56 protein-coding genes, 1 pseudogene and 2 riboswitches (2 of these 59 running past the window's edge) are annotated in these 55,155 nt (G+C 73.1%); of the genes and pseudogenes, 27 read left to right on the forward strand and 30 right to left on the reverse strand.

Translation table 11 applies throughout. The features are described 5' to 3' along the window. Positions 1 to 340: the 5' portion of a Fur family transcriptional regulator gene (locus DQE82_RS20505; RefSeq protein WP_082930986.1), read on the reverse strand. The gene continues 68 nt to the left of window position 1, outside the view; only the first 340 of its 408 coding nucleotides appear in the window; its start codon is at positions 338 to 340; its stop codon lies off the left edge, out of view. A 91-nt stretch (positions 341 to 431) separates the two neighbouring features. On the opposite strand from DQE82_RS20505, the pseudogene DQE82_RS20510 reads away from it, so the two are divergent. Next, positions 432 to 1,301: pseudogene (locus DQE82_RS20510) on the forward strand (aminotransferase class IV); the annotation flags it as partial. 60 nt (positions 1,302 to 1,361) lie between these two features. Here DQE82_RS20510 and DQE82_RS20515 read toward each other — a convergent pair. Together DQE82_RS20515 and mtfM are read right to left on the reverse strand one after the other, a co-directional pair. Further along, positions 1,362 to 1,949, reverse strand: coding sequence for an FABP family protein (locus tag DQE82_RS20515; RefSeq protein WP_030504451.1), 588 nt, complete (start codon positions 1,947 to 1,949; stop codon positions 1,362 to 1,364). A gap of 4 nt (positions 1,950 to 1,953) precedes the next feature. Next, the gene (gene mtfM / locus DQE82_RS31385) at positions 1,954 to 2,058 is read right to left on the reverse strand and encodes a small membrane protein MtfM (RefSeq protein WP_043330899.1); all 105 of its coding nucleotides are present in this window, start codon (positions 2,056 to 2,058) and stop codon (positions 1,954 to 1,956) included. Between the two features lie 12 nt (positions 2,059 to 2,070). On the opposite strand from mtfM, the gene DQE82_RS20520 reads away from it, so the two are divergent. The 3 genes from DQE82_RS20520 (at position 2,071) to DQE82_RS20530 (ending at position 4,979) form a co-directional block, all read left to right on the forward strand. Further along, positions 2,071 to 2,445 carry a DsrE family protein gene (locus DQE82_RS20520; RefSeq protein WP_043328020.1) on the forward strand — a complete coding sequence of 125 codons (375 nt, stop codon included), beginning with the start codon at positions 2,071 to 2,073 and terminating at the stop codon, positions 2,443 to 2,445. 78 nt (positions 2,446 to 2,523) lie between these two features. Then, the gene (locus DQE82_RS20525) at positions 2,524 to 2,907 is read left to right on the forward strand and encodes an SCP2 sterol-binding domain-containing protein (RefSeq protein WP_043328019.1); all 384 of its coding nucleotides are present in this window, start codon (positions 2,524 to 2,526) and stop codon (positions 2,905 to 2,907) included. Further along, positions 2,904 to 4,979, forward strand: coding sequence for a glycogen debranching N-terminal domain-containing protein (locus tag DQE82_RS20530; protein WP_043328017.1), 2,076 nt, complete (start codon positions 2,904 to 2,906; stop codon positions 4,977 to 4,979). Before DQE82_RS20525 ends, DQE82_RS20530 begins: the two co-directional genes overlap by 4 nt. Before the next feature lies 1 nt (position 4,980). On the opposite strand, the gene DQE82_RS20535 is transcribed toward DQE82_RS20530, so the two are convergent. The 7 genes from DQE82_RS20535 to DQE82_RS20560 all read right to left on the reverse strand — a co-directional run bounded on the left by DQE82_RS20535 (position 4,981) and on the right by DQE82_RS20560 (position 10,541). After that, positions 4,981 to 5,829, reverse strand: a complete 849-nt coding sequence (locus DQE82_RS20535) for a hypothetical protein (protein ID WP_113973525.1) — start codon at positions 5,827 to 5,829, stop codon at positions 4,981 to 4,983. A 55-nt stretch (positions 5,830 to 5,884) separates the two neighbouring features. Continuing rightward, entirely contained in the window at positions 5,885 to 6,937 is a 1,053-nt protein-coding gene (locus DQE82_RS20540) for a hypothetical protein (protein ID WP_113973526.1), read from the reverse strand. A gap of 130 nt (positions 6,938 to 7,067) precedes the next feature. After that, on the reverse strand, positions 7,068 to 7,406 hold the full coding sequence (locus tag DQE82_RS20545) for a DUF1416 domain-containing protein (RefSeq protein ID WP_064446712.1): 339 nt from the start codon (positions 7,404 to 7,406) through the stop codon (positions 7,068 to 7,070). After that, the gene (locus tag DQE82_RS20550; RefSeq protein WP_030504459.1) at positions 7,406 to 8,254 is read right to left on the reverse strand and encodes a sulfurtransferase; all 849 of its coding nucleotides are present in this window, start codon (positions 8,252 to 8,254) and stop codon (positions 7,406 to 7,408) included. The genes DQE82_RS20545 and DQE82_RS20550 overlap by 1 nt, the downstream gene beginning before the upstream one ends. Positions 8,255 to 8,456: 202 nt before the next feature. Next, positions 8,457 to 8,534: an Ms5788A family Cys-rich leader peptide gene (locus DQE82_RS31490; RefSeq protein ID WP_310503780.1), complete on the reverse strand. Its 78-nt coding sequence runs from the start codon at positions 8,532 to 8,534 to the stop codon at positions 8,457 to 8,459. A 95-nt stretch (positions 8,535 to 8,629) separates the two neighbouring features. Continuing rightward, positions 8,630 to 9,412 (reverse strand): DUF2993 domain-containing protein, encoded by a 783-nt coding sequence (locus DQE82_RS20555; RefSeq protein WP_030504460.1) that lies wholly within the window; start codon positions 9,410 to 9,412, stop codon positions 8,630 to 8,632. Positions 9,413 to 9,491: 79 nt separating this feature from the next. Continuing rightward, the gene (locus DQE82_RS20560; protein WP_064446713.1) at positions 9,492 to 10,541 is read right to left on the reverse strand and encodes a hypothetical protein; all 1,050 of its coding nucleotides are present in this window, start codon (positions 10,539 to 10,541) and stop codon (positions 9,492 to 9,494) included. A gap of 246 nt (positions 10,542 to 10,787) precedes the next feature. Here DQE82_RS20560 and DQE82_RS20565 point away from each other — a divergent pair, with 246 nt between their 5' ends. From DQE82_RS20565 to pstB, 7 genes are all read left to right on the forward strand, one after another. Continuing rightward, entirely contained in the window at positions 10,788 to 11,507 is a 720-nt protein-coding gene (locus DQE82_RS20565) for a response regulator transcription factor (RefSeq protein ID WP_176722767.1), read from the forward strand. A 150-nt stretch (positions 11,508 to 11,657) separates the two neighbouring features. Then, on the forward strand, positions 11,658 to 12,512 hold the full coding sequence (locus tag DQE82_RS20570) for a polysaccharide deacetylase family protein (RefSeq protein WP_043330897.1): 855 nt from the start codon (positions 11,658 to 11,660) through the stop codon (positions 12,510 to 12,512). Between the two features lie 67 nt (positions 12,513 to 12,579). After that, on the forward strand, positions 12,580 to 13,515 hold the full coding sequence (gene mshD / locus DQE82_RS20575) for a mycothiol synthase (protein ID WP_113973527.1): 936 nt from the start codon (positions 12,580 to 12,582) through the stop codon (positions 13,513 to 13,515). 233 nt (positions 13,516 to 13,748) lie between these two features. Beyond that, positions 13,749 to 14,846 (forward strand): phosphate ABC transporter substrate-binding protein PstS, encoded by a 1,098-nt coding sequence (gene pstS / locus DQE82_RS20580; protein WP_043328009.1) that lies wholly within the window; start codon positions 13,749 to 13,751, stop codon positions 14,844 to 14,846. Between the two features lie 42 nt (positions 14,847 to 14,888). Then, a complete protein-coding gene (gene pstC, locus DQE82_RS20585) occupies positions 14,889 to 15,974 on the forward strand; it encodes a phosphate ABC transporter permease subunit PstC (protein WP_043328007.1) in 1,086 nt (361 codons plus the stop codon). Continuing rightward, positions 15,971 to 17,059, forward strand: a complete 1,089-nt coding sequence (gene pstA / locus DQE82_RS20590; protein ID WP_113973528.1) for a phosphate ABC transporter permease PstA — start codon at positions 15,971 to 15,973, stop codon at positions 17,057 to 17,059. The genes pstC and pstA overlap by 4 nt, the downstream gene beginning before the upstream one ends. 20 nt (positions 17,060 to 17,079) lie before the next feature. Then, positions 17,080 to 17,856: a phosphate ABC transporter ATP-binding protein PstB gene (gene pstB, locus DQE82_RS20595; protein ID WP_013288829.1), complete on the forward strand. Its 777-nt coding sequence runs from the start codon at positions 17,080 to 17,082 to the stop codon at positions 17,854 to 17,856. On the opposite strand, the gene DQE82_RS20600 is transcribed toward pstB, so the two are convergent. After that, positions 17,837 to 18,676, reverse strand: coding sequence for an NUDIX domain-containing protein (locus tag DQE82_RS20600; protein ID WP_104112849.1), 840 nt, complete (start codon positions 18,674 to 18,676; stop codon positions 17,837 to 17,839). The two genes, pstB and DQE82_RS20600, sit on opposite strands and share 20 nt — an antisense overlap. Before the next feature lie 85 nt (positions 18,677 to 18,761). Between DQE82_RS20600 and DQE82_RS20605 the strand changes: the two genes are divergently transcribed. The 3 genes from DQE82_RS20605 (at position 18,762) to DQE82_RS20615 (ending at position 21,555) form a co-directional block, all read left to right on the forward strand. Next, positions 18,762 to 19,451, forward strand: a complete 690-nt coding sequence (locus DQE82_RS20605; RefSeq protein WP_113973529.1) for a bifunctional 2-polyprenyl-6-hydroxyphenol methylase/3-demethylubiquinol 3-O-methyltransferase UbiG — start codon at positions 18,762 to 18,764, stop codon at positions 19,449 to 19,451. A 486-nt stretch (positions 19,452 to 19,937) separates the two neighbouring features. Continuing rightward, positions 19,938 to 20,525, forward strand: coding sequence for a DinB family protein (locus tag DQE82_RS20610; RefSeq protein ID WP_113973530.1), 588 nt, complete (start codon positions 19,938 to 19,940; stop codon positions 20,523 to 20,525). Positions 20,526 to 20,586: 61 nt separating this feature from the next. Continuing rightward, the gene (locus tag DQE82_RS20615; RefSeq protein ID WP_043330895.1) at positions 20,587 to 21,555 is read left to right on the forward strand and encodes a Gfo/Idh/MocA family protein; all 969 of its coding nucleotides are present in this window, start codon (positions 20,587 to 20,589) and stop codon (positions 21,553 to 21,555) included. A gap of 49 nt (positions 21,556 to 21,604) precedes the next feature. On the opposite strand, the gene DQE82_RS20620 is transcribed toward DQE82_RS20615, so the two are convergent. The 3 genes from DQE82_RS20620 to DQE82_RS20630 all read right to left on the reverse strand — a co-directional run bounded on the left by DQE82_RS20620 (position 21,605) and on the right by DQE82_RS20630 (position 24,340). Further along, positions 21,605 to 22,609, reverse strand: a complete 1,005-nt coding sequence (locus tag DQE82_RS20620; protein WP_030504472.1) for an inorganic phosphate transporter — start codon at positions 22,607 to 22,609, stop codon at positions 21,605 to 21,607. Positions 22,610 to 22,613: 4 nt separating this feature from the next. Continuing rightward, positions 22,614 to 23,240, reverse strand: a complete 627-nt coding sequence (locus DQE82_RS20625) for a DUF47 domain-containing protein (protein WP_030504473.1) — start codon at positions 23,238 to 23,240, stop codon at positions 22,614 to 22,616. A 149-nt stretch (positions 23,241 to 23,389) separates the two neighbouring features. Beyond that, the gene (locus DQE82_RS20630) at positions 23,390 to 24,340 is read right to left on the reverse strand and encodes a PPK2 family polyphosphate kinase (RefSeq protein WP_113973531.1); all 951 of its coding nucleotides are present in this window, start codon (positions 24,338 to 24,340) and stop codon (positions 23,390 to 23,392) included. A 170-nt stretch (positions 24,341 to 24,510) separates the two neighbouring features. Here DQE82_RS20630 and sigJ point away from each other — a divergent pair, with 170 nt between their 5' ends. Further along, positions 24,511 to 25,464, forward strand: coding sequence for an RNA polymerase sigma factor SigJ (gene sigJ / locus DQE82_RS20635; RefSeq protein WP_113973532.1), 954 nt, complete (start codon positions 24,511 to 24,513; stop codon positions 25,462 to 25,464). Positions 25,465 to 25,470: 6 nt separating this feature from the next. On the opposite strand, the gene DQE82_RS20640 is transcribed toward sigJ, so the two are convergent. Continuing rightward, positions 25,471 to 25,977, reverse strand: coding sequence for a DUF402 domain-containing protein (locus DQE82_RS20640; RefSeq protein ID WP_043327997.1), 507 nt, complete (start codon positions 25,975 to 25,977; stop codon positions 25,471 to 25,473). A 124-nt stretch (positions 25,978 to 26,101) separates the two neighbouring features. Here DQE82_RS20640 and DQE82_RS20645 point away from each other — a divergent pair, with 124 nt between their 5' ends. Continuing rightward, positions 26,102 to 28,246 (forward strand): ATP-dependent DNA helicase, encoded by a 2,145-nt coding sequence (locus DQE82_RS20645; protein WP_113973533.1) that lies wholly within the window; start codon positions 26,102 to 26,104, stop codon positions 28,244 to 28,246. A gap of 51 nt (positions 28,247 to 28,297) precedes the next feature. On the opposite strand, the gene DQE82_RS20650 is transcribed toward DQE82_RS20645, so the two are convergent. Beyond that, positions 28,298 to 29,596, reverse strand: coding sequence for an AI-2E family transporter (locus DQE82_RS20650; RefSeq protein WP_231915501.1), 1,299 nt, complete (start codon positions 29,594 to 29,596; stop codon positions 28,298 to 28,300). Positions 29,597 to 29,750: 154 nt separating this feature from the next. On the opposite strand from DQE82_RS20650, the gene DQE82_RS20655 reads away from it, so the two are divergent. Both DQE82_RS20655 and DQE82_RS30845 read left to right on the forward strand, forming a co-directional pair. Further along, the gene (locus tag DQE82_RS20655; RefSeq protein ID WP_043327996.1) at positions 29,751 to 30,098 is read left to right on the forward strand and encodes a co-chaperone GroES; all 348 of its coding nucleotides are present in this window, start codon (positions 29,751 to 29,753) and stop codon (positions 30,096 to 30,098) included. A 93-nt stretch (positions 30,099 to 30,191) separates the two neighbouring features. Then, on the forward strand, positions 30,192 to 30,359 hold the full coding sequence (locus tag DQE82_RS30845; protein ID WP_166457585.1) for a hypothetical protein: 168 nt from the start codon (positions 30,192 to 30,194) through the stop codon (positions 30,357 to 30,359). A 4-nt stretch (positions 30,360 to 30,363) separates the two neighbouring features. Here the strand turns inward: DQE82_RS30845 and DQE82_RS20660 are convergent, their stop codons facing one another. Then, on the reverse strand, positions 30,364 to 31,800 hold the full coding sequence (locus DQE82_RS20660; RefSeq protein WP_083296944.1) for a PrsW family intramembrane metalloprotease: 1,437 nt from the start codon (positions 31,798 to 31,800) through the stop codon (positions 30,364 to 30,366). A 65-nt stretch (positions 31,801 to 31,865) separates the two neighbouring features. Beyond that, positions 31,866 to 31,988: riboswitch (SAM riboswitch) on the forward strand. Between the two features lie 48 nt (positions 31,989 to 32,036). Between DQE82_RS20660 and DQE82_RS20665 the strand changes: the two genes are divergently transcribed. Then, on the forward strand, positions 32,037 to 33,299 hold the full coding sequence (locus tag DQE82_RS20665; RefSeq protein ID WP_113973534.1) for an aminotransferase class V-fold PLP-dependent enzyme: 1,263 nt from the start codon (positions 32,037 to 32,039) through the stop codon (positions 33,297 to 33,299). A gap of 325 nt (positions 33,300 to 33,624) precedes the next feature. Here DQE82_RS20665 and DQE82_RS20670 read toward each other — a convergent pair whose 3' ends face one another. After that, complete coding sequence (locus DQE82_RS20670) at positions 33,625 to 34,884, reverse strand: aromatic acid exporter family protein (protein WP_043327993.1); 1,260 nt, start codon at positions 34,882 to 34,884, stop codon at positions 33,625 to 33,627. Between the two features lie 68 nt (positions 34,885 to 34,952). Between DQE82_RS20670 and DQE82_RS20675 the strand changes: the two genes are divergently transcribed. Then, on the forward strand, positions 34,953 to 35,588 hold the full coding sequence (locus DQE82_RS20675; RefSeq protein WP_113973535.1) for a metal-dependent phosphohydrolase: 636 nt from the start codon (positions 34,953 to 34,955) through the stop codon (positions 35,586 to 35,588). Here the strand turns inward: DQE82_RS20675 and DQE82_RS20680 are convergent. After that, a complete protein-coding gene (locus DQE82_RS20680; RefSeq protein ID WP_113973536.1) occupies positions 35,514 to 35,846 on the reverse strand; it encodes a DUF4031 domain-containing protein in 333 nt (110 codons plus the stop codon). The genes DQE82_RS20675 and DQE82_RS20680 overlap by 75 nt on opposite strands. Positions 35,847 to 35,879: 33 nt before the next feature. Here DQE82_RS20680 and DQE82_RS20685 point away from each other — a divergent pair, with 33 nt between their 5' ends. Next, positions 35,880 to 37,280, forward strand: coding sequence for an FAD-binding oxidoreductase (locus DQE82_RS20685; protein ID WP_043327990.1), 1,401 nt, complete (start codon positions 35,880 to 35,882; stop codon positions 37,278 to 37,280). On the opposite strand, the gene DQE82_RS20690 is transcribed toward DQE82_RS20685, so the two are convergent. Both DQE82_RS20690 and DQE82_RS20695 read right to left on the reverse strand, forming a co-directional pair. Next, positions 37,277 to 37,786 carry a hypothetical protein gene (locus DQE82_RS20690; protein ID WP_043327989.1) on the reverse strand — a complete coding sequence of 170 codons (510 nt, stop codon included), beginning with the start codon at positions 37,784 to 37,786 and terminating at the stop codon, positions 37,277 to 37,279. The genes DQE82_RS20685 and DQE82_RS20690 overlap by 4 nt on opposite strands. Positions 37,787 to 37,852: 66 nt before the next feature. Beyond that, positions 37,853 to 39,670 (reverse strand): glycerol-3-phosphate dehydrogenase/oxidase, encoded by a 1,818-nt coding sequence (locus DQE82_RS20695; protein ID WP_043330892.1) that lies wholly within the window; start codon positions 39,668 to 39,670, stop codon positions 37,853 to 37,855. A 68-nt stretch (positions 39,671 to 39,738) separates the two neighbouring features. Between DQE82_RS20695 and DQE82_RS20700 the strand changes: the two genes are divergently transcribed. The 3 genes from DQE82_RS20700 to DQE82_RS20710 all read left to right on the forward strand — a co-directional run bounded on the left by DQE82_RS20700 (position 39,739) and on the right by DQE82_RS20710 (position 43,410). Further along, entirely contained in the window at positions 39,739 to 42,147 is a 2,409-nt protein-coding gene (locus DQE82_RS20700; RefSeq protein WP_113973537.1) for a S8 family serine peptidase, read from the forward strand. A gap of 43 nt (positions 42,148 to 42,190) precedes the next feature. After that, positions 42,191 to 43,117 carry a GNAT family N-acetyltransferase gene (locus DQE82_RS20705; protein ID WP_113973538.1) on the forward strand — a complete coding sequence of 309 codons (927 nt, stop codon included), beginning with the start codon at positions 42,191 to 42,193 and terminating at the stop codon, positions 43,115 to 43,117. 71 nt (positions 43,118 to 43,188) lie between these two features. Then, on the forward strand, positions 43,189 to 43,410 hold the full coding sequence (locus DQE82_RS20710) for a hypothetical protein (protein WP_030502772.1): 222 nt from the start codon (positions 43,189 to 43,191) through the stop codon (positions 43,408 to 43,410). 68 nt (positions 43,411 to 43,478) lie between these two features. On the opposite strand, the gene groL is transcribed toward DQE82_RS20710, so the two are convergent. The 3 genes from groL to DQE82_RS20725 form a co-directional block, all read right to left on the reverse strand. Continuing rightward, the gene (gene groL / locus DQE82_RS20715; RefSeq protein ID WP_018787968.1) at positions 43,479 to 45,101 is read right to left on the reverse strand and encodes a chaperonin GroEL; all 1,623 of its coding nucleotides are present in this window, start codon (positions 45,099 to 45,101) and stop codon (positions 43,479 to 43,481) included. A 275-nt stretch (positions 45,102 to 45,376) separates the two neighbouring features. Next, complete coding sequence (locus DQE82_RS20720) at positions 45,377 to 46,702, reverse strand: hypothetical protein (RefSeq protein ID WP_113973539.1); 1,326 nt, start codon at positions 46,700 to 46,702, stop codon at positions 45,377 to 45,379. Positions 46,703 to 46,815: 113 nt separating this feature from the next. Next, positions 46,816 to 47,019 (reverse strand): cold-shock protein, encoded by a 204-nt coding sequence (locus DQE82_RS20725; RefSeq protein WP_013288855.1) that lies wholly within the window; start codon positions 47,017 to 47,019, stop codon positions 46,816 to 46,818. A 223-nt stretch (positions 47,020 to 47,242) separates the two neighbouring features. Between DQE82_RS20725 and DQE82_RS20730 the strand changes: the two genes are divergently transcribed. After that, the gene (locus tag DQE82_RS20730; RefSeq protein WP_043327984.1) at positions 47,243 to 47,758 is read left to right on the forward strand and encodes a GNAT family N-acetyltransferase; all 516 of its coding nucleotides are present in this window, start codon (positions 47,243 to 47,245) and stop codon (positions 47,756 to 47,758) included. Between the two features lie 70 nt (positions 47,759 to 47,828). Here DQE82_RS20730 and paaN read toward each other — a convergent pair whose 3' ends face one another. The 4 genes from paaN to DQE82_RS20750 form a co-directional block, all read right to left on the reverse strand. Then, positions 47,829 to 49,502 (reverse strand): phenylacetic acid degradation protein PaaN, encoded by a 1,674-nt coding sequence (gene paaN, locus DQE82_RS20735; protein ID WP_176722768.1) that lies wholly within the window; start codon positions 49,500 to 49,502, stop codon positions 47,829 to 47,831. A 52-nt stretch (positions 49,503 to 49,554) separates the two neighbouring features. Then, on the reverse strand, positions 49,555 to 50,574 hold the full coding sequence (locus DQE82_RS20740) for a GNAT family N-acetyltransferase (RefSeq protein ID WP_069087821.1): 1,020 nt from the start codon (positions 50,572 to 50,574) through the stop codon (positions 49,555 to 49,557). Between the two features lie 299 nt (positions 50,575 to 50,873). Continuing rightward, positions 50,874 to 52,163: a threonine synthase gene (gene thrC / locus DQE82_RS20745; RefSeq protein WP_064446731.1), complete on the reverse strand. Its 1,290-nt coding sequence runs from the start codon at positions 52,161 to 52,163 to the stop codon at positions 50,874 to 50,876. Positions 52,164 to 52,175: 12 nt separating this feature from the next. Then, positions 52,176 to 52,308: riboswitch (SAM riboswitch) on the reverse strand. A 72-nt stretch (positions 52,309 to 52,380) separates the two neighbouring features. Then, on the reverse strand, positions 52,381 to 53,355 hold the full coding sequence (locus tag DQE82_RS20750; RefSeq protein ID WP_113973540.1) for a DMT family transporter: 975 nt from the start codon (positions 53,353 to 53,355) through the stop codon (positions 52,381 to 52,383). A 90-nt stretch (positions 53,356 to 53,445) separates the two neighbouring features. On the opposite strand from DQE82_RS20750, the gene DQE82_RS20755 reads away from it, so the two are divergent. Both DQE82_RS20755 and DQE82_RS20760 read left to right on the forward strand, forming a co-directional pair. After that, a complete protein-coding gene (locus DQE82_RS20755) occupies positions 53,446 to 53,754 on the forward strand; it encodes a helix-turn-helix transcriptional regulator (protein WP_043327981.1) in 309 nt (102 codons plus the stop codon). Between the two features lie 43 nt (positions 53,755 to 53,797). Continuing rightward, positions 53,798 to 54,427 (forward strand): DUF4232 domain-containing protein, encoded by a 630-nt coding sequence (locus DQE82_RS20760; RefSeq protein WP_113973541.1) that lies wholly within the window; start codon positions 53,798 to 53,800, stop codon positions 54,425 to 54,427. Between the two features lie 55 nt (positions 54,428 to 54,482). Here DQE82_RS20760 and DQE82_RS20765 read toward each other — a convergent pair whose 3' ends face one another. Beyond that, a complete protein-coding gene (locus DQE82_RS20765) occupies positions 54,483 to 54,932 on the reverse strand; it encodes a DoxX family protein (protein WP_113973542.1) in 450 nt (149 codons plus the stop codon). Positions 54,933 to 55,082: 150 nt separating this feature from the next. Continuing rightward, positions 55,083 to 55,155, reverse strand: the 3' end of a protein-coding gene (locus tag DQE82_RS20770) for an ABC transporter permease (RefSeq protein WP_043327978.1). 836 nt of this gene lie beyond the right edge of the window; only the last 73 of its 909 coding nucleotides appear in the window; the start codon falls outside the window, past its right edge — the gene reads right to left on this strand; the stop codon is at positions 55,083 to 55,085.

Below are 55,155 nucleotides of genomic sequence, written 5' to 3' on the forward strand. Positions count from 1 at the left end.
CCTGGAATCCGCGCTGGTCGGCCAGCTGGTCGGCGAGCGGGCGGAGCATCTCGGGTGAGATCTCGTCGATCGCCCCGCACTCCCGGCACACCAGGTGCACGTGCTGGTGCTCGCCGGCCGCGTGGTAGGTGGGCGCGCCGTGCGAGAGGTGCGTGTGCGTGACCAGGCCGAGCCGCTCCAGCAGTTCCAGGGTGCGGTAGATGGTGGTGATGTTGACGCCGGCCGCCACCTCGCGGACCGCCGTGTGTACCTGCTCCGGGGTGGCGTGCCCGAGGTCGAGGACGGCCTGGAGCACCAGCTGCCGCTGCGCCGTCAGCCGCAGCCCGCGCGCGCGGAGCATTTCCGCGAGGGAGGATTCGGACACCCTTCGATCATAGTTCGGCCGCCGCGCCGGTCCGTCCGCCGCCGGGGTACGCCACTACGCTGCGCCCGTGGAGGCGACGCGGGTGGCGGTGCTCGGCCGGGGGCTCGTACCGGCCGGTGAGCCGGTGGTGCGCGGCGACGACCGGGGTGTGCTGCACGGCGACGGCCTGTTCGAGACGCTGCACCTGCGCGACGGGGTCCCCTGGCTGCTGGAGCCGCACCTGGCCCGGCTGCGGGCGGGCGCGGCGGCGATCGACCTGCCGCTGCCCCCGGACGACGCGCTCGTCGAGCTGCTGGACGCGGTCCGCGCCGGCTGGCCGCCCGAGACCGAGGGCGCGTTGCGGCTGGTGTGCACGCGAGGGCCGGAGGGCGGCGGGCGGGCCACGGTGTACGCCACGCTGGGCGAGGTGCCCGCCGCCGCCCGGCTGGCTCGGCGTACCGGGGTGACGGTGGCCACGCTGCCGCTCGGGGTGGCCGCCCGGTCCCGCCCCGAGCTGGGGTGGCTGCCGAACGGCGTGAAGTCCACCTCGTACGCGCTCAGCACCGCCGCCCGGCGCTGGGCGCAGCGGACGGGCGTGGACGACGTGCTCTGGGTCTCGACCGACGGCTACGTGCTGGAGGGACCCACCGCGAACGTGGTGTGGCTGCGCGGCGGGACGCTCTGCACGGTGCCGGCGGCGCAGACCGGAATCCTGCCCGGCGTGACCGCCCACCACCTGCTGAGCCGCGCCGGAGAGCTGGGCCTGACCCCGGCCGAGCACCTGCCCACAGTGCCCGACCTGCACGCCGCCGAGGCGATCTGGCTGACCAGCTCCCTACGCGGCCCCACGGAGGTCACAACCCTGAACGGAACCCCCCGCCCGAGTTCCCCCCTGACCCCCCGCATCCAGGCCCTCCTGAACTTCCCCCGACCCCCCCCCGTTGATCATGAAGTTGGCGGTGACAAATCGGGCAGCCGACGCCGTCAACTTCATGATCGACCGGGGAAGCGGGACGGGTCAGCCGGCCACCCGGGTGAGGCGGGCGGAGAGGTGCGGGCTCAAGGGCTGACCCACGGCGGCCATCTCCTGCGCGTACAGCAGAGCGCCCTCGACGATGCCGAACAGCCGGGCGCCGGCGGTGACCTCCTTCGCCGTCGCGGTACGCACGACCGCGTCGGTGGCGAACTCGATCTGGGTGCCCTTGCGCTTGCCGATGTGCAGCTCCATCACGCCGGTGGGCGTGGTCATCAACGCCTCCAGCTCGTCGGTGACCCGCTCACCGTCGAGCACCGGACGCCACCAGCCCACCTCGCGGCCGGCCGGCCGGACCGGACGGCTCTGCTCGTCCAGGATCCAGGCCCGCGACTCGTAGAACAGGAACGGCCGGCCGTCGTGGCTGATCCGGATCTCCTGCGCGTAGTCGAAGTCCTCGATCGTCGGGAACCCACCCCGGCCCCGGCCGCGCCACACCCCGATGTACGGCAGCAGGCCGTCCAGGCTCGGGTGCAGCTTCGGGCCGACGCGCAGGTCGTGGCTCTCCTCGTACGGGTACTCCTCGACCGGCGGCGCGTTCAACCACGGCGGCTGAAGCGGATTCTCACTCACAGATTCACCACTTACCTCTAGCTATGCGGACCGCGAGATAGGCCAGGCCACCGGCGAGCGCGCCCAGGCCGGCGACCAGCAGGCTGACGAACCCGATCTCGGTAACCATCCGGACCATCCTATGCTGGGTGGCATGGCGCGCTCTCTCGTCGTCAAGGCCACCGCCGGCGCGGACTCCCCGGAACGCTGCGCCCAGGCGTTCACAGTCGCCGCCACCGCCGCCGCGGCCGGGGTGGACGTCTCGCTCTGGCTCACCGGCGAATCGACCTGGTTCGCGCTCCCCGGCCGGGCCGAGTCGTTCGAGCTGCCGCATTCCGCGCCACTGGGCGAGCTGCTGCACGTCGTCCTGGCCACCGGCCGGGTGACCGCCTGCACCCAGTGCGCGGCCCGGCGGGACATCGGCACCGGCGACGTCATCCCCGGCGTGCGCATCGCGGGCGCAGCCGTGTTCGTCGAGGAAGCGATGACCGAGGGCGCACAGGCGCTGGTCTACTGACAACCGGCCCGGGTTGTCCATTCTGCCCAGTGCGCCGATCCTGACCCGGCATGTCCGGATGCTGCCTACCATGCGAATGTGAGTCAGGCCATCCAGGAGTTCTTCGCGTCGCTGCCGGCGCGTGCCGCAGCCGTTCTGAACAGCCCGATCGGCGGGACACTCCAGATCGACCTGGCCGACGGCAACCGCACCGAGCACTGGTACGTGACGCTGGCCCCCGGCACGGCACAGGTGAGCCGGGAGGAGCTACGGCCGGCGGACGGCGTGCTGACGCTGTCCACCGAGCTGTTCGAGAAGCTCGTCACCGGCCGGGCGGCCGGCATGGCGGCGGTGCTGCGCAACGAGGCCACGTTCAGCGGCCACGTCGTGCTGTTCCTGGCGTTCCGCCGATTCCTGCCGCAACGGCCCGACGTGCGGGACCCCCGGGACGCCGCCCGCGAGCACGTCCGGCGGCTGGTGTGAAGGACCGGGTCAGCATCCTCGACGGCAACACGTTCCTGGTCAGCGACGATCGCGGCAACATCGAACCGTCGTACGACTTCCCCACCGGGCTGTTCTCCTTCGACACCCGGTTCCTGTCCACCTGGTTCCTCACCATCGACGGGCAACGTCTGCACGCGCTCTCGATCGACGACTCGCTGTCGTACAAGACGCGGTTCTTCCTGGTCCCCGGCGAGCCGACGCACTACCTGGACGCCAACGTCTCGGTGATCCGCAGCCGCGCCATCGGCGGCAGCCTCGACGAGGAACTGACCGTGCTCAACCACTCCGAACAGGAACAGGAGTTCCACCTCCGGCTGGACATCGGCTCCGACTTCGCCGACCTCCTGGAGATCAAGAACCGGCGCGACAAGAAGGGACTCACCACGCCGACGGTGGAACCGAACGGCCTGCGGCTCACCTACCGCCGGGAGGCGTTCCGCCGCGAGACGCTGGTGACCAGCAGCGCGCCGGTCGAGGTCGACGCGGACGGGATGACCTTCCGGGTCCGGATCAGCCCGCACGGCGAGTGGACCACCCGGCTGCACGTCAGCACCATCATCTACGGCGCGCGTGGTGAGGACATCCGGGCCATCCTGCCGCTGGGCGGCCAGCGCACGGCAGCCGAGATCGAGGCCGAGCAGAGCGCCCTGATCAGCCGTGCGCCGAAGCTGGGCTGCGACTGCGAGCCGCTGGCCAGCGCGTACCGGCGCAGCCTCAACGACCTGGCCGCGCTCCGGTACGAGTCGATCACGCTCGGCGTCCGGCTGCTCGCGGCCGGCCTGCCCTGGTTCATGACGCTGTTCGGCCGCGACAGCATCTTCACCTCGCTCCAGGTGCTGCCGTTCCTCCCCGACCTGGTCAAACCGACGATCATCATGCTGGCCGGTCTTCAGGGCAGCCGGGTCGACGACTTCCGCGACGAGGAGCCGGGCAAGATCCTGCACGAGCTGCGCTACGGCGAGAGCGCCGGATTCGAGGAACAGCCGCACTCGCCGTACTACGGCGCGGCCGACACGACGGCGCTGTTCGTGATCCTGCTCGACGAGTACGAGCGGTGGACCGGGGACGCCGATCTGGTACGCAAGCTGGAGTACGAGACCCGGGCGGCGCTGACCTGGCTCGACACGTACGGGGACCTGCTCGGCACCGGCTACGTCTGGTACATGTCCCGCAACCCGGAGACGGGGCTGCCGAACCAGTGCTGGAAGGACTCACCGGAAGCCATCTCCTACGCCGACGGCCGGATGCCGGAGTTCCCCCGGGCCACCTGCGAGCTGCAGGGGTACGCGTACGACGCGAAGATGCGCGGCGCCCGCCTGGCCCGCACCTACTGGCAGGATCCGGCGTACGCGGACCGGCTGGAGCAGGAGGCGGCGGCGCTGAAGGAACGGTTCAACCGCGACTTCTGGATCGCCGACCGGGAGTACTACGCGCTGGCGCTCGATCCGCGCGGGCGGCAGGTGGACGCGCTCTCCTCGAACATCGGCCACCTGCTGTGGAGCGGCATCGTGGACGAGTCCCGGGCCCCCGCGGTCGCCGCCCATCTGCTCGGCCCGCGCCTGTTCTCCGGCTGGGGGGTACGCACGCTCGCCGACGACCAGGGCCGGTACAACCCGGTCGGATACCACGTCGGCACGGTGTGGCCGTTCGACAACTCGATCATCGCCTGGGGTCTGTGGCGGTACGGCTTCCGGCAGGAGGCCGGCCGGATCTGCGACGCGCTGCTCAGCGCGTCGCACTTCTTCGACGGGCGGCTGCCCGAGGTGTTCGCCGGCTACGAACGTGGCCTCACCGACTACCCGGTGGAGTACCCCACCGCGTGCAGCCCGCAGGCGTGGTCCGCCGGTACGCCTCTGCTGCTGCTACGGGTGATCCTGGGACTGGAGCCGCAGGGCGAGCACCTGATCATCGACCCGGCCGTACCGCCGGGGATGGGCCGGGTGGAACTGCTCGACATCCCGGGCCGCTGGGGCCGGGTGGACGCGCTGGGCCGCAGCCGGGAACCGCACGAGGAACCGGCACCGCCGCCGCTCGGGCTGCCCGGCCGGTGAGTCAGGCCGGGCAGGGCGTGGTCACCGCCACGCGCACCCGCTCGTCGGCCCGCTCGGCCAGCACGGCCGGCTCGCCGGGGCGCGCGTACCGGTCGGCGGAGTCCACCACCGGCGCGACGCCACCGCCGAACGCGGCGGCGAGCGGCTGATCCGCCGGCGCGGCGGCCTCACCCCGGGCGGTGCGGGCCGCGCCCCCACCGGGGCAGGGCGCGGTCAGGACCTGGACCGCGCCGGTCGCGCCGCCCCACCGGCCCAGCGCCGACGCCAGCGCGGCGGCTTCGGCAGCGGCGTCGGCGGTCGGCGCGCGGTAGCCGGAACCCAGCGGCCGGCAGCCGGTCGCGGCGGTCAGAAGGATCCGGCCCGGGCCGTCGGCCCGGCCCTCGACCGCGACGAAGTCGCCCGCGTCGGCGCGCAGCAGCGGCTCGCCGTCGAACGTCGACACGCCCGCCCGCCACGCCTGCGGCAGCCGGTCGGCGACGCGTCGCAGCACTTCGCGTACGTCGTCGCCGCCGATCGCCACCTCGACGCCGCGCTCGAGCGTCGCGCCGGAGTCCATCGGCGTGATCCGGCAGCCGCGTTCCAGGCGGTCCGGTACGAGCGCGGGTACGCCGTCGGCGCCGACCGCGCCGGTCAGCTCGCCGATCGCCCGGTCCACCACCGGACCGGCCTGGTCCAGTGAGCGCTGCTCCTTGACCGTCGGCGGGTCGGTCCGCACCGACCACCAGGTCAGCCCGGCCAGCAGCACGGCCCACGCCATGGTGGCGGCCGTCAGCCAGCGCAGCCGACGCCGGCCGGCACCCGGCTGATCTCCAGGGTTGGGCGGGGCGTAGCCCGTCTCGACGGCAGTCACCCGGCAATGGTGTCACGTGCCGGCGAGGCGCCCGGCCGCGCCTCGGCACGCCCGGTCAGGCCGGGACGGACCGGCGGGACAGCAGCCACAGCAGGTAGAAGGGGCGCTGCCGCAGCTCGCCGCGACGGTCGGCGTACTGGTCGGCGGCGAGCACCGCGGAGAAGAACCCGCCCGCGCCCAGCATGCCGAGCACCGGTGCCAGGTGGGTGCCCTCGACCGCCACCAGCGTCGCGGCGACGGTCGCCACCGCGGCGCCCGCGGCCTGCACCGCCGAGCGCCGGGCCACCCGGGCGACCTCGGAGCGAGCCGCCCGCACCCCCTCCTGGATCTCCGCGTCGAGCTTCGCGAGCTGCACCAGCGCCTTGTCCGGATCCGTGTCGACGTCCAGCATCCGACCGCGCAGGTACGCCTGGGTCGCGGCGAGCGCGTCGCTCTCCTGGGTCAGGATGGCGCAGTAGTCCCGCAGCGAGGTGCCCTCCAGCATCGGCAGGTCGAGCTGGAGCAGTGGGGTCACCAGCCGCGCCTTCACCGGATCCCCGCTCGGCACGTCGACGACCCGGTGCCCCTTGACGATCAGGTCGAGTGTGCGGTCCGGGTTGTCGCCCAGCTCGATCCGGCCCATCGTGTCGAACGGCGAGGAGGTCGACTGGGAGTCCGGCGCGCGCGACTCCAGGTGGGTGCGGCGGAAGGTCTGCGGGAAGTAGACGAGCTGCCCCAGCTCCAGCAGCGGCGCGCAGTCCCGCAGGTACGCGCCGAGGCGGTCCAGGTCGTCGCATTCGGCGTAGAGCTGGTCGATTCGGATGTCCTCGTACCGGCAGCGCGGGTCGCAGTGCTCCGGGTCCTTGCCGCACCACTTGCAGGTCTCCCGGTTGGCCAGGTAGCAGTGCTTGCCGCCCGGCTGGGAGAGGACCAGCTTGCCGGTGACGAGCGTGGCCCGCTTCGTGAGGAACGACAGGTCCGTGTCGAGGCTGGCGACCGAGACGTCGAACGGGCGCGCGCGGCCGGACCCGGCGGTGCGCTGGAGTTCGCGGGCGATCTCCTCACCCCGGTTGCCGTCGATGAAGTCGATCAGATAGCGAACTGCGTGGGCGGCGGCGTCGTCGGGCACCTGATCCCCCTCCGGCGCGTCCGGGGCGCGCCGCCGTCCAGCCTGCCAGCCACGGGCAAGCCGCACAGTCACCGGAACGGCTCGTGGCCCGCCACCCGGCTGGGGTGGCGGGCCACGATCAGAGCGTGGGTCAGGCAGCGACCGAGACGGTCACCTCGTTGATCCCGCGAGCCGCGGCGACGGCGGTGTCGCCGTTGCCCTGGCGGGACAGCGCCCGCAGCGTCCACGAGCCCGGCGCGGCGAAGAACCGGAACTGCCCGGCCGGCGACGTCACCACCTCGGCGGTGAACTCACCGGTGGAGTCGAGCAACCGCACGTACGCGCCCGGCACGACCTCGCCGGACTCGGACAGCACACGGCCGGTGATGACGGTTTCCTTCTCCAGGTCCAGGCTGGCCGGGAGGGGGGCGGCCTGGTCCGGCGCGGCGCAGCCGGCGGCAGCCGTCGAGGCGGCGGAGGTGGCGGTCATCAGGCCTCCCCCGGCTCGTCACCGAGCGCCACCGGCACGCCGACGAGCGAGCCGTACTCGGTCCAGGAACCGTCGTAGTTCTTCACGTTGCGGTGCCCGAGCAGCTCCTGGAGCACGAACCAGCTGTGCGAGGAGCGCTCGCCGATCCGGCAGTACGCGATCGTCTCCTTGCTGTCGTCCAGCCCGGCGTCGGCGTAGATCTTGCGCAGCTCGTCGTCGGACTTGAACGTGCCGTCCTCGTTCGCCGCCTTGGACCACGGCACGCTGATCGCGGTCGGAATGTGGCCGGCCCGCTGCGCCTGCTCCTGCGGCAGGTGGGCGGGGGCGAGCAGGCGGCCGGCGAACTCGTCGGGGCTGCGCACGTCGACCAGGTTCTTGGTGCCGATCGCGGCTACCACCTCGTCGCGGAACGCGCGGATCGAGGTGTCCGGCTCCTGCGCGACGTACTGCGTCTTCGGCCGCTCCACCACGTCGGTGACGAGCGGACGGGCGTCCAGCTCCCACTTCTTGCGGCCGCCGTCGAGCAGCTTGACGTCGCCGTGGCCGTAGAGCTTGAAGTACCAGTACGCGTACGCGGCGAACCAGTTGTTGTTGCCGCCGTACAGGATCACGGTGTCGTCGTTGGCGATGCCCCGGTCCGACAGCAGCGCCTCGAACTGGCTCTTGTTGACGAAGTCCCGGCGGACCTGGTCCTGCAGGTCGGTACGCCAGTCGAGCTTGACGGCGCCGGCGATGTGCCCGGTGTCGTAGGCCGAGGTGTCCTCGTCGACCTCGACGAAGACGACGCCCGGGGCGCCGAGGTTCTTCTCGGCCCACTCGGCCGAAACGAGTGCGGTGTCGCGACTCATCAGATCACTCCCTGGTGAGGATGGTTGGTGAGCCTGCGCGCGGAGATCGATGTCGATTGTTGTCGCACCACGCGCGGGACCCAGAGCTAGGAACGGATCACGGGTACGTGCGACGGCGCCGCTGCCGGGCGTTGAGGGGAACCGGGAGAGGTTCGTGGACCCTGGGTGGCCGCCGTTCAGGCGGCCGGAGACAGCCCCGCCGTCAGATGACGGGGCGACACAGGCAGGTGGCCACGCGGCACAGGTCGACCGCGCGCCGTTTGGTGAGGTGGGTCCCCATGGGCAGGGAGATTACCAGCCCACGCCACAGCTGCCACCAGGCCGACCAGCATCCGGGACGGCCGGCCCGCTCCCCGGACCGGCCGTGTACGGCTTTCAGCCGGCGGAGTTGATGGGCACGTTCGCCGCGTCCGCCGTGACCACCAGGCCCTCCGGCTTCGGCTCCACCTTGCGCAGGTTGAGCTGGAACGGCAGCTCCGGCAGCGGCACGTCGATCGAGATGCCCTGCGCGTACCGGGTGAGCGCGGCCCGGGCCAGCGGCACGTTCGGCAGGCCGTCGGCGGTGAGGTCGTTGAAGCGCAGCGCCACCTTGCCGCCGGCCACCGTGACGTCGGCGGTGCCGTTGACGGTGAGCTTGACGCCGAGGATGTCCACCGGGGCGGTGACGGCGAGCTTGCCGTTGCGCTCGCCGAGCGTCAGCCCGGGGCGGTCCAGCAGCTTGGCCAGGCTCTCGTAGGTGACGGTGCCCCGCCCGTCCACGCTCTCGGCCACCACGTCGCCCCGGCCGGAGCGCAGCGTGTCCAGCGACGCGGTCACGTTGCGCGCGTCCACGTCCAGCTTCGGCACCTCGACCGCGTCGCCCTGGACGGCGCCGCGCACGTCGGTGAGCTGGATCGAGATGCGCTCGTACCGGCCGTCGAGCACCTGGGTGAGGAACGGGAAGCCACCCACCTCGACCTGCGGCGCGGCGGACTGCGCGTCCTGCTTGGCGATCTCCTGCCGCACCTGGTCGGCGATCGCCCGCTCGGCGACCCCGGCGGCGACCCGGTCGGCGACGACGAGCAGCCCGACCAGCACCAGCAGCAGGACGACGAAGCCGATCAGCACCTTCCGGCCGCGTCGCCGCGGTCGGCCCTCCGCCGGATACGCCTCTGCCACGCCGCCTCCCGTCCTCGCCGCCGTCACCGCGTCTCGCGGCGCAACCGTACTTACCCGAGGCGAATCTTCCCCAACCGCGTCAGAGGAACAGCACGCACATCGCGTACGCGGCCGGCGCGGCCAGCGCGAATCCGCCCAGCGGCCCCTGCATGTGCCGGGCCACCCACATCGTCGGCGGTTCACCGGCCATCAGGCGGCCCGCCTCGGCGTACCCCACGGCGAGGTCGGCCAGGACGGCGGTGGCGGCGCTGACCACGCCGACCAGGGCGGCGCTGGTCGGGGTGAAACCGACCAGGTAGCTGCCGAGCAGGGCGCTGGTGAGGGTGCCGAGCATCGCGCCCGCGACCACGCCGGCCGCGCCGCGCGGCACCTGCGGGGCGAGCCGCGGCCACGGCGCCACCGCGTCGGTGAGCCGCGCCACCAGCAACGCCACCCCCGCGGCGGTGAGGCAGACCGTGATCGCCTGGGTGCCCTTGGGAATCCGGCTGAGCACGACGAGCGTGCCGAAGGCGACCACGCCCACCACGATGAGCAGGGTGCCGCCGAGCGAGTCGGTCACCCGGACCCGGTCCACCCGCCGGACGAGCTGCCCCAGCACGGCGAGCAGCAGCCCGGCGGCCGCGGCGTAGCCGAGCGGGGCCAGGCCGGCGATGTCCGACTGGACCGCCGCGACGTCGGCGATCACGGCCGTGCCGGCGCTGACCAGGGCGACGACCAGCAGGGCGGGCGGTCGCATGGCCATCGTCCAGGCGAGCACGAAGAGCATCTGGACGCCGAAGATGATGGCCGCGAACGGCAGCCGGTGCCCGGGGCCGGAGGTCTGCGCGCCGAGCACCAGGCCGACGCCGAGCAGCGCGGCGAAGCCGGCGACGGTGAGCGCCAGCGGCCGGCGGACCGGGACCGGTGGCATCTCCTCCTCGGGCGCCTCGTCGGACTCGTCGTCGGCGCGCCGGCCGGGTCCGCCCTTCCGTAGCCGACGCGGTCCCTTCCGCTCCGGCCGGTCGCCCTCCTCGTCGGCGGGGCCGGTACGCGGGGCGGGCGGGTAGCCACGGGCGGGGCCGGAGGGCCCGGCGGACGGGTCGTCGGCCCACGGTTCACGACCGGTGTCGCGCGAGGTGGAGGGAAACACGCCCCGATCGTGCCAGACCCGGGCGGCTCGGCGGAGGTCCCGGTTTCGGTGACGTTAAAACCTGCACCGCGATCAAGGGCAGAAGGGGCAAACGGGAAAGCACCCCGGAGGTGACGGCGGGTCCATCGGTTACGCTCAGGCCGTTACCCGCCCGTCAGCGACGCCGGGACCCACGCAAGTTCACAGCGCCGCCCTCACCCGGGCGTGTCGCTGGTCGCGCGCGGCCGAAGGGCCGCCGGGACGGAGGTGATCGTGGAGCTCCTGCTGCTCGTGACCGCACGGGCCGGTGAGCCGTCGGCGGTGTTGCCGGCACTCGACCTGCTGCCGCACTCGGTCCGCACCGCACCCCGCGACGTCCGCACGCTGGTCTCCGGCCCCACGCCGGACGCCGTCCTGGTGGACGCCCGCTCCGAACTGAGCGAGGCGCGCGCCACGTGCCGGATGCTGCACGCCACCGGGCTCGGCGTACCGCTCGTCGCGGTGGTCACCGAAGCGGGCCTGATCGCGCTCAACGCGGACTGGGGTGTCGACGACGTGATCCTGGCCGGCGCCGGGCCGGCCGAGGTGGAGGCCCGGCTGCGGCTCGCCGTCGGCCGGCTGAGCAACGCGACCGCCGGCGCCGGCGGCTCGATCCGGGCCGGTGAGCTGAACATCGACCCGGACACCTACGCCGCCAAGCTGAAGGGCCGCCCGCTCGACCTCACGTACAAGGAGTTCGAGCTGTTGAAGTTCCTGGCCCAGCACCCGGGGCGGGTGTTCACCCGGGACCAGCTGCTGCGGGAGGTCTGGGGTTACGACTACTTCGGCGGCACCCGCACGGTCGACGTGCACGTGCGGCGCCTGCGCGCCAAGCTCGGCTCGGAGTACGAGTCGATGATCGGCACGGTCCGCCAGGTGGGCTACAAGTTCGTCGTCCCGCCGTCGCGTTCGCTGCCGGAGTCGGAGCCCGCGCCGCTGCCGGTCTGACCGCCCACGCCCCACTCCGGTAGGGGGCATTTCCGGAGAACGCCCTTTTTGCCCGATCAGTCAGACATATCCTGACTGCCGGATTTACCGGGCAAAGGGGGCGGCGGTGCGTGCGGTGAACACGGGGGCGACGAACGGCCGGTGCCGCTGATGCGGGGCCCGACGCTGCGCGCCACCGGGCTCGTGACCGTGGTGCTCGCGGGCCTGCTCGGCTCGGCGTTCGCGCTGGGCCGCAGCCTGGTCCCGGAACACCCGCCGTCGAACGCCGGCGCCACCACCGCGCTCAACGGACCGCGCTACGCCGACCAGCCGCCCAGCACGGACTTCCCCGGCGGCCGGGCCACCGCCGGGCCGAGCCCCGACGCCGCGCCGGACGCCGCCCCGGTCGAACCGGGCGGCGACGGCCCGTACGGCAGCCTGGTCGTCACCGGCTCGTCCCGGGTCGCGCTGACCTTCGACGACGGCCCCGATCCGCGCTGGACCCCGCAGGTGCTCGCGCTGCTGGCCCAGTACGGCGTGAAGGCGACGTTCTGCGTCGTCGGCGAGAACGCCGAGGCCCATCCGGATCTGATCCGGTCGATAGTCGCCGAGGGGCACACCCTGTGCAACCACTCCTGGGAGCACGACGTCGACCTGGGCAAGCGGTCCCCGGCGACGATCCGGGCCGACATCCTGCGCACGAACGACGCGATCCTGGCCGCCGCGCCGGGGGCGCGGATCGCGTACTACCGCCAGCCGGGCGGGGCCTGGACGCGCCCGGTGATCTCGGCCTGCGCCGACCTGGGCCTCACCCCGCTGCACTGGAGCGTGGACCCGTCGGACTGGAGGGCGCCGGGCGCGCTCACCATCGAGTCGAGGATCCGCACACAGATGGGACCGGGGGCGATCGTGCTCATGCACGACGCGGGCGGGGACCGTTCCGGCACGGTCGCGGCGTTGCAGCAACTCCTGCCCGAAATACTGGCGCGGTTCGAGCTGGAGTCGTTGCCCGTCGGCCCGCAGTGACGAGCGCCACCGACCGCCGCCCTCGTCCGGCGCGAACCGCCGCCGGACGGCGGCTACCGTGACTCAGATGAGCCCCGAGCCGACCAGTGGCCCCGCAAGCGACCGGATCGACCGGGCGGACCGCCTGACGCCGGCCGAGGTCGCCGAGGTGCTGGCGCTGGCCCGCGCCGCCGGTGACGCCGACGGCGCCGACCCGCTCGACGAGCACGTGCTGCTGCGGCTGCGCGACCCCGAGGCTCCCGCCGTGCACCTCACCGCCCGCACCGCCGACGGCACACTCACCGGGTACGCGCATCTCGACGTCACCGCCCCGGCCGAGGGCGTCGGCGCCGAACTGGTCGTGCATCCCGCGTACCGGCGGCGCGGCGTCGGCCGGGCGCTGGCCCGGGGCGTGGTGGACGCCGCGCCCGGTCCGCTGCGCGCCTGGGCCCACGGCGACCACCCGTCGGCCGCCGCGCTCGCTGTCGACCTGGGCTTCGCCCGGGCGCGGGTGCTCTGGCAGATGCGCCGTCCGCTGACCCCCGAACTGCCCGAGCCGGTGGTGCCGGACGGCGTGACGCTGCGCGCGTTCCGCCCCGGCGAGGACGACGAGGCGTGGCTGGCGGTGAACAACGCGGCCTTCGCCCAGCACCCCGAGCAGGGCAAGTGGACACTCGACGACCTGCGCGTACGCATCGCCGAGCCGTGGTTCGATCCGGCCGGCTTCCTGCTCGCCGTCGACTCCACGACCGGGCGGCTGCTCGGCTTCCACTGGACCAAGGTGCACGAGCGGCCGGGCTCGGCCCGCATCGGCGAGGTCTACGTGCTCGGCGTCGACCCGTCCGCGCACCGGGGCGGCCTGGGCCGGGTGCTCACCGCCGCCGGCCTGACCCACCTGCGCGACGAGCGCGGGCTGGACCGGGTGATGCTCTACGTGGACGAGAGCAACACCGCCGCGGTCGCGCTCTACGAGCGGCTGGGCTTCGCCATGTGGTCCGCGCACGTCAACTACCAGCGCGGCTGAGCGTTCCGCGGCCCCGGAAAATCGCCATAAAGGCGATACCAGGCTGCTAGTTCACGAAATGGACAACCCTTCCTCAGCGTACGGCCATCTCGTCGGCTGAACGTGTTCACCGCGCGTTCACTTGCGTCCGGCGAACCGTCCACCTGGCCCTCCTACCTTTCGTGTCAGCCGGTCAGCGCCGGCCCCCGGCACTCCGGGCGACCTGACCAAAGACGTGAAGGGAAACCCCTGAAGTGAAGCTCCAGCGGCACGGCGCCATCGCCTGTCTCGCTCTTACCGCGGTTCTCGGTCTCAGCGCCTGCGGCTCGGACAACAACGAGCCCGCCGGCGCCTCCGGCTCCACCGCCGCGGTGGACTGCGCGACGGGCACGCTGAACGCGCAGGGCTCCTCGGCCCAGAAGAACGCCATGGCCGAGTGGATCAAGGCGTACCAGCAGAAGTGCGCCGGCACCACGATCAACTACGAGCCGAGCGGCTCGGGCGCCGGCATCCAGGCCTTCATCGCCGGTACCGCAGACTTCGCCGGTTCGGACTCCCCCCTCAAGCCGGAGGAGCAGCCGCAGGCCGACGCCAAGTGCGTCGGCGGCCAGGCGCTCAACCTGCCGATGGTGATCGGCCCGGTCGCCGTGGTCTACAACGTCAGCGGCGCGGACAACCTCCAGTTCAGCCCGGCCACCCTGGCGAAGATCTTCGCCGGCAAGGTGACCAAGTGGGACGACCCGGCGATCAAGGCCGACAACCCGGACGCCAAGCTCCCGTCGACCGCGATCCAGGCGGTGCACCGCTCCGACGAGTCGGGCACCACCGACAACTTCACCAAGTACCTCTCCAAGACCGCCGAGGCGGACTGGACGCTCGGCAACTCCAAGGCGTGGAAGGCCCCGGGCGGCGTCGGCGCGGCCAAGTCCGACGGCGTGGCCAGCAAGGTCAAGAGCACCGACGGCACCATCAGCTACGTCGAGTGGTCGTACGCCGAGAACTCCGACCTGAAGATGGCGAAGGTCAAGAACGGTAACGGCGAGTTCGTCGAGCTGACCGGTGATTCGGCCGGCAAGACCATCGCCGGCGCCAAGTTCGAGGGTCAGGGCAACGACCTGAAGATGTCGATCGACTACAACACCAAGGAGGCCGGGGCGTACCCGATCGTCCTGGCGACCTACGAGATCGTCTGCAGCAAGGGCCTCGCCGCCGACAAGCTGCCGCTGGTCAAGGGCCTGCTCGGCCACGCCGCCAGCGCCGAGGGGCAGAAGGAGCTGGTCGAGCTCGGCTACGCCCCGCTGCCCGAGACCGTCCGCACCAAGGTCGAGGCCGCGGTCAAGAGCCTCTCCTGACGCTCCCGACCGACACCTCCTCAACGCGAAGCGAGCGAGCAGATGGGTGACACCCCTCAGCGCTCGGCCCACGCCGGCACCGGCGGGACTCCCGTGGCCACGAGCCACGAGGGACCCGCCGGTGCCTCGGCGCGTGTGGCCGAGCGCCCCGGTAACCCGGGCCGCCCCGACGGTGGCCTCGGCGGCGGCGGCGCCCTCCCCCGGGCCCGCGCCTTCGGCGCGGAACGGGCGTTCCGCGGCCTGACCCTGGCCGCCGGCACCACGGTCCTGGTGGTCATCGCGGCCATCGCGATCTTCCTGGTCGCCAAGGCCGTCCCGGCGTTGCGGGCGAACACCGAGTCGTTCTGGACGTTCGAGGGCTGGTTCCCGAACGACAACCCGCCACAGTTCGGCATCGGCGCGCTCGCCTTCGGCACCGTCCTGAGCTCGCTGCTGGCGCTGCTCATGGCGGTGCCGGTCGCGCTGGGCATCGCCCTGTACCTGTCGCACTACGCGCCCCGGCGGCTCGGCAACGCCCTGGGCTTCCTGATCGACCTGCTGGCCGCCGTGCCGAGCGTCGTCTTCGGCCTCTGGGGCCGGGACTACTTCGCCCAGCCGGTCGCCGACCTGTCCGCCTGGCTGAACAGGTACTTCGGCTGGATCCCCATCTTCGGCGACGGCCCGTACGGGAACTCGATCCTGCTCGGCTCCGTGGTGCTGGCGATCATGGTGCTGCCGATCATCACCTCGCTGTCCCGCGAGGTGTTCCGGCAGACCCCGACCGCGAACGAGGAAGCCGCGCTCGCGCTCGGCGCCACCCGCTGGGAGATGATCCGCACCGCCGTCCTGCCGTACGGGCGTCCGGGCGTCATCGCCGCGGTGATGCTCGGCCTGGGCCGGGCGCTCGGCGAGACCATCGCGCTGGCGCTCACGCTCGGCTCCACGTACGCCATCTCGTTCAACATCCTGGCCAGCGGCGGCAACTCGATCGCCGCGAACATCGCCAACCGGTTCGCCGAGGCGAACGACACCGGCCGGGGCGCGCTCATCGCCTCCGGCCTGGTGCTGTTCGCGATCACGTTGATCGTCAACATCACCGCCCGGGCGATCATCTACCGGCGGCGCGAGTTCACGGAGTCGGCCGCATGACCACCACCCTCACCTCCCGCCGCCCGCGCCCGCCGGCCCAGCCGGCCACGCTGCGGGCGAGGCGACTTCCCGCGTACGCCGCTCCGGCCATCGCCGTCGCGGCGCTGCTGCTCGCGGCGGGCATCGTGTACGGCGCCGGCATCGGCGGCCCGGTCCTGGTCGTGGTGGTCGGCGCGCTGCTCTACCTGGCCGGTCTGTTCGTCGCGGCGAACGCGGTTGAGGGCCGCCGGTCGGCCCGCAACCGGACCTGGAGCGCGCTGATCCACTCCGCGTTCGTGCTCGCCGTGCTGCCGCTGGCCTCGGTGGTCTGGACGCTGGTCAGCAAGGGCTCCGAGCGGCTGGACGCGAACTTCTTCGGCACCTCGATGAACAACATCGGGTCGCGGGACGCCAACGGCGGCGCGTACCACGCGATCGTCGGCACGCTGCAGCAGGTGGGCATCGCGACGCTGATCACGGTGCCGCTCGGCGTGCTCTGCGCGATCTACATCGTCGAGTACGGCCGGGGCCGGTTCGCGTTCACCATCCGCTTCTTCGTGGACGTGATGACCGGCATCCCGTCGATCGTCACCGGCCTGTTCGTGCTGGCCTTCTGGGTGCTGATCGTCTCGCCGCGGTTCAACGACGGGCGGCCCGGTTTCTCCGGCTTCGCCGCCGCGCTGGCGCTGAGCGTGCTGATGCTGCCCACAGTGGTCCGCTCCACCGAGGAGATGCTCCGGCTGGTGCCCGCGCCGCTGCGCGAGGGCGCGTACGCCCTGGGCGTACCGAAGTGGAAGACCATCCTGCGGGTCGTGCTGCCGACCGCGCTGCCCGGCATCGTCACCGGCGTCATGCTCGCCATCGCGCGGGCCGCCGGTGAGACCGCGCCGGTGCTGCTCGTCGCCGGCGGCGGCGCGGCGATCAACTTCAACCCGTTCGAGAACAACCAGTCGTCGCTGGCCCTCTTCGTCTACCAGCAGGCCGGTGAGGCGTCGAGGTACTCGCCGGCACGGGCGTGGACCGCCGCGCTGACCCTGGTCGCCCTCGTCCTCGTCCTCACCGTGGCGGCGAAGCTGCTGTCCCGCCGCAACCGGCTCGGCCGATGAACCCCGGAGGTACCGCCACCATGGCCAAGCGCATCGAAGCCACGAACGTGACCGCCTACTACGGCGGGTTCAAGGCGATCGAGAACATCAACCTGACCGTCGAGCCGAAGACCGTCACCGCTCTGATCGGGCCGTCCGGCTGCGGCAAGTCCACCTTCCTGCGGTCGATCAACCGGATGCACGAGGTGCTGCCCGGCGCCCGGGTCGAGGGCAGCCTCACCATCGACGACCAGGACATCTACGACCGCGACGTGGACGTCACGGCGGTCCGCCGGATGATCGGGATGGTCTTCCAGCGGCCGAACCCGTTCCCCACCATGAGCATCTTCGAGAACGTGGTGGCGGGCCTGCGGCTCAACGGTGTGCGGCGCAAGTCGATCCTGGAGGAGGCCGCCGAGCGGGCGCTCCGCTCGGCGAACCTGTGGGACGAGGTGAAGGACCGCCTCGCCAAGCCCGGCGCGGGCCTGTCCGGCGGTCAGCAGCAGCGGCTCTGCATCGCCCGCACCATCGCGGTCGAGCCGCAGGTGGTGCTGATGGACGAGCCCTGCTCGGCGCTGGACCCGATCTCCACGCTGGCCATCGAGGACCTGATGTTCCAGCTCAAGGACAAGTTCACCATCATCATCGTCACGCACAACATGCAGCAGGCCGCGCGGGTGTCGGACCGGACCGCATTCTTCTCGATCGAGAAGACCGGCGACCCGGGCCGCCTGATCGAGTACGACAACACGCAGAAGATCTTCAGCAACCCGAGCCAGAAGAAGACCGAGGACTACATCACCGGTCGCTTCGGCTGAGGCGGAAGCTGGGCTCGGCGCCGTCCAGTCCCTCGATGTACGGCAGGATCGGCGTACCCGGGTCGCGCTCTGCCGCATCCCGCGCCACGCCGCCGAGGTCGCCCGCGGCGGCGACCTCGGCGAGCGTGACCATGGTCGGCGGCAGCATGGTCAGCTCGCCGGCCTCCGCGCGGGCCAGCGCGTCCGCCGGGCGCAGCCACAGCGTGTGGTCGGCCTCGCCGGACACGTCCCGGGTCCGCTGCCCCTCGGGCAGCAAAGCGACGAAGAAGTACGTGTCGAAGCGGCGCGGCTCGAACTCCGGGGTGATCCACCGGCTCCACGGCAGCAGCAGGTCGGACCGGAGCGTGAGGCCGCGCCCGGCCAGCAGGTCCGCGAAGCCGACCCGCCGTCCCTCCAGGTCCTGCCGGGCCGCCTCCCAGTCGTCGCCGCTCACGTCGCCGACCACCGTGTCGGGGTCCGGCCCGGCGAGCAGCACGCCCGCCTCCTCGAAGACCTCGCGGGCGGCGGCGCACACCACCGCCTGCGCGGCCGCCGGGTCGAGTCCGAGCCGCACACCCCACGCCGCCGGGTCCGGGCCGGCCCAGCCGAGGTGCGCCTCCGAGTCGGAGCGGTCCACGCCGCCGCCGGGGAAGGCGTACATGCCGCCGAAGGTCATCGCCGCCACCCGGCGGATCATGTAGACCTCGAACCCGTCGCCGGCCGGGCGGAGCAGCAGCACGGTGGCGGCGACCCGGGGCACGGCCGGTACGGCGCCCTCGGCCCGGAACCGGCGGGCGTGCTCCACCAGGGCGGGGGGTGCGGCGAAGCCGTCGATCGTCATGCGGCCGAGCCTAGTGCCGTAACGGGCGACGCCGCCCCGCCGCCCGATGCCGCCGCCCTCCGCCGATTGCGCCGATACTCCTCGGATGACGGATCTCAACAATCAGGTGGGGTATTGGAACTCCAAGGGTGCCGCGAAGACTTTCGGCCACCCGGTCGCACTTCCGTGGCTGAACGGCATCGATCGGCGGGCACGCGTTCTCGACTACGGGTGCGGTTACGGTCGGCTGGCGGGGCTGCTCGTGCAGCAGGGCTTCGAGAATGTCGAGGGGGTGGATGTCGCGCCCCGTCTCGTCAGCCGCGCGAAGAACGAGCAGGCCGGCGCGCAATTCACGGTTCTCACCAATCCTCCGCAGCTCGACCACCAGGCGGACAGCGTCGACCTGGTGCTGCTGTTCGCGGTGTTGACGTGCATACCCGACGACGCCGGACAGCGGGAGCTGGTGACGGAGTTGCGTCGGGTGCTACGGCCGGGCGGGCTCATCTATGTCAGTGACCTGTGCCTGCAGGAGGATCACCGTAACCGTTCCCGGTACGGACGGTTCGCAGCCAAGTACGGCACCTACGGGATATTCGAGACCGACGACGGGGCGGTGTGCCGACACCACACCACCGACTGGCTGGACCATCTCTTTGGCGATTTCCACCTCGTCGCCAGCCGCGAAGTCGCAGTGGAGACGATGAACGGCCGTCCGGCCCGGGCGAGCCAGCGGTTGGTGGCCACGCCGCAGCCCGGGGCATCCAGGGCCGGGCGCGATGGCACGGGAGACGCCTGACGTTCCTACGGGCGGCGTGCCGGGCATGACACGGTGGGCAGTCCGGTCGCGCTCGCCGGGGCACGCGGGACCCGCGCTCCCCAGCGGGCGACCCGATCACACTGGGTAGTATTTTCGCCCGACCAGGGGTCACTCCTCCGCCGACTTTGCTCTGCAGCCAGATCCGCATCGGCGACCTTCCGTGAGCAGTGTGCATGCGGCTGCAGAGCAAAGTCGGCGAGAGGCGACTGGGTCAGCCCGAAAGAGAGCTGTCTTATGTCCGCCTGGTCGCTTTTGGGTGCCCGACTCGGTGATCAGGCGAACGAAAGCCATCACTCTCAGCAATCTTTACGCTACGTGGTCACCATGGAGCGACTTCAGCCGCCCGGAAGCGGGCGCAGCCGGAGCATCGGCGCGTGCGCTCAGCCGTGCGCCGCTGGACCGCGGCGCAGCCACCGGCAGGCACGGGGCTACGGCGGCCGGCCGCGCCTGGCAGGGTGGTGACCTGTGATCGACGACTTCGCGAAGCAGTATCTGCACAACGACCTGCGTCAGATCCGCGAGGTGCTGTTGTGGAAGCTCGACGGGCTGTCCGAGTACGACGTGCGCCGCCCCCTGACCGCGTCCGGCACCAACCTGCTCGGCCTGGTCAAGCACCTGGCGTTCACAGAGGCCCGGTACTTCGGCGAGGTGTTCGGCAGGCCGTTCCCGGAACCGCTGCCCCGGTGGGACGATCCGGATCCGGACGGCGCCGACATGTGGGCGACCGAGCACGAGACCCGCGAGGAGGTGATCGGCCGCTACCGACGGGCGTGGGAGCACGCGGACGCGACCATCGAGGCCCTCCCCATCGACGCGCCCGGCCACGTGCCGTGGTGGCCCCGCCCCCACGTCAAGCTGTTCAACGTCATGGTCCACGTGCTGGCCGAGACCAACCGGCACGCCGGGCACGCCGACATCCTGCGGGAACAGCTCGACGGCTCGACCGGGGCATGGGCCGCGTACGCGCACCTGGAACCCGACCGGCCGACGCTGGCGACGCGGCGGGCGACGATCGAACTGGCCGCCCTGGCCGTCGCCGACACCCCCCGCTGAGCCGTCCCGACCGGTGGATCACCCTGCCGGTCCCGCAGCGGGAAGGGATAGCGTGCCGGGCATGACGCGTTGGGGAATCCTGGCCACCGGAAACATCGCCGCCCGCTTCGCCGAGGACCTGCGGCTGGTGCCGGACGCCGAACTGGTCGCGGTCGGCTCGCGTACCCGGGAGAGCGCCGAACTGTTCGCGCGCCGGCACGACGTGCCGCGGGCGTACGCCTCGTGGGCGGAACTGGCCGCGGACCCGGACGTGGACGCGATCTATGTGGCCACCCCGCACGCGGCGCACCACGAGGCGGCGCTGGCGTGCCTGGCCGGCGGCAAGGCCGTGCTGGTGGAGAAGCCGTGCACGCTGGACCTGCCGACCACCACCGAGCTGGTGGAGACGGCCCGCGCCCGGGGTCTGTTCCTCATGGAGGCCATGTGGATGCGGACCAACCCGCTGATCCTGCGCGTGCTGGAGCTGATCCGGGACGGCGCGATCGGCGAGGTGACGCACGTACGGGCGGATTTCGGCGTGGCCGGCCCGTTCCCGCCGGAGCACCGGATGCGGGCCCGCACACTCGGCGGCGGCGCGCTGCTCGACCTCGGCGTCTACCCGCTGAGCCTGGCCCACCTGGTGCTCGGCGTGCCGCAGCACGTGCAGGCGTGGGCGAAGCTGACCCCGGAGGCGGTGGACGAGAACACCGGCATGGTGCTCGGCTGGGACTCCGGCGCGGTCGCCACGCTCAGCTGCGGCATGGTCGGCGCGACAGCGATCACCGCGTCGATCACCGGCACGACCGGCCGGATCGACCTGCCCGAGCTGTTCTTCCGGCCCGCGCACGCCGTGCTGCACCGGGCCGGCGCCGAGCCGGAGACGATCCCGGCGGACCTGACCGGCGGCGGCTACCAGTACGAGGCGATCGAGGTGCAGCGCTGCCTGGCGGCCGGGCTGACCGAGAGCCCGCTGGTGCCGCACGCCGCCACGCTCGAGGTGATGGGCCTGATCGACGACATCAAGGCCCGGATCGGCGTCTCCTACGCGTGAGGGGTTCCCCGCCACGGCGGGGAACCCCTCGACGTCGTTGCGCGGGAGCTCAGAACAGGGGGCGGACCAGCAGGTACGCGAGGCAGGCGATCGCGGCGGCGGCCGGGAACGTGATGATCCAGGCGATCACGATGTTGCCGGCCACGTTCCAGCGCACCGCGGAGAGCCGTTTCGTCGCGCCCACACCCATGATCGCCGAGGTGATCGTGTGCGTGGTGGAGATCGGCGCCTTGAGCACCAGCGCGTTGAAGTAGAGCACCGCGCTGGCCACGGTCTCGGCCGCGAAGCCCTCCGCCGGGCCGAGGTCGATGATCTTCCGGCCGAGCGTCCGGATGATCCGCCAACCACCCGCGTACGTGCCGGCGGCCAGCATCGCCGCGGAGGTCCAGAAGACCCAGCCCGGGATGTGGGTCTTGCTCTCCTGGAAGCCACCGGTGTAGAGCGCCAGCACGATGATGCCCATGGTCTTGGCGGCGTCCTGCATGCCGTGGCCGACGGACATGGCGGCGGCGGACGCGGTCTGCGCCCAGCGGAAGCCGCGGCTGAGCTTGCCCGGCTGCCCCTTCCGGAACAGCCACATGATCGCCAGCATCACCAGGAAGCCGAGCACCAGGCCGACCACCGGCGAGAGCACCATCGGGATGAGGACCTTCTCGATGATGGTGCCCCACTGGACGATGCCGTCGGCGGCGAACAGGGTCGCGCCGACCAGGCCGCCGAAGAGGGCGTGCGAGGAGGAGGACGGCAGGCCGAAGTACCAGGTGATCAGGTTCCAGATGATCGCGCCCAGCACGCCGGCGAAGACCACGCCGAGGCTCTCCACCCCGGTCGGCAACGTGACCAGGCCGTCGCCGACCGTCTTGGCGACGCCGGCGCCGAAGTGCGCGCCGACGAAGTTGCCGACGGCGGCCAGCGCCAGGGCGATCCGGGGGGTCAGCGCCCGGGTCGAGATGCTGGTGGCGATCGCGTTCGCCGCGTCGTGGAAGCCGTTCGTGTAGTCGAACGCCATGGCGACCGCGATCACCGCCAGCACGGCGATGAGTTCGGGACTCACTGGATCAGGACTCCTTGACCGCGATGGTCTCGACGGTGTTGGCGACGTGCTCGAAGGCGTCGCAGGCGGCCTCCAGCTCGTCGGCCACCTCCTTCATCTTCAGCACCGTGAGCGCGTCGTACTCACCGGAGAAGAGGCGTACCAGCAGCATCCGGTACGCCTGGTCGCCGTCGTTCTCGAGCCGGTTGCACTCGATCCAGTAGTCCTCAAGATCCTTCATCGACTTCAGCCGGGGCATCGCCTCGGCGGTGAGCTTGGCCTGCAGGTCGAGCACGTTGACCAGCTCGTGCAGCTCACGCGGAAGGGACGGGAGCTTGGTCAGGCCGTACAGGTAGAGCAGATTGCCGACCGCCTCCAGGTGGTCCATCACGTCGTCGAGCAGCGAGCCCAGCCGGTAGATGTCCTCCCGGTCGAACGGCGTGATGAACGTGGAGTTGATCTTCTTGTAGAGCTCGTGCGTGATCTGGTCGCTGTCGTGCTCGATGTCGGTCAGCCGCTCGCTGATCGACTGCACGTCGGCGCCGGGCAGACCCAGCTCGTTGAGCAGGTCGGTCCCCTTGACCAGGTTCTGCGCGGCCCTGGTGAAGAGCTCGTAGAAGGCGCCCTCGGTGGGACGGAAGGAAAACTTCACAGCACGGACCTCGTCGTGTCGGTGGAAGGGTGGCCGTCGCCGCCCGGGCGTCTGCATTGCGCATGCTAGGGATCGCGTCCAGGCGGCTTTCGATCGGCCCACCCCTGGTCAAGCCCGATTCACCGCTCGTTCACCTTCCGTTCACCTGATCACCCGCCGAGTTGGCTCCGTAACCGGTCACGCTCCCGTTCAACGTCGAAATCGGCAGGCGGATACCCCAGATGCAACTCGTCGAACGTCTCGCGCAGCAGGTGGGCTACCGCCCAGTCCCGGTACCACTTGCGGTCCGCCGGGACCACGAACCAGGGCGCGTCGTCGGCGCCGCACCGCTCGATCGCCTCGGCGTACGCCGCCTGGTAGTCGTCCCATCGTGCCCGGGTGTCCAGGTCACTGGGGTTGTACTTCCAGAACTTCGTCGGGTCGGTCAGCCGCTGCATCAGCCGCTCGCCCTGCTCCGCGTACGAGATGTGCAGCATGACTTTGATCACGGTCACCGCCTGCTCGGCCAGTTCCCGCTCGAAGTCGTTGATGATCGCGTACCGGGACCGCCAGGTCGCCTCGTCGACAAGCCCTTCGACCCGGGCGATCAGCACGTCCTCGTAGTGCGAGCGATTGAACACGCCCACGTACCCGGGCGGCGGCAGCGCCCGGCGTACCCGCCACAGGAAGTCGTGCCGCAGCTCCTCCTCGGTGGGCGGCCCGAACGAGCGGATGTGCAGCCCGAGCGGGTTCATCGCGCCCGCCACCCGTTTCACCGTGCCGTCCTTGCCGCCGCAGTCCATCGCCTGGAGCACCAGCAGCAGCCGGCGCGGCCGGCCCTCACCGAGCCCCGCGCCCGCCTGGGCCGGCGCGCTCGTGGCACCGCCCGGTCCGGCGGCGCCCTGCGCCGAGGCGTACAGCATCTCCTGCTGCCGCCCCAGTTCCGCGCCGACCAGCTCGACCTGGGCACGTGCCCACTCCTTGCGCGCGGGCCCGCGCCCCGCCACCGCCGGCAGCCCGGGCGTCGACCGGGGGTCGATCGCCGCCAGATCCACCGCCCCCGGCCCCACCCGCAGCAGTTCCCGCATCGGCCCGCCCTCGGGCCCCACCACCTCACTCATCCCCCGATCCTCACCCCCGAAGCCCTTTCCCGCCCGCCCCACCCCGCTGATCTTGCAGTTGCGGCCCCTGGTGCATCCGGAAAGCGGCTTTTGCCGGGGCGGCAAGCGCAAGATCGGCGCGGGTGGGCGGCGGGGTGCCGGGGCGGGTGGTGGGGCGGGAGAATGGGTGGGTGGATGAACTTACGGGGGAGTTCGAAGCGGAGCGGGGGCATCTGCTGGCGGTCGCGCGGCGGATGCTCGGCAGCCGCAGCGAGGCCGAGGACGCCGTCCAGGAGACCTGGCTGCGCTTCTCCGGCGCGTTGAGCGACCCCGAGCAGCGCGCCCGCGTACGCGATCTGCGCGGTTGGCTCATCACCACCTGCTCGCGGATCTGCCTGGACGTGCTCCGCTCCGCCCGGGTGCGCCGGGAGGCGTACCCGGGTCAGTGGCTCCCCGAGCCGGTGGTGACCACCGTGCCGGCGGCGGACGGGTTCGCGCCCGACCCGGCCGAGCGGGCGGTACGCGCCGACCAGATCGGCACCGCGCTGCTGGTGGTGCTGGAACGGCTGACGCCGGAGCAGCGGGTGGCGTTCGTGCTGCACGACGTGTTCGCGGTGCCGTTCTCCGACGTGGCGGACGTCCTCGCGGTCACGCCGGAGGCGGCGCGTCAACTCGCGTCGCGGGCCCGGCGGGCGGTGCACCGGCCGGACGCGCCGCAGCACAGCGCCGACCTCGCCGAGCAGCGACGGGTACTCACCGCGTTCGTCGCCGCCGTGGAGTCCGGCGAGCTGGAGCAGTTGGTCCGGGTGCTCGCACCCGACGTGGTGGCGATCGGCGACTCCGGCGGCCACTTCCCGGCGGCCCGCCAGCCGGTTGTCGGCGCGGAGGCGGCCGGTCGCCTGCTCCTCGGCCTGTTCAACCAGGCCCGCAAGTGGGGCGCGATGCGGGTCCGGCCGGTGGTGGTGGACGGCACGCTGGGCTGGCAGTCGGAGGTCCCCTACCGGGACGGGCGGACCATGCGGATCGTCACCTCGTTCGCCGTCCACGAGGGGCGGGTCACCGGGGTGTTCAACCAGCTCAACCCGGACAAGGTCGGCGAGCTGCCGCCGCTGGGGCCGGACGCCGTCTGGCCGCCGCGCTGGTGAGCCGGCTCAGACCACCAGTGCCAGCCACTTCCGGTACGACGTGGCGAACGGCTCGGTGCCGTCGCCGAGCGCGCCGAGCAGCCAGCGGGCGGCCGCCTCGGCCTCGGTGACCACGTCGTCCGGGTAGCCCCAGCGGGCCCGGTGCTCGGCGAACTCGTCCTCGTCGCGCAGCTCGACCACTGCGGTCTCGCGGCGGCGCACCACGTCAAGGTCGAGGTCGATCAGGTGGACCGTCTCCGCGCCCTCCCAGCGGGCCGGGGTGGCGATGTCGCAGTAGACCTCGCTGGTGCGCGGCGGCGGGTTGAACATGCCGGTCCACCAGCCGTGGTGGGGCACCAGCAGGACGAACGGGATCTGCTCGACGGACGGGCGGCCGTGGTAGACGGATTCGGTGCCGGCGGGCACGCCGAGCCAGACGCCGAGATCGTCCTCGGCGAGGCGGCGGGCCGGGTAGTCGCGGTGGGCGCTGCCGTCGTACTTGCGGTAGATCACGCGGACCACGTCGCTCGGCATGCCTGGCACCCTAACCGATTCCGGCCACGCCACGCGATCGGGAGGTAACCGGACGCGACCCGCCGTCCCGCCACGCCGCCGGAGCGACCGGACCCCCGTCGGTGCCGGCGGGTACGGTCGCACGGTGACCCCGTCCCGCACCGCCACCGGCCCGGCCGTCCCGAAGAAGCGCCGCAGTGGTCGCGCCGGCGCCGGGGAGCTGCTGACCGCCGCGGTGGGCGCGGTTCCCGGCGGCGCGGCCCGGCCCGGTCAGCAGCAGATGGCCGAGGCGATCGAGCGCAGCATCGCCTCCGGCGAGCACCTGTTGGTGCAGGCCGGCACCGGCACCGGCAAGTCCCTGGCCTACCTCGCGCCGGCGCTGACGGTGGACGGGCCGGTGGTGGTCTCCACCGCCACGCTGGCGTTGCAGTCCCAGCTGGTCGAGCACGACCTGCCCCGGCTGGCCGACGCGGTCGAGCCGGTGCTGGGCCGGCGCCCCACGTTCGCCGTGCTGAAGGGTCGCCACCACTATCTGTGCCTGGCGAGGTTGGACAGCTCGGTCGAGGACGAGCCGGACGACGCGCTCTTCGACGCGCCGCGCCCCGGCAACGGCGGCACCAAGTGGCTCGGCGAGGCGGGCCGCCTGGGCAAGCAGGTGCAGCGGCTGCGTGACTGGGCCGAGGAGACCGCCACCGGCGACCGGGACGAGCTGGATCCGGGCGTGGACGACCAGGTGTGGCGCACCGTCTCCATGCCGGCGCGCGAGTGCGTGGGCGCGAGCCGCTGCCCGTTCGGCCAGGAGTGCTTCGCGGAGGCGTCCCGGGCGCGCGCCCGCGAGGCGGACATCGTGGTGACGAACCACAGCCTGCTCGCCGTCGACATGCTCGCCGGTCGGCACATCGTGCCGCCGCACAAGCTGCTGGTGGTGGACGAGGCGCACGAGCTGGCCGACCGGGTCTCCTCGGCGGCCCAGGCCGAGCTGGTGCCGGAGCTGATCGACAGGTCCACCCGCCGGGCCCGGCCGCTGCTGCGCCCGGACCTGGCCGAGCGGCTCACCGAGGCCGGTGACGCGCTCGCCGTGGGGCTGGCCGAGGCGCCGTCCGGGCGGCTCACCGCCGGTCTGCCGCCCGCGCTGCGCGAGGCGTGCACGCTGCTGGACTCGGCGACCCGGGCCGCGCTGGAGGCGATCGGCGACGTGAAGTCCGACGACCCCGACCCGGTACGCAAGCAGCAGGCCAAGGCGGTGCTGGACGAGTTGTCCACCACCGCGCAGCGGCTGCTGGAGGAGGCCGACCACGACGTCGCCTGGGTCGAGAAGCCGGACAACGGCAGCCGCCGGGCGCTGGTGGTCGCGCCGCTGTCGGTCGCGGGCACGCTCGCCACCCACCTGTACGACGAGCGCACAGTCGTCGCCACCTCGGCGACGCTGGCGCTGGGCGGCCGCTTCGACACGGTGGCCCGGGCGCTGGGGCTGGACGCGCCGCCGCCCGCCCCGCCGTCCCCGGCCGCCGCCGCGATCGCCACCGCTGCCGCCGCGGGCCGCACCCCGGTCACGCCGCCGGTGGCCGCCGCCGAGGGCAGCCGGGCGTCGATCGGCACCGTGCCGGCCACCGAGGGGCCGGGCTGGAGTTCGCTGGACGTCGGCTCACCGTTCGACTACGCCCGGCAGGGCATCCTGTACGTGGCCGCGCACCTGCCCCGCCCCAGCGTCTCCGGGCTGCCCGGGCCGGCCGGTGAGGAGCTGCTGGCGCTGGTCGGGGCGCTCGGTGGTCGTACCCTCGGGCTCTTCTCGTCGCGACGGGCCGCGCAGCAGGCGGCGGAGCTGGTCCGCGCGCGGACCGACCTGCCCGTGCTGCTGCAGGGCGAGGAGGCGCTGCCGCTGCTGGTGCGCCGGTTCCGCGAGGTGCGGGAGAGCTGCCTGTTCGGGGTGATGTCGCTCTGGCAGGGGGTGGACGTGCCGGGCGACGCCTGCCAGCTCGTGGTGATCGACAGGTTGCCGTTCCCCCGGCCGGACGAGCCGCTCGCCGCGGCGCGCGCCGCGGCGGTGGACGCCGGTGGCGGCTCGGGTTTCGCGGCGGTGAGCGTGCCGATCGCGGCGGTCCGGCTGGCCCAGGGCGTCGGCCGGCTGATCCGGGCCACCGGCGACCGGGGTGTGGTGGCGGTGCTCGACTCGCGGCTGGAGACGGCGCGCGGGTATGGCCCGTTCCTGCGCCGTTCGCTGCCGCCGTTCTGGTACACGACCCGGCCCGAGGTGGCCCGGGGCGCGCTGGAACGGCTCGCCAAGAGCTGACGCCCGCGCCTCCCCGGGCGGGGCGACACGGGCGTCAGGGGGTCGTGCGGGTCAGGGCGCCTGGGAGGCGACCACCACCGCGTCCGGTGGGGTGTCCGGCACGGTACGCGCGGCGAGCCGCCGGACCGCGGTGTTGAGCACGGCGATCAGCGGCACCGCGACCAGCGCGCCGGCGATGCCGGCCAGCACCACGCCCGCGGCGATGCCGATGATCACGGCGAGCGGGTGGATGGCCACCGCCCGGCCCATGATCAGCGGCTGGAGCACGTGGCCCTCTACCTGCTGCACCCCGACCACCACGCCGAGGATGATCAGCGCGGTCACCGGGCCGCTGTCGACGAGCGCGACCAGCACTGCGACCACGCCGGACAGGAACGCGCCGACGATCGGGATGAACGCGCCCAGGAAGACCAGCGCGGCCAGCGGGAACGCGAACGGGATGTCGAACAGCACCAGGAAGATGCCGATGCCGACCGCGTCGATGAAGGCCACGAGCACGGTGGCCCGCACGTACGCGCCGAGCGTCGCCCAGGACGCGCGACCGGCGTCGTCGACCTTCCAGCGGGCCGCGACCGGCAGCAGCCGGACCAGGAACCGCCAGATGGAGTTGCCGTCACGCAGGAAGAAGAACGTGGCGAAGAGCACGAGCACGGTGCCGGTGAGCACCTCGGCCAGCGTGGCGGCGGTGCTGAGCGCCCCGCTGGTGAACCGCTCGGTGTTGCCGTTGATCCAGTTCTGCGCCTCGTTGATGTAGCGGTCGAGCTGGCTGTCGGACAGGTGCAGCGGGCCGGTCTTGAACCAGTCCTGGATCTGCCGGATGCCCTGCGAGGACTTCTCGCTCAGCTCCGGTACGCCCTTGATGAACTCGTTGACCACCAGCGTCAGCGTGCCGACCACGGCGGCCAGGCCGCCGACGAGCACCACACCGGTGGCCAGGGAGCGGGGCAGGCGGGCCCGGAGCAGCCAGCCGACCGCCGGGGCGAGCAGCGCGGAGAGCAGCAGCGCGACGGTCAGCGGGATGATCACGATGCTGATCGTGCCGATGATCTTGATGAGCGCCCAGGTCACGATGCCGATCACGATCAGCCGCCAGCACCACGCGGCGGTGATCCGCAGCGCGTGCGGCACCTCGGTGTCGTCCCGGCTCACAGTCGACGAGTGCATCGCGGCCGGCGGCTCGACGCCCACCACAGTCGCCTCCGGCGACGCCGACGGTCCCGGTGACGCGGGCGAGGCCACTCCTGCCTCCCCCGGCGCCGCTTCCGGGTCGGCCCGGCGGGTCCGGGCGGCCTCCCGGCCCGACTCGTACGCGCGGCGGAGCCGTCCGCGCATCCGCTCGAAGCGGCTCAAGCGCACCTCCGGCAAAGTCGGCCCCACCACGTCGCAGGGGGCACAGGATACGTCTGCTCGCCCCACCCTAGGGCGGCTCGGCCACACATTGCCCGCCCGGCGCTCCTGCGAACCACGGCGGAATCGACAGCCGGGCACGCGGTAGCGTCTTCGCGTGACCGCCGACCAGAGTCTCGACGCCGGGCTGCCGATCCGCCTGCTGCACGACCGCGTGCTGGTACGCACCGAGGGCGCCGAGGGCGAACGCCGCTCCACCGCCGGCATCGTGATCCCCGCGACCGCCGCCGTGGGCAAGCGGCTGGCCTGGGCGACAGCCGTCGGCGTCGGGCCGAACGTCCGCTCGATCGTGGCCGGCGACCGGGTGCTCTTCGACCCGGACGACCGCTCCGAGGTCGAGTTGCACGGGCGGGCGTACGTGCTCCTGCGCGAGCGGGACGTGCACGCCGTGGCGGCCGAGCGGGTGGAGAGCACCGCCGCCGGCTCCACCGGCCTCTACCTCTGATCCGGCTCTCCACCCTCCGACCCGGCATCGGCGCCGTTTGCGGCGCTTCCCGGCGGGAAGCCCAGGCACCTGAGCGCCCTGGGGAGGGACACCATGCCGGTAGTGATCAAGAAGATCCTCGCCTGGGGATTCCTCGCGTTCCTGATCTACTTCATGGCGTTCCGTCCGGACGGGGCCGCGCAGGTGTTCAGGGGGATCGGGGCCGCGCTCATGGCCATCGCCCAGGGGCTCGGCGACTTCCTGACCGGCCTGATGAGCTGACCCGTCAGCGCCCGGGATGCCAGGGCGCGCCCGGGCCGTGCCAGCCGCCCGGGCCGTAGCCGGGCGGCGGGTACGCGGGCGGCGCGGCGAGCACCACCGGGATCGGCACCACCGGGTCGTCGGGCGCCTCCACCGGGCGCTGCGAACCGTCCGGGAACCGCAGGTGGTAGCGCTGACCGTCCCAGACCCCGACCGGCGCCTGCGGGTCCCGGCCGACGAAGAACGACCGGTACGCGGAGATCGCCTCCAGCAGTTCCCGTTCCTCCCGCGCTGTCCGTTCCCGCTCGGCGGGTTTGCGGTCCAGTCCCCGGCGCATGCCGTCGCGCAGCAGCGCGAGCCGGGTCGCGGCGAACTGGTAGCCGCGCATCGCCTTCACCCCGCCGTCACCGGCGACCCGCCGGGCCCACGTACGCGCCGCGTGCCGGCGGCCCAGGCTGCCCAGCGCGGCCACCTCGGGCGGGGTGAGCCAGCCCGCCCGCACGTAGTCCGGCAGCGTGCGCTCGGTGAGCCGGCCCTCCCAGGCGCGCAGCCAGATCGCCAGCCCCACCATGGCGAAGAAGATCGGCACCATCACGCCGATGTACCCGTAGAGCACGATCACCGTCTGCCCGGTGGCCTGGGCCAGCGAGGGCAGCAGGTTCCAGGTGCCGTGCAGGATCATCGCCAGCAGCAGGCCGGCCAGCGGGGCGAGCACCCGTACCCGCCGGTCGGCGGTACGCGCCGCGACGCCCAGCCCGACGCCGGTCATCGAGGTGAACAGCGGGTGGGCGAAGCCGAACAGCAGGATCCGGACGATGAAGATCGCGATCACCTGCTGCGCGCCGGTGGCCGGGCCGTACTGCTCCACGCCGGTGCGGTAGCCGTACCCGCCCAGGTAGAGGATGTTCTCGACCATGGCGAAGCCGACCGCGGAGAGCCCGCAGTAGACCAGGCCGTCGGTGATCCCGGAGAACTCCCGGCGCCGGAAGATCAGCACCAGGAGCGGGCCCGCCGCCTTGGTCAGCTCCTCGATGAACGGGGCGACGAGCACCGCTGTCAGCGCGGCGGGCAGCCCCAGGTCGTCGAACAGCCGCGCGCCGGTCTCGTTGACCAGCAGCGAGATCGCGGTGGAGACGAAGGCGCCCCACGCGAAGCAGAAGATCAGATACTTCAACGGCTCCGGCTCGTAGCGGTCGAGCCACAGGAAGCAGGAGACCAGCACCGGCACCGGCAGGATCGCCGCGACCAGGCCCACCAGCAGCGCCTCGGCGCCGAGGCTCTCGCCCAGCGTGAAGACCATGAACAGCGCGCCGGCCGCGATCAGCAGCACCACACCGGCCAGCGCGAGGAAGCGCCGCCAGCCGAGCCGGCGCAGCGGCATCCGGGGCGTCGGCCCTCCCGGCGACGGGGCGGCGGGCGCGGGCGGCGGCGGCAGGGCTCCGCCGGGCGGGGTGTCGGCCATGCGGTCAGCGTAGTCACCCGCGACCCACTGGTCCGGGCCGAACGCTACGGCTATGCTCCCGAACAGGTCACGAGCGCCAGCGTCAAGCCCCGGCTTGCTGGCCGGCAACCCTCGTCGAGGTTCGCGGTGGGGTGCCCCGGGTGATGACCGGGCCCAGCGCCGCTCCGCGTGCTGGGCAAGCGCGGACCCCGTCCCGGCACCACCCGGGGTCCACCTGTGACCCGGGAGGCTCCGGCATGACCCTCACTCTCGTACCCCCGTCGCCAGTGCTGCCCGCGCCGGTCCGGCCCGACCCGCTCGGCGTGCTCGGCGTACCGGGGGAGATCAACCTGGACCACGCCGCCAGCGCGCCGTGCGCGCGGGCCGCGGCCGACGCGGTGGCCGGGCTCCTTCCCTGGTACGCGAGCGTGCATCGCGGCGCGGGCGCGCTGTCCCGGCGCTGCACGCTCGCCTACGAGCAGGCCCGGCAGACCGTCGGCGACTTCCTCGGCGCCCGCCCCGACGACCACGTGATCTTCACGCGGAACACCACAGACGCGCTGAACCTGCTGGCCCGTGCGCTGCCCGCGGGCACCACGGTGATCACGTTCGGCGGCGAGCACCACGCCAACCTGCTGCCCTGGCCGCGCGGCTCGGTACGCCTGCCGGTGCCGGACAGCCCGGCCGGCGCGGTCCGGTCCCTCGCGGCGGCGCTCGGCGAGCTGGCCCGCGACGCCCGGCCCGGCCTGCCGGTGCTGGTCGCGGTCACCGGTGCCGGCAACGTCACCGGCGAGGTGTGGCCGGTCGCCGAACTGGCCCGGGTCGCCCACCGGCACGGCGCCCGCATCCTGGTCGACGCCGCGCAGCTCGCCCCGCACGCCCCGGTCGACCTGGCCGCGATGGACGTGGACTACGTGGCGCTGTCCGGCCACAAGCTGTACGCCCCGTTCGGCGCGGGCGTGCTCGCCGGGCGGGCGGACTGGCTGGACGCGGCCCCGCCGTACCTGGCCGGTGGCGGCGCCACCAGCCACGTCGGCGCGGCCACGCACGAGGTGCGGTGGACCACCGGCCCGGCCCGGCACGAGGCCGGCACCCCGAACCTGCTCGGCGCGGTGGCGCTGGCGGCGGTCTGCGCCGCGCTCGGCGAGGCCGACCGGCAGGCGCTGCACGTACGGGAACAGGCGCTGCTGACCCGGCTGCGCCGCGGCCTCGCCACGCTGCCCGACGTGGTCGAGCTGCGCATGTTCGGCCCGGACGCCCCACGGGTGGGCATCGTCAGCTTCGTGGTCGCCGGGCGGGACTCCGCAGACGTGGCCGCGCATCTCGCGAGCCGGCACCGGATCGGGGTACGGGACGGCCTGTTCTGCGCCCACCCGCTGACCCGTCGCCTGCTGGCCGAGGCCGCCGCCCGTACCGGCCGCACCGACCTGCCCCCGACCGCCCTGCGCGCCAGCCTGGGCCTGGGCACCACCGAGCCCCAGGTCGACGCCCTCCTGACCGCCCTGTCCCACCTCCCCTAACCCAACCCCCCTCCCCCTCCCGCCCAAGAGCAACCGGCCCGTCCGCACCCACGACAGCCAGAGATCTTGGTACGGGGACGCCCCGGTGGGGGCGTCCCCGTACCAAGATCTCGCCCCCCGGGGGCCCCATCGGGGCGATCATGAAGTTAGCGGTCACAGAAAGCGCTTTCCCGCCAGCCAACTTCATGATCAGCCGGCCCCCATGGAGGTGATCAAGGAGTTTGGGTCCGAGTTGATCTCCGGGAGGGACACAAACTCCTTGATCAACGCGGCGGGCAGGCGGCGGGGCGGGCAGGCGGCGGGCGGGCGGCGGGACGGGGGCGGGTCAGCCGACTGGGGGGGCCGTGGGTGGGTGGGCGGCGGGGTTGCGGTCGGTGGGTGGGCCGGTGCGGTGCTCCTTCTCGCCGAACGCCTGCCGGACCAGGCGGTTCGCCTCCTCCTGCTCGATACCGGAGGCCACCATCAGGTCGCTCGCCGTGGTACGCACCTGCGCGATCACCACGCTGCCGGAGAAGCCGACCCCCTCGGCGTACGCCCGGCCGGCCTCGCTCACCGCGCGCAGCGACCGTTCGCGGGCCTCCTGCGGCTCCTGCCCGGCGGCGAACTCGTGCCGGAGCAGGCGCACCGACTCGGCCAGATGACCGATCGCGTCCGGCATCGGCTCGGGGGCCGGTTCGTCGTCCTCGATCATGGTGACCGCGCGGCGGATCAGCGTGCCGGTGTTGCGCATGGCCCGGTCGATCGGGTCGGCCGCCTCCGCGTAGTGGGTCAGCTCGCCGCGCCGGTGCCAGCGGGCCGGGGACAGCGTGCTGGTCTCCTTGGCACCCTCGATCGCCTCGGAGAGGGCGGCCAGTTCCTCCTTGTTCTCCCGCAGCCGGAACAGCGCGCGCTGGGCCGCCTCCCGGTCCTGGTTTCGCAGCGCCTCGGCGCAGGCGTCGAGCTGGTCGGCGAGGAGGTCCAACGCGGGCCGGGCGGCCCGGTTGATCACCCGTAGCGGGTTGAGCGGCAGCAGGATGGCGGTGACGAGCAGCGCGATGCCGCCACCGAGTAACGCGTCGATGAAGCGGGGGAATTCCAGGTTCTCGGTGGACGGGCTGAGCGTCACGATCAGCACCGCGGTGGCCGCGGCCTGGATCACGATCGCCACGCTCGCCCCGGCGAAGATGCTCAGCAGGATCGCCGAGGTCACCACGAGCGCGAGCTGCCAGGCGCCGGTGCCGACGAAGTAGATGAGCGCGTCGCCGACCAGCACGCCGACGGCCACGCCGGCGATCAGCTCGACCGTACGCCGGAACCGCTGCCCCACCGAGGCGGCGAGCGTGCCGACGGCGGAGATCGGGGCGAAGACCGGCTGGGGGTTCTTCAGCAGCCGGTGCGAGATCAGGTACGCCAGACCGGCGGCGAGCCCGGCCTGCACCGCCAGGCCGAACGCGGTCCGGACCCGGTGCAGCCGGTCGTGCAGGGTCGCCTTGCCCCGGTGCCGCAGCTCCTCCATCGCGGAGGCGATCCGCTGCCCGTCGCGGTCGGCCCGCCCCTCACGCAGCTTTCCGCGACGCAAGAACTGCAGTCGTCCGTCCCGGGCCATGGCCGGTACTACCCGTACCGCCCCGGCTGAATCCCTCTACCCGGGCCGAAGGGGGCAGACTGCATCCGATGGACGACCTGACGGCACGGTGGCGGGAGACGGCGCGGGCGGCGGGCGCGACCGATCCGGCGGCTGTCGAGCGGGCCGGCGCCCGGCTGCTGGCGGGCTGGCGGGAGCCGCACCGGCGCTACCACGACGAGGCGCACCTGCGGGCGGTGCTCGACGTGGTCGACGCGTACGCCGGGCTGGCCCGCGACCCCGACCTGGTCCGGCTCGCGGCGTGGTGCCACGACGCGGTCTACGACCCGCGCGCGGCGGGCGACGCCAACGAGCGGGCCAGCGCCGACCTCGGCGGCGAGCTGCTGGCCGCCGCCGGGCTCCCGGCCGCGACGGTGACCGGGGTACGCCGCCTGGTGCTGCTCACCGCCGGTCACGCGGTCGGGCCGGACGACCCGGACGGCGCGCTGCTCTGCGACGCGGACCTGGCGGTGCTGGCGGCCCCGCGGGAGCGCTACGACAGGTACGCCGCCGCGATCCGCGCCGAGTACGCGCACGTGCCCGACCCGGACTTCCGCGCCGGCCGGTCGGCGGCGCTGCGGCACCTGCTCGCGCTGCCGGCGCTGTACCGGCTACCCGAGCCGCACGCCCGCTGGGAGTCCCGGGCCCGGGCCAACCTGTCCCGGGAGTTGGCCGCGCTGGCCTGAGAAGCGATGCTTCGGACGGCGCAGGCCGGTGTCCCGCAGCAGCCGGACGATCTCCCGCGAGGGCACGACAGTCGCGCCCAGCCACACCGCCGCCCGGAACCGTTCGGCGGGCACGTCGTAGTGGTCCCGGTCGAAGCCGCGCCGGGGCGCGCCGAGCATCTCCGCGAACGCGTGCAGCTCGGCGTACGAGACGTCGCTGATCAGGTGCGACCAGAGCCGGCCGCGCCAGGGCACGGCGGGCGGGTCCAGGTAGAGCACGGCAACAGACGGTACGCCGGTAGCCTTCCCGGCATGGCCGCCCATCCCCTCCTCGACGACCTGCGGGGCGCGCTCGGCGACGCCGCCGTGCTGACCGACCCGGACCTGCTGGCCGGGCACGCCCGCGACGAGGCCGACCTGTGCGACTCGGGCGTCCCGCTGGTGGTGGTCCGGCCCCGTGACACCGAGGGCGTGGTGGCGGTGGTCCGGGCGGCGGGGCGGCACGGCGTACCGGTGGTGCCGCAGGGCGCGCGGACCGGGCTGGCCGGCGCGGCGAACGCGGTGGACGGCGCGGTGGTGGTGAGCACCGTGGCGATGAACCGGGTCCGCGAGATCGACCCGGTCGGCCGGATCGCCGTGGTGCAGCCCGGCGTGGTCAACGCGGCGCTCGCCCGCGCGGTGCGGGAGCACGGCCTCTGGTATCCGCCGGATCCCGGCTCGTGGGAGTCGTCCACGGTCGGCGGCAACGTGGCCACCAACGCCGGTGGCATGTGCTGCGTGAAGTACGGCGTGACCGGCGAGTACGTGCTGGGCCTGGAGGTGGTGCTCGCCTCCGGCGAGGTGCTGCGCACCGGGCGGCGTACCGCGAAGGGGGTCGCCGGGTACGACCTGACCCGGCTCTTCGTCGGTTCGGAGGGCACGCTCGGCGTGATCACCGAGGTGACAGTGGCGTTGCGTCCGGCCCCGGAGCAGTCACTGACACTGGTCGCGGTCTTCCCCACGGTGGCCACGGCCGGTGGCGCGGTCGCCGGGATCGCCGGGCGGGGGCTCACCCCGAGTCTGCTGGAACTGCTGGACCGGACCCATCTGCGGGCGATCGAGGCGTACCGGCCGATGGGTCTGCGCACCGATGCCGAGGCGCTGCTGCTGGCAGCGGTGGACACCGGCGCCCGGGCCGCCGACGACCTGGCCCGGCTGGCCGAGGTGTGCACGGCGGCGGGCGCCGACGAGGTCTACGCGGCCGGCGACGCGACCGAGGCGGCGGCGCTGCTGCAGGCCCGGCGGCTGGCCCACCCGGCGATGGAGCGGTTCGCGGCGCAGACCTACCCCGGCGGCAACGGTGGCCTGGTCATCGACGACGTGGCGGTGCCGCGCGCCCGGCTGGCGGAACTGCTGGACGGGGTGGCCCGGATCGCCGAGGCGTGCCGGGTGCCGATCGGGGTGGTCGGTCACGCGGGCGACGGCAACATGCACCCGAACATCGTGGTCGACCGGGCCGACCCGGACAGCCTGGCCCGGGGGCGGCGGGCCTTCGACGAGATCATGGCGCTCGGGCTTGAGCTGGGCGGCACCTGCACCGGGGAGCACGGCGTGGGGCTGCTCAAGCGGGACTGGCTGGCCCGCGAGATCGGCCCGGTGGGCGTACGGGTGCACCAGGCGATCAAGGCGGCGCTGGACCCGGCCGGGTTGTTCAACCCCGGCAAGGTGTTCTAACCCTTGTCCTCCGCGGGCGTGGCCTGGGTGACGAGCAGCAGCACGTCGTAGGCCACCTTCGGCTTCGGCTCGCCCGGGCAGTCCTGGATGGTGACGGTCAGGCCGGGCGGGACGAGCAACGTCGAGGTCAGCACGCCGATGCAGCCCTGCTTGTAGCCGCGGGCCTCGTCGGTCTCCTTCGCCAGCGCCGGGTCGGCGAGCATCCGCTGGAGCCGCCGGCTCTGCTCGGGGCTCAGCGTGCCGGTGGCGTCCACGCCGTCACCGGCGCAGTCGCGGCACTGCCAGCGGCCGGACGGGTCCACGTCGAGGTGGCGGATCGGGCCCTCGTCGCCGAGCTTCTGCACCAGGGAGACGCGCTTGCCGGCCGGGGTGGGGCTGGCTGTTCCCGCTGTTCCGGGCGCGGTGGCGCCTTCGGCCCGGCCGAAGGCGCATCCGGTCAGAGCGGTCGCCAGCAGGACGGCAGCGGACAGGGCGGGGACGCGCGACGACCATGATGGGCGGACCACGCGGGGAAACCTACACTTCCGTAGGTAGCGCGCACTACCGGCCGAGCGGCCCGGGGTGGGGATCCCCTACCTGGGGGAGGCCGGAAGTTCAACGCCCGGGCCGTCGGTCCCTCGGTCTGCTGCGAAACCACGCACATCGGGCGCGCCGAGGCGGGCCGCGTCGGCGGCGATGTCGTCCGTCATGAGCTGCGACTCCCGCTCGGCCAGCACCCGCGCCCGGTAGTGGGCCACCTCCCGGTCCCGGGTCGCCGCGTCCCAGCCGAGCACCGCGCCCATCAGCTCCGCGGCGTGCTCCGCCGACTCCAGGCCGCGGTGGCTGGTCTCGATCGAGATCCGGGTACGCCGGGTGAGCACGTCCTCCAGGTGCAGCGCGCCCTCGGCGCGGGCGGCGTACGTCACCTCGGCGGCGAGGTATTCCGGCGCGCCGGCCAGCGGCGAACCGAGCAGCGGATCGGCGTCGACCAGCGCGAGCAGGTCCAGCGTGAGGTTGCCGTATCGCTCCAGCAGGTGCTCGACCACGCCGACCGCGACTCCGTGCCGGCGGGCCAGGTCGGCCCGGTCCCGCCACAGGGCCGCGTACCCGTCGGCGCCCAGCAGCGGCAGGTCGGCGGTACGCGAGGGGCGGGTCCGGCCGAGCCGGTGCATCGCGCGGTCGACCACGTCCGACGCCATCACCCGGTAGGTGGTGTACTTGCCGCCGGCCACCAGCAGCAGGCCGAGCATCGGCTCCACCACGGCGTGCTCGCGGGACAGCTTCGAGGTGGAGTCCGCCTCGCCGGCCAGCAGCGGGCGCAGCCCGGCGTAGACGCCCTCGATGTCGGCGGTGGTCAGCGGCCGGTCCAGCACCGTGTTGACCTGGGAGAGCAGGTATTCGATGTCGCTGGCGGTCGCGGCCGGGTGGGACCTGTCGAGTTGCCAGTCCGTGTCGGTGGTGCCGATGATCCAGTGCCCGCCCCAGGGGATCACGAAGAGCACGCTCGTGGCGGTACGCAGGATCAGGCCGGTCTCGCCGACGATCGCCGAGCGGGGCACCACCAGGTGCACCCCCTTGGAGGCCCGGACCCGCAGCTTCGGGCGGAGCCCGACGTCGTTGAGCATCCGCGACATGTCGTCGCTCCACACGCCGGTGGCGGCGATCACGGTGCGCGCGCGTACCTCGAACTCGGCGTCCGGCGAGCCGGCCGGCGCCTCCAGGTCGCGTACCCGCACGCCGGTGACCTCGCGGGCCTGGCGGGTCAGGCCGACCGCGCGGGCGCTGGTCACCACAGTCGCGCCGAGGCTCGCCGCGGTACGCGCCAGCGTCACCACGAGACGGGCGTCGTCGACCTGACCGTCGTAGTAGCGGATCGCGCCGGCCAGCTTGTCCGGACGCAGGCTCGGGAAGATCCGGCGCGTGCCCTCGCGGCTCAGGTGCCGGTGCAGCGGCATCCCCCGCCCGCCGCCGAACACCCCGGCGAACGCGTCGTACGCGGCCACGCCGAGCCCGTAGTAGGAGCGGCGGAAGAACCGCCGGGGCAGGTCCCGCGCGCCGCCCTCGGCGGGCAGCGGAACCAGGATCGGCACCGGACGGACCAGGTGCGGGGCGAGCCGGGTGGCGAGCAGTCCGCGTTCGGTCAGCGCCTCGTGGACCAGGTGGAACTCCAGCTGCTCCAGGTAGCGCAGGCCGCCGTGGATCAGCTTGCTGGACCGGCTGGAGGTGCCGGCGGCGTAGTCGCGCGCCTCCACCAGGGCGACCTTCAGCCCGCGGGACGCGGCGTCGAGCGCGGCGCCCGCTCCGGTCACCCCGCCGCCGATGACCAGGACGTCGAACCGCTCGGCCCGAAGGCGGCGCAGGTCGTCGGCGCGGCGCTCGGCGGAGAGCTGGCCGGCCACGGATCGGGACACGTTGGGGTCGCGCACCCGTCCACGGTAACCGTCCGGGGCGCGCGGCGACACGGCCCGGCCGTACCGTGATGACCATGCTGACCGGCCCGCCGTTCGCGCCCGTACCGCCGCCGCCACCGCGTGAGACCGGGCCGTGGCCGGTCGTCGCGGCCGTGCTCACCGGGTTCTGGGTCGTGCTGGTGACCGTTCCGGGTCAGGTCGGCGGCTGGCTCGTCGAGCAGGTCATGCTGGTCATGGGCCTGGACCGTGCGGTGGCGGTCTGGCCGGTGGTGGCGGTGGTCACCGTGCTGCTGGCCGGGGCGCCCTCGCTGGCGCTGGCGCTGGCGCCCCGCTCCCCCGCGCTGCGGGCGACCGGCCGCGCCTGGACCGCCGCCGTGGTCGCGCTGGGCGCGACGACGCTGCTGCGGATGGTGCCGCCGGTGCACCACGAGGCGTACCTGGCCGCGCTGGCGGTGACCGCCGCGGTGCTCGCGTTCGTCGCCGCCCGGCTGGCCCGCGTGCGTCCGCCCGTCGCCGTGGACGCGGTCCCGGAGGGCCGCTTCGGGACGGTGTCGCTGCTGGCGGTCGCGGCCGGGCTGGCGTCGCTGCTGCCCTGGGCGTGGGTGGGCGCGCTGGGCGGGGCGCTGGAGACGGTGCTCGCCGGGTTGGCCGCCGCCGCGCTCGGCACGCTCGCCGGGGCGCTGCTCGGCGCCCGGTTCTGGGCCGCGTTCGGGCCGGGTCCGGCCCGGTTGGTGCTGGTCGGCGGCCTGGTCGCGGGCGTCGCGTTGACGCCGCTCGCGGCCGCCGCCGGGCAGTCCGGCGTACAACTGCCGGCGCTGTTCCTGCTGCCGCCGCTCGGTTTCGTGCTGGCCGCGCTGGAGGCGGCGGCCCGGCACTCGCGCCGCCCGGCCGGACCGGCGCCGGTGCGCTGGCTGATCGGGCTGGCGCTGCTGGGGCCGCTGGCCTTCACCGACCCGGACGAGATCACCCTCCTGCTCGCCACCACCCGGGACACGCCGTTCTGGGTCGCCGTGGGCACCGGCGTCGCGTTCGCCGTCGCGGTCCTGCTCGCCCTCGGGTACGGCGTGCTGCTCGCCCGGTCCCGCGCCCGCGCGCCCCGGCGCGGTCCGGCCGCGCTCGCCGCCGCCGCGCTGCTCGTCGCCGTCGCCGTGGTGTACGTGGTCCCCGGCCAGCCGGGTCTGCACGGCGAGCGGCTGCTCGTGGTGCTGCGCGAGCAGGCCGACCTGACCGGGTTGCCGGCCGGGACGCCGGGACGGGCCGGGCGGGACGCCCGGGCGACCGAGGTCTACCGGCGGCTGGTCGCCACCGCCGACCGCACCCAGCGCGACCTGCGCCGCACGCTGACCGACATGCGGCTGAAGCCGACACCGTACTACCTGGTCAACGCGATCGAGACGGACGGCGGCCCGGCGGTGCGGGCCTGGCTGTCCGGCCGGCCCGAGGTGGCCCGGGTGCTGGTCAGCCAGCGGCTGCGTCCGCTGCCCGCGCTCGCCCCGACGGCGCGCGGCGACGCCCCGGCGCCGACCGGACCGGCCTGGAACATCTCGCTGATCGGGGCGGACCGGGTCTGGTCGGAGCTGGGCGTCACCGGCTCCGGCGTGGTGGTGGGCAGCTCCGACTCCGGAGTGGACGGCCGGCACCCGGCGCTCGCCGGCGGCTTCCGGGGTGGCGACGACTCCTGGTACGACCCGTGGGAGGACCGCCGCGCCCCGGCCGACCGGGGTGGCCACGGCACCCACACGCTGGGCAGCGCGGTGGGCCGGGACGGCATCGGCGTGGCGCCCGGCGCGAGCTGGGTCGGCTGCGTCAACCTGGACCGCAACCTGGGCAGCCCGGCCCGCTACCTCGACTGTCTCCAGTTCATGCTGGCCCCGTTCCCGCCGGGCGGGAACCCGCTCACCGACGGCCGTCCGGCGCGCGCCCCGGACGTGCTCACCAACTCGTGGGGCTGCCCGCCGCTGGAGGGCTGCGATCCGGGGGCGCTGCGCCCGGCGAGCGCGGCGCTGACCGCGGCCGGCATCCTGGTGGTGGCCGCCGCCGGCAACACCGGCCCGTCCTGCGGCTCGATCGTGGACCCGCCGGCGCCGTACCCGGACGTGCTGACCGTCGGGGCGGTGGACCGGCAGCGCCGCGTCACCGACTTCTCCAGCCGTGGTCCCGCGCCGGACGGCGTGGCCAAGCCGGACCTGGTCGCCCCGGGCGCGGCTGTGCTCTCCGCGATGCCCGGCGGCGGGTACGCGACGCTGGACGGCACCTCGATGGCCACGCCGCAGGTGGCGGGCGTGGTGGCGCTGATGTGGTCGGCGAACCCCGCGCTGGTCGGGGACCTGGAACGGACCCGGGCCATCCTGCGCGACACCGCGCAGCCGGTCCCGCAACCCGCCGAGGCCTGCGGCGGACCGCGGGACGTCTCCGGCGCCGGGCTGGTCGACGCGTACGCGGCGGTACGCGCGGCCCGGGCGGCCGCCACCGGTTAACAACCCTGTCCATTGGCCTGCCGATGCCCTACTGTCGGCGTCCATGGACGTGGAGATCATCGAGCTGGGCCGGGACCGGCTGCCCGAGGTGGTCGAGTTGTGCCGCGTGTCGCTCGACCTGCCGGAGGACGCGGTCGAGGCGTCCGCGGTGGTGGTCACCGTGGCGGAACGCGCCGGGGCCGACCGCCCGGTGCTGCGGCTCGGCGCGGTACGCGACGGCGCGTTGATCGGGGTGCTCGTCGGGTCGCTGTCGGCAGCCGATCCGCGGCTCGGCCACGTCGACCTGATCGCGGTCGCCCCGCCGGAGCGCCGCCAGGGTGTGGGCGGGGCGCTGCTGGCCGAGGCGGAGAGCCGGCTCGGCGCGCTCGGCGCGGCCGAGGTGCTGCTCGCCGGCAACCCGCCGCACTACGCCTGGCCCGGGATCGACGTGCGCTACACCCCGGCGGTCTGCGCCGCGCAGCGGCTCGGCTACCGGCAGGACCGGACCGCCTGGAACATGACCGCCGACCTGTCCGAGGGGTCGGTGGCGCTGCGTCCCACCGAGGCCGCCGAGCGGCGGCTGGCCGGGCGGGGCGTGACGGTACGCCGGGCCACCCCGGACGACCTGCCGGCGCTCGCCGCGTTCGCCAGGTCCACGTTCGGCGGCACCTGGGACGGTGAGCTGGCCGGCTCGGTGGGGCGGCCGGACGCGGGCGTGCACCTGGCCGAGCGGGACGGCGAGATCCTCGGTTTCGCCGCCTACGGGTCGGCCCGGCCGAGCTGGTTCGGGCCGATGGGCACCGCACCGGCGGCGGAGGGCTCCGGGATCGGTGGTGTGCTGCTGCGCCGCTGCCTGCGTGACCAGGCGGCGGCCGGGATCGGCGCGGCGCAGATCGGCTGGGTGGGGCCGGTGCCGTTCTACTCGAACGCGGCGGGGGCCCGGATCGAACGGGTGTTCTTCCTCTACCGGAAAGCCATCAAAGGGGCATAGACGCTAATAGCGTCATTCGACCTCCTTCGTCATCGACCGGGCTCTACGGTCGGGGGCAGAGGAGGCGGTGCATGACCACGAATGACGAACGGGCCGAGGAACCGTCCGACGAGCTTCCCGGCCAGCTCCCGTTCGACCGGCTCGACATCGGCGACGCCGAGCAGCTCGCCGAGCTGACCGGCGCGGACCGGCCACCGGTGGAGGAGCAACGGCAGCCGGTGGACGAGCCGCGGCGGCTGCCGCCGTACGACCGGACGCACAAGCGACGCAACCAGCGCCCGCTGCCCACCTGACACGCACACGGAAAGGGGCGGACCGCTGACGCGGCCCGCCCCTTTCGGCGTACTGGGTGAAGCTGGACTCAGAAGTCCATCTCCCCGCCACCCGGGCCCGCCGGAGCGGCCGGGGTCTTCTCCGGCTTGTCCGCCACGACGGCCTCGGTGGTGAGGAACAGCGCGGCGATCGACGCGGCGTTCTGCAGCGCGGAACGGGTCACCTTGGCCGGGTCGATGATGCCCGCGGCCAGCAGGTCCACGTACTCGCCGGTCGCGGCGTTGAGGCCGTGACCCGGGTCGAGGTTGCGAACCCGCTCGACGACGACGCCACCCTCCATGCCGGCGTTGACGGCGATCTGCCGCAGCGGGGCGTCCAGCGCGATCTTGACGATCTGCGCGCCGGTCGCCTCGTCGCCGGCCAGGTCCAGCTTGTCGAAGGCGGTCTTGCCGGCCTGCACCAGCGCGACGCCACCACCCGGGACGATGCCCTCCTCGACGGCGGCCTTCGCGTTGCGGACGGCGTCCTCGATGCGGTGCTTGCGCTCCTTCAGCTCGACCTCGGTGGCCGCGCCGACCTTGATCACCGCAACACCGCCGGCCAGCTTGGCCAGACGCTCCTGCAGCTTCTCCCGGTCGTAGTCGGAGTCGCTCTTGTCGATCTCGGCCCGGATCTGGTTCACCCGGCCCTGGATCTGCTCGGCGTCGCCGGCGCCGTCGACGATGGTGGTCTCGTCCTTGGTCACCACGACCTTGCGGGCGCGGCCCAGCATCTCGAGGCCGGTCGCGTCCAGCTTGAGGCCGACCTCCTCGCTGATGACCTGGCCACCGGTGAGGATGGCGATGTCGGTCAGCATGGCCTTGCGGCGGTCACCGAAGCCCGGCGCCTTGACGGCGACCGACTTGAAGGTGCCACGGACCTTGTTGACCACCAGGGTGGCCAGGGCCTCGCCCTCCAGGTCCTCGGCGATGATCAGCAGCGGCTTGCCCGACTGCATGACCTTCTCCAGGATCGGGAGCAGGTCCTTCACCGACGAGATCTTGCTGTTGACGATCAGGATGTACGGGTCGTCGAAGACGGCCTCCATACGCTCCGGGTCGGTCATGAAGTAGGCGGAGATGTAGCCCTTGTCGAAGCGCATGCCCTCGGTGAGCTCGAGCTCCAGGCCGAAGGTGTTGCTCTCCTCGACGGTGATGACACCTTCCTTGCCCACCTTGTCCATCGCCTCGGCGATGATCTCGCCGACGCTGGGGTCGGCGGCGGAGATGGAGGCGGTGGAGGCGATCTGCTCCTTGGTCTCCACGTCCTTGGCGAGCTTGAGCAGCTCCTCCGAGACGTTGGCCACGGCGGCCTCGATGCCCCGCTTCAGGGCCATCGGGTTGGCGCCGGCGGCCACGTTGCGCAGACCCTCACGAACCAGAGCCTGGGCCAGGACGGTCGCCGTCGTCGTGCCGTCACCGGCGACGTCGTCGGTCTTCTTCGCGACCTCCTTGACCAGCTCGGCGCCGATCTTCTCGTACGGGTCCTCGAGCTCGATCTCCTTGGCGATGCTCACACCATCGTTGGTGATGGTGGGGGCACCCCACTTCTTCTCGAGCACGACGTTGCGGCCCTTGGGGCCGAGCGTCACCTTCACGGCGTCGGCGAGCTGGTTCATGCCCCGCTCGAGGCCGCGGCGCGCCTCTTCGTCGAACGCGATCATCTTGGCCATACGGCGTTGTCCTCCTGGACACTCACGGGCCACCCGGGATGCCCGGATGGGCCGTCTGGTGTACGCACCTTGGGGACGTCGCCACCTGGCGACGACGACGTCTCCTCGGTCGGGCCGGACAGCCCGCGACGACCGGCCCCGTACCGCTCCGGCGCCACCTGGGACACCGGTGCGGCCGTGGCCCTACCGCCCCGACCTTCTGGCACTCACCGTATGCGAGTGCCAATGACTTGTTTAGCACTCTCCCTAGCCGAGTGCAAGCACGACCGCCCCGCTCAGCCGAGTTCCGCCGCCAGCTGAGCCGCGGTCACCGGGCCTTCCTGGGCCCGCTGCTCGGCGTACGTGACCACCAGCCCCACCTGCTGCGCCAGGTAGGCCGGAGCCGCCACCACGGCGCTGAGAACGGTGAGCGTCACCGCGCCGATCGCGGTGCCCACGGCGCCCATCGGCTCGAGCCCGAAGAGCGCCCCGCTGATCCCGCTCAGCACGACGTCCAGCAGCGTCGACACGACCAACGCCGCCACCACCAGCGCGACCCGGCCCAGCACCATGCCGAACCGGCTGTGGAACATCCGCCACGACCGCCCGACCGGATCCCGCCGCTCGAACAGGTAGACCGGACCGAACAGGGCGAGCGCGAGCGCGGCGTAGAGGCCGGGCAGCAGGCAGAAGCAGGCGCCGAGCGTGACCAGCAGCGACACCACGATGGTCCAGCCCCAGAGGCCGAGGGCTCGGCTCAGCCCGTACCGGAAGGCGGCGCCGAGCCCGGCCGGCTGACCGGCCGCCTGCCGGGCGATCACCCAGGTGCCCGCCGCCCAGCCCATCGCCTGGAGCGCGCCGAAGATCAGCCCGGCGAACAGGATCGCGCCGTAGAAGCCGAGCGTCTGCGCCCAGAAGTCCTCCGGCAGCACCGGCGACCCGTCCGGCGCGGTCGCCATCTGCCCGTCGGGGCTGAGGACGAGCGTGAGGACGCCGATCACCATCGCCGGGGGGACCTGGGTGAGCAGCACGATCGGCAGGAGCTGCCGCCAACCGCGCCGCAGCGCCCCCCAGCAACGGGCGAACCATGGGCCGATGCCCGCGTGCGGCGGGTTGACGAGCGGGTCCTGCGGGTCGATGCCGGGGAACCAGCCGGCGTACGCACCGGGGCCGGCGGCCACCGGGTAGGCGGCGCCCGGCATCGGATGAGCCGGGTACCCGGGCCAGCCCGCCTGGGGAGGACCAGCCGGGTAGCCCGGCATCGTGGGGTAGCCCGGCGGCGTGGGGTAGCTGGGGGGCGGGGCGGCACCCGGCGCGGTCCAGCCGGCCGGGTCACCCCCACCGGGCGGGGTGGCCGGGTCGGCGGGAGTGGCCGGGCCGGACGGGTTCGGGTGGGCGGGCTGCGCGTCGTACCCGGGTTGATGCGGAATGCTCGGGCCGTAGCCGGTCTGGTCGGCCCAGGGATCGGCGGGCGCCGGGCCGGGAGCGGGCACGGACGGCCCGGCGCCCGCCGACGACGCCGGATCGGTGGCCGGAGGCGGAGGCGCGGTCGGGTCGGCCGGAGAGCCGGACGGCGTCGGCGACACCGGTTCGGTGGAACCCGGCGGAGGCAGATCGGACATGGGCCCTCCTCAGCGGCTACGGCTGGAACGGCTCATGATCTTCCATGGTGCACGCTCACAGCGCAGCCCCCCGGTCGGTGGACCCGGCTGCGGAACCGCCCGGCGGGCGGAGGTCAGGCGATGACGCGGACCCGCTCGGCCTGCGGACCCTTCTGCCCCTGCGCGATCTCGAACTCGACCCGCTGGCCGTCGTCCAGCGCCTTGTAACCGTCCATCTCGATCGCGGAGAAGTGGACGAAGACGTCCTGCCCGCCGTCGACGGCGATGAAGCCGTAGCCCTTTTCGGCGTTGAACCACTTCACGGTGCCCTGTGCCACGGTGCACTTCCTCACTCTGCGCGGCGTTCCAACACCCGGAAACCGGCGGACCGGCACCGGTAGCACACCGGTTCAGCGATCGGCGACGACCACTGAATTCGGTGACCGAAATCGCACGCTACACGAGGCGTGACGACGGCGCACGACCACAAATCGGGCATATTCCGGGCGGTACCCGGCCCCGGTCACGCGCCTGCGCCGGCCCGTCCGGTATGCATGCGGCATGACCAGCGCGCCCACCACGACCACCGTTCGCCGGGTCCGGCCGACCGACGCCGCCCGGATGCGGGCGCTGCGGCTGGAGATGCTGGCCGACTCCCCACTGGCCTTCCTGGAGACGGTGGCCGAGGCCGCCGCCCGGCCGCACGCGGAGTTCGCGGCCCGGGTCGCGGCCGTCTCCCGGGGCGACCACACCGCCCAGTTCGTGGCCGACCCGGGCGGCCGGCTGGTCGGCCACGCCGGTGGCACCGCCGCGCCGGACGAGCCGGGCCTGACGCTCGTCTACGCGGTCTACGTGACGCCGGCCCGACGGGGCAGCGGTCTGCTCGCCGCGCTCGTCGACGAGGTGGCCGCCTGGTCGCGCGCCTGCGGACGGCCCGAGCTGATGATGGAGGTGGTGGTCGGCAACGACCGGGCCTACCGGGCCTACCAGAAGCTGGGCTTCGTGGACACCGGCGTACGCGTGCCGCACCCCAGAATCCCCCGCCTGCACGAACTCCAGATGCGCCGCCCGGCGTGAGGCCGACCGGGCGCAGTTGTTAAGAGGGGGCCCCTCCTATACCGGAGGCGTTAAGAAGGGGCCCCTCCTTTCAGGAGTGGCGGCGGCTCTGGACGATGCGGAACCGGTTCGCCACGTACGCGCCGTCGGTCAGCGCCGAGTTGGCCGCCGCGTTCGCGCCGGAGCCGTGGAAGTCGGAGAACGCCGCCGACTGGTTGACGAACACCCCGCCGGTGAGGTTGCAGGACAGGTGCACCCCGGCGTCGATGGCCGCCTTCTCGGCCTCGTCCAGCACGGCCTCGTCGGTGGAGTAGACGCCCGCGGTCAGCGCGCCCTTCTCGCCCACCGTCTCGCGCAGGATGCGCAGGCTGTGCTCGGTCGAGTCGGTCGCGATGGCGAACGAGATCGGCCCGAACCACTCCCGCGAGTAGGTGGCGGTGTCGGAGGCGTCCAGCTTCACCACAGTCGGCGTACGCACCACCGCGCCGGGGAAGGACGGGTGCTCGACTACGCGCGACTCCAGCACCGGCTCGCCGACCTTGGTGACCTCGTCCAGCCGCTCCAGCACGCCGTCGTTGACGATCGCGCCGGTCAGCTCGACGCCCCGGGCCGGGTCGGCGGTCAGCTTGGCGACCGCGCCGGCGATCCCGGCGGCCACCTCGTCGAAGCTCTTGTGCCCCTGGTCGGTCTCGATTCCGTCGCGCGGGATCAGCAGGTTCTGCGAGGTGGTGCACATCTGGCCGCTGTACAGCGTCAGCGTGAAGCCGAGGTTGCGGCAGAGCCCGGCGAAGTCGTCGGTGGAGTCGATCACCACCGTGTTCAGGCCGGCCTTCTCGGTGTAGACGGCCGCCTGCCGGGCGTTCGCCTCCAGCCAGTCGCCGTACTCGGTGGAGCCGGTGAAGTCGACGATCTTCACGGCCGGGTCCAGGGCCAGCGTCGTGGCGAGCTTCTCGCCGGGCGCCTCGGGCGCGAGCTGCACCAGGTTCGGGTCGAACCCGGCCTCGGCGAGCACCTCGCGGGCGTACTTCACGGTGATCGCCAGCGGCAGCACCGCGCGCGGGTGCGGCTTCACCACGACCGGGTTGCCGGTGGCCAGCGAGGCGAACAGACCGGGGTACGAGTTCCAGGTGGGGAACGTGTTGCAGCCGATGACCAGCGCGACCCCGCGCGGCACCACGTGGAACGTCTTGGTCATCCGGAGCGGGTCGCCCTTGCCCGCGGCCTTCTCCCAGCCGGCGGTCCCCGGGTGGCGGGTCATCTCGGCGTACGCGTAGGCGACCGCCTCCAGGGCCCGGTCCAGCGCGTGCGCGCCTCCGGCCTGGAACGCCATCACGAACGCCTGGCCGCTGGTGAACTGCACCGCGTTGGCCAGCTCGAAGATGTTCCCGTGCAGCCGGGCGAGGATCTCCAGGCAGACGCCCACCCGGGCCTGCGGGCCGGCGTCGCGCCAGGCGGGCAGCGCGGCGCTCGCGGCGGACACGAGCTGGTCGGCGCTCGCGTGGGGGTAGCGCACGTCCAGCGCCACGCCGAACGGGCTGACCTCGGTGGCGACCGTGGTGCCGTCACCGGCCTGGTCGAGCGGGAAGTCGCCACCCAGGTACGCCTCGAAGGCGGCCTTGCCGTCGGCGGCGGCGGTCTCGCCGTACACCCGGGGGCTGGGCGACTCGGGGTAGGCCGACCAGTACCCGCGCTCCGCGATCGCGGTCAGCGCCCGGTCGAGGGTCTCGCGGTGCCTGTCGTACAGGGGGTGCGGGGTCTCCGTCATGCCCGCCATCATGCAACAGAAAGGCACCAGATCAGTAGGGGCGTGTCACAACTCAGATCGTCAACTGCCAGTCGACGGAACCGGCGGCCGGGCGGAAGCCCAGTTGCTCGTTGATCGCGATCATGTGCCGGTTCGCGACCGCGTTCCAGGTGTCGACGGCCCGCAACGCCGGTTCGTGTGTCAGCGCGTACTCCAGGTTCTCCGCCTTGCAGAGCAGGCCGAGCCGGCGGCCGCGGTGGTCGGGGTCGACGAGGGTGATCTCCTGCCAGGCGTGGTCGGTGCTGCTCGCGTCCAGGCCGAGCTGGGTCCAGCCGACCAGGCGGCCGGTCGCCTCGTGCACCACGCCGGTGTTGTACCGGCGTACGCCCCGGGCATCGAGCGCCCGCTCCGCGTCGCGTACCCGCGCCGCGTCCATCCGCTCCGGCTTCCAGTCCAGCTCACCCATCGGCGCGTCGAGCAGCAGCCGGCCCTGGAGGTAGGCGACGTCCGCGACGTACTCCTCGGGGGTGTGATCGCGCCACCGCACCGGCCGGTATCCGGTGGCCGCGGTGCGGGCCTGGGCCAGCAGCGCGGCGAGCCGGTCACGGTCGAGGCCGGCCACGTCGAGCCGGCGGCGGACGTCGGCCAGCGCCGGCTTGGCGCCCAGGGCGGCGGCGAACGCGGCGCCGGGGAAGACCCGGTCCTCCTCGCCGGGCAGCGCGGCGGTGGTCGAGCCGACCAGGCGTTTGCCGCCGTGCTCGCGGAGCAGCCGCACGCCGTGCTCGTGCAGCACGCGGCCGATGCCGCGCCTCCGGTACGCCGGGTCGACGGTCAGTTCGACTGTCGCGTTCTCGGTGTTCTCGATCGTGTGCAGGTGCAACCGGAGCCAGCCCACCGGCAGCCCGTCCAGGCGGGCGACGAGCCAGCGTCCCTCGATGCCGGGCATCGGGTGCGACAGCAGCGCCTCGAAGCGGCGGCGGCAGATCGGCGGGAGGTCCGGCTCGTCGACGGCCTGGGCGGCGCAGGCGATCCGGTACGCCGCGTCGAGCGTCTGCCGGTCGGCGGGATCAAGCGGCGTCACGGTCAGCGTCATGTCACCCAGGGTGCGCCGGACACAGCGAAGAGGCCAGCGGTTTTCCGCTGGCCTCTTCGGACGTTGGTCGGGAGGGACGTCCGCACAACGCCTCCGGCGTTGGGTCGCAAGAACTTGAAAAGTCTCCGGCGGATGCCCTCCCGCACGAAGCATCTTGCGCCGTCCGGTTCCTGCCGTCAAGTCCTTGAGGGTGGTTTTCTGGCACTCACCGCACATCACCGGTTACCCACCGGTCTCACCCGATCCCCCACCCGGGCGAGCCCCACCTCCCCCACCCGGCCGAGGCGCCGGGCTCCGGGTCAGGACAGCAGGCCGGCGTCCCGGGCGGCGCGCAGGGACGGCTTGATGCGGTGGGTGGGCCCGACCTGGGCGGCCACCGCGTCGAGCGTCTTCAGGCCCTCGCCGGTGTTGAACACGACCGTCTCGGCGGACGGGTCGAGCCGGCCCGACTCGACCAGCTTGCGCAACACCGCGACCGTCACGCCGCCCGCCGTCTCGGCGAACACCCCGGTGGTACGGGCGAGCAGCCGGATGCCGGCGCGGATCTCGTCGTCGTCGGCGTAGTCCATCCAACCGCCGGTACGGCGCACCGCCTCCAGCGCGTACAGCCCGGCGGCGGGGTCGCCGATGTTCAGCGACTTGGCGATGCCGGTCGGCTTGACCGGCGTGATCGTGTCGGTGTCGCCGTGCAGCGCGGTGGCGATCGGGTTGCAGCCGGCCGACTGCGCGCCGAACACCTTCCAGCCACCGGCCGGCGCCTCGACCAGGCCGATCTCGACCAGCTCGGCGAACGCCTTGTCGATCTTGGTGAGCAGCTCGCCACTGGCCATCGGGATGACCACCTGGGCCGGGATGCGCCAGCCGAGCTGTTCGGCCACCTCGTAGCCGAGCGTCTTGGAGCCCTCGGCGTAGTAGGGCCGCACGTTCACGTTGACGAACGCGGTGTCCTCGAACTCGTCGGTCTCCACCAGTTCGCCGCAGAGCCGGTTCACGTCGTCGTACGAGCCGTCGATGGCGACCAGGTCACCGCCGTAGACAGCGGTGGTGACGACCTTGCCCTGCTCCAGGTCGCCGGGGATGAAGACGACAGACGGCACGCCGGCCCGGGCCGCGTGTGCGGCGACGGAGTTGGCGAGGTTGCCGGTGGAGGCGCAGGCATAGCGGGTGAAGCCGAGCTGCCGGGCCGCGGTCAGCGCCACCGAGACGACCCGGTCCTTGAACGAGTGGGTGGGGTTCGCGCTGTCGTCCTTGACCCACAGCGGCGCGGTGAGTCCCAGCTCGGCGGCGAGGTTCGGGGCGGCGACCAGCGGGGTCAGCCCCGGGTCGAGCGTGACCCGGGTGTCCGGGTCCTGACCGGCCGGCAGCAGCGCCGCGTACCGCCAGATGTTCGCCGGACCGGCCTCGATCTGCTCCCGGGTGACGGTGGCGAGCGCGGCGGTGTCGTAGTCGACCTCCAGCGGCCCGAAGCACTCGTAACAGGCGTGCTGGGCGGCCAGCGGGTAGCGCGCCGAACAGGCGCGGCAGACCAGGGCGCGGGCCGGGCTGAGGGTCGTGTCGATGCCGGTGGCGGCGGGAAGCGTCGACGTCATGTCGAGGATTTCCTCTCATCTTTCCCCGCATCGCCGGGTGCGGCGGGGACGGAATTGGCACCTGCCCGCTGTCGCTCGTCGTCGAGCGTGCGGGTGGTTGCCGGGGCGTCGTCGGGCCGTATCCCTCAGCCCCTCTGGATGAGGTATTCAGTTGTGCCGCCGAGTCTATGCGCTGCTCACGGCCGCGCCACCCCGGGATCCCACGCTGTGGGCCGGCTCAGCGTCCGACCACCGCGGCCGGCTCCACCACGGCGGGCCGGTCCACCATCGCGAGCGGCTCCGGCGCCGTCGTGGTCACGGCTGCCGGGCGGGTACGGGTGACCAGGTTCGCGGCCACCAGGGCGGCGATGGTCAGCCCGGCGCCCACCAGCTCGATCGCGACCGGCCGGTACCCGCGCAGGATCTGCACCGCGAACGTGACCACCGGCACCAGGTTCATGAACAGCGCGGCGTCGGCCGGGCCGAGTCGCCGTACACCGGTGTTCCAGGCCAGCACCGCGAGGACGGCGGCGATCAGCACCGCGTACGCCAGTTGCGGGGCGACCGCGACGAGGTCGGCGGCGGCCGGCGCGTGCTGGAGCCCGGTGAGGTCGGCGACGGCGCTGGCGGCGAGCATGGCGAGCATGCCCGTGACGGCGGTCAGCGTGGTGTAGCGCAGCGCCGACCATTCGGGGAACCGGCTCGCGCCGTGCGTGTAGAAGGCCCAGCCGATCACCGCGCCCAGCATGAGCAGCCCGCCGACGCCGAACTGTCCGAGCCCGTCCAGCCGGCCGCGGGTGATCACCAGGCCGACGCCGACCAGGGCCACCAGTGCCAGGCCGAGCAGCGCCGGGCGGGGGCGTACGCCGTCGCGCGCCCAGCGGACCAGCTGGGTGATCAGCGGCACGGTGGCGCCGAACAGCGCGATCTGCTGCGGGGTGGCGTGGCCGAGGGCGAGGTTCGTCAGCGTGTTGAAGCCGGCGAAGCCGAGTGCGCCGAGCAGCCACACCTCGGCCGCGCGCCCGCGCGTGGCGAGTGCGGCCAGCCCTTCGCGGGCCAGCAGCAGGGCGACCAGCACGGCGGTGGCGAGGACGTACCGGGTGGTGGTCAGGTTGAGGGCGTCCACCCGGGTCAGCGCGCTCGCCAGCACGGGGAACATGACGCCCCAGCTGAGCACTGCGAAGATCGGGAAGGCGGCGGAACGGAAGCGCATCCCAGCTCCTATGTTCGAATATCGTCGAACCAAACGCCACGACTCTAGGAGCTTGTTCGACGATTGTCGAACATGGGTTATCGTAGTCACATGGAGCTGCACGAACCCGAGCTGCGCGACGTCCCGGTCACCGCCGTGCTGGCGGCGCTGGCCGACGACGTGCGGCTGCAGATCGTGCGCGCGCTCGCGCCGGGCGGGGAGCACGCCTGCGGCTCGTTCGAGTTCGGCGTCTCCAAGGCCACCCGCAGCCACCACCTGAAGGTGCTGCGCGAGGCGGGGCTGACCCGCACCCGCATCGCCGGCACCACCCGGTACGTGCGGCTGCGCCGCGACGAGCTGGACCGCCTCTACCCGGGCCTGCTCGACGCCGTCCTCACCGCGCCCGCCCGGCCGCAATGATCAGCCTCCCCCGCCACTCCCGGCGGGATGACATGATCGCCTGATGCGGAAGGCGACTGCCCGGATCGGGCTCCTCGCCGGCGCGGCACTGCTCGCCGGCTGCACCCCGGCACCGGCCCCGGTCGACGGGCCGCCGTCGGCACCACCCCGGCCCGGTGCCGAGCCCGCCGCCACGTGCTCCCCGGAGGGCATCCGGATCACCGGGCTCGGGGTGAGCGCGGCGATGGGGCTGCGGGCGATGGGCCTGGACCTGGTCAACTGCGGCGACCGCCCGTACGAGCTGCGTGGCTATCCGGCGGTCGCGCTCCGGGACGCCGACGGGGACGCGATAGCGGTACGGATCATCCCGGGCGCCGCGCCGATCACCGCCGGCTTCGACCACCCGCCCACCCGGATCGTGCTGGCGCCGGGCGAACGGGCCGGCGCGGCGCTGATCTGGCGCAACCTCGTCACCGACCCGACCGTGGTGGCCACCGCGGGCGCCGAACTCGACGTCGCCCCGTCGACCGGCCGGCCGGCGTACCCGGTCGAGCTGGACGGGCCGATCGACCTCGGGAACACCGGCCGGCTCGGCGTCAGCGCCTGGAAGCGCCGCGACGCCGACCCGGCGACGCAGGCGCCCCCGCGCTCCGATCCACCGGCCCCCTCGACCTCGCCGGTCAACCCGCTCTGACTCAGATCGCGGCACGGAAGCGCCCTCCCGTACCGCGATCTCGCCGGGCGGCGGATCAGACCGGAACCGAGGCGGGCGACGCGGTGGCGGGCTCGGCCGGGGCGGCGCGGCGGCGGGCGAGCAGCGCGTCCAGCGCCCAGTTGCCCGGGCCGAGCACGGCGACCAGCAGGAACGACCAGCAGAAGAGCGCCGCCAGTTCGCCGCCGTTCTGCAGCGGCAGCAGGTTCTGCGGCTGGTGCACAGTGAAGTACGCGTACGCCATCGAGCCGGAGGCGAGCAGCGCGGCCGGACGGGTGAGCAGGCCGACGAGCACCAGCACGCCGCAGACGAGCTGGATCAGCGCCGCCCACCAACCGGGCCAGGTGGCGAACGGGACGGCCTCGCCGGAGCCTCGGTTACCGCCGAGGACGCCGAATATCGACGCCGCGCCGTGGCATAGGAACAGCAGCCCCACAACAGCGCGGAACAGGGACAGGACAGGGCCGCTGAGCTGGGTCGGAATCATGTGTGACCTCCTGGGGCGGGTGTTTGACCGCTCCAGGATGGCGATTGCACGTATCGATGTTAATCAATTTCCTTGCAGGCGGGACAATTGCATGGGAACGCTCCCATGATATGGGCGGACGCGCCAATGCGGGTACCCCCGACAGTCACCTCAGCTGGTGACGTCCTTGCGGGTGAAACGCCAGAAGGCCAGGCTCCAGAACAACGTGGCGTAGACGATTGCC

The organism is Micromonospora sp. LHW51205, assembly GCF_003315815.1.
Taxonomy (GTDB): domain Bacteria; phylum Actinomycetota; class Actinomycetes; order Mycobacteriales; family Micromonosporaceae; genus Micromonospora; species Micromonospora chalcea.

Bases quoted from the DNA above. Each gene is read 5' to 3' on its own strand.
- mtfM (WP_043330899.1), bottom strand. From the start codon at position 2,058: ATGGTTACCGAGATCGGGTTCGTCAGCCTGCTGGTCGCCGGCCTGGGC.
- DQE82_RS20520 (WP_043328020.1), top strand. From the start codon at position 2,071: ATGCTGGGTGGCATGGCGCGCTCTCTCGTCGTCAAGGCCACCGCCGGC.
- DQE82_RS20545 (WP_064446712.1), bottom strand. From the start codon at position 7,406: ATGACCGCCACCTCCGCCGCCTCGACGGCTGCCGCCGGCTGCGCCGCG.
- DQE82_RS20550 (WP_030504459.1), bottom strand. From the start codon at position 8,254: ATGAGTCGCGACACCGCACTCGTTTCGGCCGAGTGGGCCGAGAAGAAC.
- DQE82_RS31490 (WP_310503780.1), bottom strand. From the start codon at position 8,534: ATGGGGACCCACCTCACCAAACGGCGCGCGGTCGACCTGTGCCGCGTG.
- DQE82_RS20570 (WP_043330897.1), top strand. From the start codon at position 11,658: ATGCGGGGCCCGACGCTGCGCGCCACCGGGCTCGTGACCGTGGTGCTC.
- mshD (WP_113973527.1), top strand. From the start codon at position 12,580: ATGAGCCCCGAGCCGACCAGTGGCCCCGCAAGCGACCGGATCGACCGG.
- pstC (WP_043328007.1), top strand. From the start codon at position 14,889: ATGGGTGACACCCCTCAGCGCTCGGCCCACGCCGGCACCGGCGGGACT.
- pstA (WP_113973528.1), top strand. From the start codon at position 15,971: ATGACCACCACCCTCACCTCCCGCCGCCCGCGCCCGCCGGCCCAGCCG.
- pstB (WP_013288829.1), top strand. From the start codon at position 17,080: ATGGCCAAGCGCATCGAAGCCACGAACGTGACCGCCTACTACGGCGGG.
- DQE82_RS20600 (WP_104112849.1), bottom strand. From the start codon at position 18,676: ATGACGATCGACGGCTTCGCCGCACCCCCCGCCCTGGTGGAGCACGCC.
- DQE82_RS20605 (WP_113973529.1), top strand. From the start codon at position 18,762: ATGACGGATCTCAACAATCAGGTGGGGTATTGGAACTCCAAGGGTGCC.
- DQE82_RS20615 (WP_043330895.1), top strand. From the start codon at position 20,587: ATGACGCGTTGGGGAATCCTGGCCACCGGAAACATCGCCGCCCGCTTC.
- DQE82_RS20630 (WP_113973531.1), bottom strand. From the start codon at position 24,340: ATGAGTGAGGTGGTGGGGCCCGAGGGCGGGCCGATGCGGGAACTGCTG.
- DQE82_RS20640 (WP_043327997.1), bottom strand. From the start codon at position 25,977: ATGCCGAGCGACGTGGTCCGCGTGATCTACCGCAAGTACGACGGCAGC.
- DQE82_RS30845 (WP_166457585.1), top strand. From the start codon at position 30,192: ATGCCGGTAGTGATCAAGAAGATCCTCGCCTGGGGATTCCTCGCGTTC.
- DQE82_RS20660 (WP_083296944.1), bottom strand. From the start codon at position 31,800: ATGGCCGACACCCCGCCCGGCGGAGCCCTGCCGCCGCCGCCCGCGCCC.
- DQE82_RS20665 (WP_113973534.1), top strand. From the start codon at position 32,037: ATGACCCTCACTCTCGTACCCCCGTCGCCAGTGCTGCCCGCGCCGGTC.
- DQE82_RS20670 (WP_043327993.1), bottom strand. From the start codon at position 34,884: ATGGCCCGGGACGGACGACTGCAGTTCTTGCGTCGCGGAAAGCTGCGT.
- DQE82_RS20675 (WP_113973535.1), top strand. From the start codon at position 34,953: ATGGACGACCTGACGGCACGGTGGCGGGAGACGGCGCGGGCGGCGGGC.
- DQE82_RS20685 (WP_043327990.1), top strand. From the start codon at position 35,880: ATGGCCGCCCATCCCCTCCTCGACGACCTGCGGGGCGCGCTCGGCGAC.
- DQE82_RS20700 (WP_113973537.1), top strand. From the start codon at position 39,739: ATGACCATGCTGACCGGCCCGCCGTTCGCGCCCGTACCGCCGCCGCCA.
- DQE82_RS20705 (WP_113973538.1), top strand. From the start codon at position 42,191: ATGGACGTGGAGATCATCGAGCTGGGCCGGGACCGGCTGCCCGAGGTG.
- DQE82_RS20710 (WP_030502772.1), top strand. From the start codon at position 43,189: ATGACCACGAATGACGAACGGGCCGAGGAACCGTCCGACGAGCTTCCC.
- groL (WP_018787968.1), bottom strand. From the start codon at position 45,101: ATGGCCAAGATGATCGCGTTCGACGAAGAGGCGCGCCGCGGCCTCGAG.
- DQE82_RS20720 (WP_113973539.1), bottom strand. From the start codon at position 46,702: ATGTCCGATCTGCCTCCGCCGGGTTCCACCGAACCGGTGTCGCCGACG.
- DQE82_RS20730 (WP_043327984.1), top strand. From the start codon at position 47,243: ATGACCAGCGCGCCCACCACGACCACCGTTCGCCGGGTCCGGCCGACC.
- paaN (WP_176722768.1), bottom strand. From the start codon at position 49,502: ATGACGGAGACCCCGCACCCCCTGTACGACAGGCACCGCGAGACCCTC.
- DQE82_RS20740 (WP_069087821.1), bottom strand. From the start codon at position 50,574: ATGACGCTGACCGTGACGCCGCTTGATCCCGCCGACCGGCAGACGCTC.
- thrC (WP_064446731.1), bottom strand. From the start codon at position 52,163: ATGACGTCGACGCTTCCCGCCGCCACCGGCATCGACACGACCCTCAGC.
- DQE82_RS20750 (WP_113973540.1), bottom strand. From the start codon at position 53,355: ATGCGCTTCCGTTCCGCCGCCTTCCCGATCTTCGCAGTGCTCAGCTGG.
- DQE82_RS20755 (WP_043327981.1), top strand. From the start codon at position 53,446: ATGGAGCTGCACGAACCCGAGCTGCGCGACGTCCCGGTCACCGCCGTG.
- DQE82_RS20760 (WP_113973541.1), top strand. From the start codon at position 53,798: ATGCGGAAGGCGACTGCCCGGATCGGGCTCCTCGCCGGCGCGGCACTG.
- DQE82_RS20765 (WP_113973542.1), bottom strand. From the start codon at position 54,932: ATGATTCCGACCCAGCTCAGCGGCCCTGTCCTGTCCCTGTTCCGCGCT.